Raw genomic sequence first — 57,088 nt, forward strand, 5'->3', positions numbered from 1 at the left:
TCACCAGCCGCGTTCGGCGAGCCGGTGCGGGACGGGGATGTCGTCGACGTTGATCCCGACCATCGCCTCACCCAGCCCACGGGAGACCTTCGCCAGCACGTCCGGGTCGTCGAAGAACGTGGTCGCCTTCACGATCGCCGCGGCCCGCTCCGCCGGGTTACCCGACTTGAAGATCCCCGACCCGACGAACACACCCTCCGCACCGAGCTGCATCATCATCGCCGCATCCGCCGGGGTGGCGATGCCACCGGCGGTGAACATCGTGACCGGCAACTTCCCGGCCTTGGCGACCTCGACGACCAGATCGTACGGGGCCTGCAACTCCTTCGCCGCCACATACAGCTCGTCCTCGCTCAGCGAGGTCAACCGGCGGATCTCCCCACCGATCGTCCGCATGTGCGTGGTCGCGTTCGACACGTCACCGGTACCGGCCTCACCCTTGGACCGGATCATCGCCGCACCCTCGGTGATCCGCCGCAGCGCCTCACCCAGATTGGTGGCACCACACACGAACGGGACGGTGAACTGCCACTTGTCGATGTGATTGGCGTAGTCGGCCGGGGTCAGCACCTCCGACTCGTCGACGTAGTCGACCCCGAGGGACTGCAGGATCTGCGCCTCCACGAAGTGCCCGATCCGGGCCTTGGCCATCACCGGGATCGACACCGCGGAGATGATGCCGTCGATCATGTCCGGATCACTCATCCGGGACACCCCACCCTGCGCCCGGATGTCCGCGGGCACCCGCTCGAGCGCCATCACCGCGACCGCACCGGCGTCCTCGGCGATCTTCGCCTGATCGGGGGTGACGACGTCCATGATGACCCCGCCCTTCAACATCTCGGCCATGCCACGCTTGACGCGTGCCGTACCGGTGGTGGGGGTGGTGTCGGGGGTGCTCACAGCGAACTCCTGGGTTGTGGCGTGGATTGACTTCGATAGCGGCATGCGTGAGCGACGACGTTCACGCTGCAGTACCCGATTCTAGGACGAGGGGCGGTCCACTTCCGTAGCCAGTCCGCGATTGCTGGCTTTCTCCGGACGCCCGGGGCGGCTCAGGTGATCGCGCGCACCTCGGGTTCGTCCGGGGCCGAGGCCACCGCTCCTGCCTCGTCGAGGAGATCCGCGAGGTCGTGCGGGTACACGGCTTCGCCTGCCGCCGCCAGTTCACGAACCGTGTCCGCGGTGCACCACCGGTGACCGGTGATGGTGCGGTTCTCGAGTTCGGTGAAGCCCCCGTGGTGCGGCTCGAACCCGTCGGTGCGCAGCGCGAAGAACAGTTCCTCGGAGCGGATCAGCTGCCCGTTCCAGGAGAAGATGGCCACCCGCCGCCACATGGGTCCGCGCAGCGATTCGGGCGACGCGGTGTGCCCCGTCTCCTCGGCGATCTCCCGGACCGCGGCGGCCCGCAGGTTCTCGCCCTTCTCGACGGCTCCACCGATCGTGAACCAGTAGTAGATGTCGGGGACGGTGGGGTCGTGCCCCCGGAGCAGCAGGACCCGGCCCTCACCGTCGAGCAGCACCACCCGGGCTGATGTCCGGACGGAGTCGAGGGACAGACCCTCGGTGTACGCAGCGGCGGACGAGCGTTCGGTGATCTCGAAGTACGTCGGCAGCGGGGCCGTGCCCCCGAGGTGCAGCCATCGGACCGGACGCCGGGTGCGGAGTGCGAGGGTGTCGCGGACGGCGTCGTTGTGGAATCGGCGGGCGATCAGCACCCGCGCCTCGGCATCGGCGAGTTCCGCCACCAACTGAGGGCGCAGGGTCTCCGGGTCGAGGGCCGAGAGCGCACTGGACAACGCATTCTCGGCGATCTCCCGGTCGGCCCGGTCCGACCGTTCGGCCCGGGCCGCCAGCGCGGCCAGCGACCTGCCCTCGGGTGGGTCCATCGCCGCGGCCGCCGCCCGCACGACCACCGCCCGGCGGGCGAGGGCCGCGTCGAGGGCCTGCCAGGACAGGTCGGAGCGGACGTGCAGGCGGTCGAGGCGGTTGGCCGTTCCGTACGCCCACAGGCCGATCGCCAGGACAACGGCTGCGACCAGGGCGAGGACCAGGATCGTGAGGGCGGAGAACGTCATGATCCAACCTCCCGGACGCCGTCGCGGCCGACGGTGACCGTCTCGTAGACCCGCAGGATCTGTTCGGCCACCACCGGCCAGTCGTATTCGGTGACCACCGTTCGGCCGACATCGGTGAGTGCGGCGCTGCGCTCGGGGTCGCCGAGCACCGAGTCGATCCCGGCGGCGAGCGCCGCCGCATCCCCGACCGGCACCAGCACGCCTGCCTGCCCGTCCCGCAGGACCCGGCGGAACGCGTCCAGTTCGCTCGCCACGACGGCGGCTCCCGCGGCCATCGCCTCCACCAGCACGATGCCGAAGCTCTCACCACCGAGGTTGGGTGCGCAGTACACGTCGGCGCTCCGCAGTGCCGATGCCTTGTCGGCATCGTCGACCTGGCCCAGCAGACGCAGGTGCCCGAAGACCGGGCCGGCCTCGCGGCGCAGTTTGTCCTCGTCGCCGCGGCCGACCACCAGCACCTCGAGGTCGGGATACTTCTCCACCAGGGCGGGTAGCGCCTTGAGAAGCACCGCCATGCCCTTGCGGGGCTCGTCGTAGCGGCCGAGGAAGAGGATGGTCTTTCCGGGACGCGGGTAGCCGGGCAGCGGCTCGGCGTTCGCGAACGCCTGGACGTCGACCCCGTTGGGGATCTCGACCGCATCGGAGCCCAGTGATTCCACCTGCCAGCGTCGCGCGAGTTCCGACACCGCGATGCGGCCGCTGATCTTCTCCAGGTAGGGCTGGAGCACACCCTGAAATGTGCTCAGCACCAACGACTTCGTGGTCGACGTGTGGAAGGTGGCCACGATGGGCCCCTCGGCCACGCGCATGGCGAGCATCGACAGGCTCGGCGCGTTCGGCTCGTGGATGTGCAGGACGTCGAAGTTGTTGTCCGAGATCCAGCGCCGCACACGGGCGCTCGCGGCGGGGCCGAAACTCAGCCGGGCCACCGAGCCGTTGTAGGGAATGGCGAGGGCGCGTCCCGCGGAGACGACGAAGTCGGGCAGGTCGACGTCGTCGGACGCCGGCGCGAGGACGCTCACCTTGTGTCCGCGCTCGATCAGCACCTCCGCGAGGTCGACGACGTGAGCCTGCACTCCGCCCGGGACGTCGAACGAGTACGGGCAGACCATTCCGATCTTCACGAGTTCTCCATGCGGGAGAGCCTCGACTGGGACAGGTCGGAGAGCCACAGCGGCTGAAGCATGTGCCAGTCCTCGGGATGTGCCGCGATGTTGGCCTCGAACCGGTCCGCCAGTGCCTGAGTCGCCGCGGCAACCCCCGCGGTGGTGTCGATCGGCGGGTCGATGCGGAAACCCCACCCGCCGTCCGTGAACCAGCAGTGCACCGGCAGCAGCGGCGCGCCGGTGTCGATCGCCAGCTTCGCGGGGCCGGCGGGCATGCGCGTCGGTTCCCCGAAGAACGTCACCGGGACGCCCTTCTTCGCCAGGTCGCGTTCACCGAGGAGGCACACGATCTTGTTGCCGCGCAGTCGCGCCGACAGTTCCACGAACGGGGGGTTCTCTCCCCCGCTGAGCGGGAAGATCTCGAAACCGAGCCCTTCGCGGTAGTCGACGAACCGCCGGTACAGCGACTCCGGCTTCAATCGCTCGGCGACCGTGGACAGCCCGCCCCAGTGCTGGGCGCACCACACACCGGCCATGTCCCAGTTGCCGCTGTGCGGCAGTGCCATGACCGCGCCCCGGCCGGCTTCTTTCGCGGCGTCGAGGTGCTTCTGCCCTTCGATCAGCTCGTCGAGGGCGGCGCCCGTCTTCACGAGGTCCATCGACGGCAGCCGGAAAGCCTCCCGCCAGTAGCGCGCGTAGGACCGCATCGACGCCTGCATCACGGCGTCCGGCACCTCGGCCGCGGGCACACCGAGCACGCGGGCGAGATTGCGGCGCAACTGTTCCGGGCCGCCGTTCCGGACGGCGAGATCGGCTCCCCTGTCGAACAGGGCGACCGCGGCCTTCTCCGGCAGCGCACGGACCAGCCGCCAGCCGGTCGCGTACCCCAGGTCGCTGATGCGTTCCGACAGGCCGCTCACTGCGCGCTCGCCTGTCCGTCTTCCGGCGTCGTGTCCGCAGGCGGGAGGGGCAGCACGTCCCGGGCGCCCGGCGACCGGCGAACGGCCAGTACCCGCTGGAACACGGTGATGACGCTGCCCGCCGACAGCAACCACATCGCCACATGAATGGCCCATGGAACTCCGAGCCCGGTCACGCCGGCACCGACCAGCACGATGACCAGCCGATCGGGTCGTTCGATGAGTCCACCGTCCGCGGACAGTCCACTGGCCTCGGCGCGCGCCTTGGCGTACGAGATCACCTGCGAGGTGACGAGGCACAGCAGAGTCGCGATCAGCAGCGGCCTGCTGTTCTCGTGATAGACCGCCCACCAGGCGAGACCGGCGAAGATCGCACCGTCGGCCACCCGGTCGCAGGTGGCGTCGAGAACGGCACCGTACCGGGTCCCGCCGCCGCGGGCGCGGGCCATGGCACCGTCGAGCATGTCGAACATGACGAACAGCCAGATGAACATCGCTCCCCAGAACAGATGCCCGCTGGGAAACAGTGTGGCCGCGCCGGCCACGGTCGCCACGGTGCCGATGACGGTGACGGAATCGGGAGTGAGCCCGGTCTTGACCAGGGCCTTCCCCAATGGCGCCGTCACCTTGGACACGGATGCCCGTCCGAAGAAGCTCAGCACCTCTCCACCCCGTTCTTCACTTCCTGCCAGGAACCCCGCACGCGTGAGCCAGCGACCCCCGCGTCATTCATCTATCGCGTCATTCATTCCAGGCCTTCGCCAGCAGCCCCCGGGTCTCGCGCAGCAACTGCGGCATGACCTTGACCCCGGCGAGGACCGTGATGAAGTTCGCGTCCCCGCCCCAGCGCGGAACGATGTGCTGATGCAGGTGCTCGGCGAGCGAACCGCCCGCCGCCGCACCGAGATTGAGACCGACGTTGAAACCGTCCGGCCGCGACACCCGCTTGATCACGCGCAGAGCCTGCTGCGTGAACGACATCAACTCGGCGCTTTCCTCCTCCGTCAGGTCTTCGAGCGCCGCGACCTTGCGGTAGGGAACGACCATCAGGTGCCCCGGGTTGTACGGGTACAGGTTGAGCACCGCGTAGACGTGCTCACCCCGGGCGACGATCAACCCGTCCTCGTCGTCCAACTTCGGGATGTCGATGAACGGCTCGTTCGGGGTGTCCCGCGACTTCGGCGCCTCGGCGATGTACGACATGCGGTGCGGCGACCAGATCCGCTGGAGGTGATCGGGTTCGCCTGGGCCGCGGTCGACGAGGCGGCCGGGGCCGCCGAGCATCTCGTCGGCCGTCACGTCGTCACCTCCGGTCATGTGCGTCACCCTTCCTTACCGGGTTGCAGCAGTTCCGCCGTCGGCGAGGCATTCTCGCGGCGACCGATCCACTCGGTGACGATCCGCACGGCGTCGTCCACGGGCACGCCGTTGACCTGGGTGCCGTCCCGGAATCGGAAGCTGACGGCGCCCGCCTCGACGTCGCGCGCACCCGCCAGCAACATGAACGGCACCTTCTGCGCCGTGTTGTTGAAGATCTTCTTCTGCATGCGGTCGTCGCTCGCGTCGACCTCCGCGCGGACACCGGCCGCCTTCAGCCGCTTCACCACGTCGAAGAGGTGATCGGCGAACGTCTCGGCCACCGGGATGCCGACCACCTGGACTGGCGCCAGCCACGCCGGGAACGCACCCGCGTAGTGCTCGGTGAGCACGCCGAAGAACCGTTCGATGGAGCCGAACAGGGCCCGGTGGATCATGACCGGACGCTGCTTGGTGCCGTCGTTGGCCGTGTACTCGAGGTCGAAACGCTCCGGCAGGTTGAAGTCGAGCTGAATGGTCGACATCTGCCAGGTGCGGCCCAGGGCGTCCTGCACCTGCACCGAGATCTTCGGTCCGTAGAACGCGGCGCCGCCCGGATCGGGAACGAGGTTCAGCCCCGACGACTCCGCGACCTCGGAGAGAGTCGCCGTCGCTTCCTCCCACACGGCGTCGTCGCCGACGAACTTGTCCGGGTTCTTGGTGGACAGCTCGAGGTAGAAGTCGTCGAGTCCGTAGTCCTTCAGCAGGCCGAGCACGAACTGCAGGGTGGTCGCCAGTTCGTCACGCATCTGCTCACGGGTGCAGTAGATGTGCGCGTCGTCCTGGGTCATGCCGCGCACGCGGGTGAGTCCGTGGACGACACCCGACTTCTCGTACCGGTACACGGAACCGAACTCGAAGAGCCGCAACGGCAGCTCGCGGTACGACCGGCCGCGGGAGCGGAAGATCAGATTGTGCATCGGGCAGTTCATCGGCTTGAGGTAGTAGTCCTGGCCCGGCTTGCGCACGGTGCCGTCCTCGTTCAGCTCCTCGTCGATGTGCATCGCCGGGAACATGCCGTCGCGGTACCAGTCCAGGTGACCCGACACCTCGTAGAGGTGCCCCTTGGTGATGTGGGGGGTGTTGACGAACTCGTACCCCTCCTCGACGTGCCGCTTGCGGGAGTAGTCCTCCATCTCGGTGCGGATGATTCCGCCCCGCGGATGGAACACGGGCAGTCCGGAGCCGAGTTCGTCGGGGAAGCTGAACAGGTCGAGTTCCGACCCGAGCTTGCGGTGGTCGCGACGTTCCGCCTCGGCGAGCAGTTCCAGGTGCTGGTCCTGCGCCTCCGCCGACTCCCACGCGGTGCCGTAGATGCGCTGGAGATCGGCGTTGTCCTGATTACCGCGCCAGTACGCCGCCGAGCTGCGGGTGAGCTTGAACGCCGGGATGTGCTTGGTGGTGGGGATGTGCGGGCCGCGGCACAGGTCTCCCCACACCTTCTCGCCGGTCCGCGGGTCCAGGTTGTCGTAGATGGTCAGCTCGTTGCCGCCCACCTCCATGATCTCCGGATCGTCGATTCCCGACTTGTCGTCGATGAGTTCGAGCTTGAAGGGCTCCTTCGCCAGCTCGGCGCGCGCGTCCTCGAGCGACTCGACGACGCGGCGGGAGAACCGCTGCGACCCCTTGATGATCTTCTTCATCCGCTTCTCGAGGCTCGCGAGGTCCTCGGGGGTGAACGGGCGATCGACGGCGAAGTCGTAGTAGAAGCCGTCCTTGATCGGCGGGCCGATGCCCAGCTTCGCCTCGGGGAATTCCTGCTGGACGGCCTGCGCGAGCACGTGGGCGGCGGAGTGACGGATGACGCTGCGGCCGTCGTCGGTGTTCGCCGCGACCGGCTCGACCTCGACGTCGGTGTCGGGCACCCAGGACAGGTCCTTGAGCTGGCCCTCGGCGTCACGGACCACGACGACGACGTCCGGACCCTTGCTCGGGTAGCCGGCCTCCCGAACCGCTGTACCGGCCGTAGTCCCCGCGGGCACCCGGACGAGGGCGGCTGGGGCGGCGGATGCGGGGGTGCTCACGGCGATGTTCTCCTAGGTGAGGTGTGCGGTGCAGACATGGTGAATGTGCCAGCCCATGTTATCGGCCCAGCAGTCACACCCAACCATGCGTCCGGCTAGAGCGGGCTCTCCAGCCACGGGTAGTCGAGGCCGATCCACGTTCCGACGAGACCGAACGTCCCGAGCAACCACAGCGTGGCGAGGACGACGACACACGTCAGCAGCGCGCCCGCCCCCTTGACCACCAGCGACTGCCGCGAGAACCAGTCCATGAACTTGTCGTAGCGCTGCCGCGCGTAGTGCAGCAGCCGGTGCGCCCACGCGAACTCGGATGCGAGGATCCCGAGTCCCGCGAACACGATCAGCCAGCCGGGGCCCGGATAGGGAATCGCGACGATGCCGGCGGCCAGCACCAGAGCCCCGATCACCCCCACCGCGATGCGGTACGCCAGGTTGAGGCTCGGCCGCGCCGCGATGTGCGCGCGCCACCGATGCCACCGGCTCTCCGCTTCCTGGAACGGGGACAGATCCGAGTCGTCCACGTCCACGCTCTCGGGCGCGGGTCCCGGCCGAGCTTCTCCGCTAGTCACCGCTCCAGCCTACCGACCGCGACCTGCGGCGGCGCGTCGTCGCACCGCCGCACCGCCCGCGGGTCATCCCTTCACACAGACGACCTGCCGCAGGTGGGCAACGACCTCGACGAGGTCGGCCTGCGCTTCGATCACCTGCTCGATGTCCTTGTAGGCGCCGGGGATCTCGTCGATCACGCCCGCGTCCTTACGCGATTCGACTCCGGACGTCTGCCGCACGAGGTCGTCGACGGTGAAGCGCTTCTTCGCCTTCGTGCGGCTCATCGTCCGTCCCGCCCCGTGCGATGCCGAATTGAAGGACAACTCGGATCCCAGGCCACGCACCACGTAGGAACCGGTGCCCATGGATCCGGGGATGAGTCCGAGATCACCCCGGCCGGCCCGGATCGCGCCCTTGCGGGTGACGAGCATCGGCTCGCCGTCGATGATCTCCTCCGACACATAGTTGTGGTGGCAGGAGATCGGCTCGTCGAATCGCACCGGCCTGCCGGGCAGGGCCTGCCGGAATGCCTGCATCACCAACGTGAGCATGACGGCACGGTTACGGGCCGCGTACTCCTGCGCCCACGTCAGGTCGTGGCGGTACGCGTCCATCTCCTTGCTGCCTGCGAGGAACACCGCGAGATCGCGATCGACCAGCCGCTGGTTGTGCGGCAACGCCCGCGCCACCGCGATGTGCCGCTCCGCCAGCTCCTTGCCGATGTTGCGCGACCCGGAGTGGAGCATCAGCCAGACCTCGTCGGCGTCCGACAGGCACACCTCGATGAAGTGGTTGCCGCCGCCGAGCGTCCCGATCTGCTTCATCGCCTTGGATTCGCGGGACTGGACGCCCGAATGCAGGTCACCGAATTCCTGCCAGAAGCGGTGCCAACCCTTCTTCACTCCCCCGGCGTCCGTGACGTCCAGTGCGCCGACGTTCACCGAACGCTCGTGCATGGCGAACCCGACCGGCACCGCGCGCTCGATGCGCGAACGCATCGAGCACAGGCTGTCGGGCAGATCGCTCGCGGTCACATCCGTCCGGACCGCCGTCATCCCGCACCCGATGTCGACGCCGACCGCCGCCGGGGCGACCGCCTCCCGCATCGCGATGACGGAACCGACCGTCGCCCCCTTGCCGACATGGACGTCGGGCATGACCCGCACACCGTGCACCCACGGCAAGTCGGCCATGTTCCGCAGCTGCTGCAACGCTGCCTGCTCGATGGTCCACTCTTCCGCCCACATCAAGGTGGGCGCGGTGGTGCCTTCCAGCGTCACGGGGAACATGGGACTCAGTCCTTCGATAGCGGATCACCCGGGGAATTTCGGCCGGCTGAGTTCATTGTCCGCCGCGCCGCAGAGCCGGAACAACCGATTATTCGGGTGCGCACACGAAAAAGAAGAGGGTGTTTCCGATTTCGGAAACACCCTCTTCTTCTTTTCTGTGGTCCCGGCTGGGATCGAACCAGCGACCTCCCCGGTGTGAACGGGACGCTCTTCCACTGAGCCACGGGACCGAAGCGCGCCAAACACTCGCGCTCGAACGAGTTGGAACATTAACACGACCGAGCGGCCGAACGAAAATCACGTCGTTGGGATTCGTGTCGACCCCCGCCCGCGGCACGTCCGCGACCCGGCGTCGTTCATGCGTAGTTCACCGTCTGATGCCTTGACCTGCAGATTTGTAACTATCGCGGATGGTCGGCTAATGTTCTCAACCGCACCACGGAGAACATTCTCCGCGAGTTACACGGTGCATGCGGACGTGGCGCAGCTGGTAGCGCACAACCTTGCCAAGGTTGGGGTCGCGGGTTCGAATCCCGTCGTCCGCTCGAGAGGTTGGACTCAACCTTCACGGTGGAGTGGCCGAGTGGTGAGGCAACGGCCTGCAAAGCCGTGCACACGGGTTCGATTCCCGTCTCCACCTCGCGCGATTAGCTCAGCGGGAGAGCGCTTCCCTGACACGGAAGAGGTCACTGGTTCAATCCCAGTATCGCGCACCGAGATAGATGATAGATGCACGACTGTTTTACTTGCTCGACCAGTGACGGCCCCCAGCCCGGGGGCTTTCACGAATGCGGACGTGGCGCAGCTGGTAGCGCACAACCTTGCCAAGGTTGGGGTCGCGGGTTCGAATCCCGTCGTCCGCTCTCTTTTCTCCATCCCGCGCGATTAGCTCAGCGGGAGAGCGCTTCCCTGACACGGAAGAGGTCACTGGTTCAATCCCAGTATCGCGCACCAGTTCACTTTCAACCGAACAGTTCACGACAGTTCAGCCCCGGTCCTCGACCGGGGCTGAACTGTTGTCCGGGTGTCAGGCGGGCTGGAGCCGGTTGGCGCCGGAGATCATCGCGCGCAGAGTCGATTCCGTGTGGGATTCACCGATTCCCATCGCCCAGAGCCTGATGCCGTCGCGCTCGCAGAGCAGAAATGTCGCGGTGCGGTGCCCGATCTCGTGCTGATGAAAAGACAGGATCTCCATCGCACACCCCGCGTCGTACAGCATCGAGGTCATGGCGGCCACCGGGCCGGGCGCGCTCGCAGCGGTCTTGCAGATCGATTCGCCGATACCGAGTGTCGCTTCGAAATCCCACATGCCGGGGCCGGTCTTCGTTTCCGACCAACTGCCCAGACGGAACGGTCCGGTGGACGGCGCGTAGACGGTCTCGAACGCGGTCCACGCCATTCCGGCGGATTCGGTGCGGAGTTCCCGTGGCAGCGACTTTCCGTGGCGCGCGGCGAACGGATCGGCGGCCGGTGTCGACGAGGGGAAGGATGAAGCGAAAGAAGTGTTGGTACTCATTCTCGTGGTCTTCCTGAAAGAAGGGAGGACCAACGCGTAGCTCAACGACCCGCAGCGAGGGGTCGGTCCGTATCAGACCCCGCTACGGCGGAGAACTACGAGAATGCGCTGCATGGATGACACTGTAAGCGACAACCGTCCGCAGAGACAACCCCGGTTCACGGTGTCGCGCCGACCACCGGCGAGGGGCGGGTGACGAAATCGTTACCACTGCATCTGGAACGTGAGGAATTCCTCATGTATCGTCGAACTTGCCATCCACCCCCCCGATGGCAATGAGCCCCAGCCATGACCCCCCATCCAAGGCTGGGGCTCAGTCTTGTTCCGGGCCCCTCACACCCCACTTTCGGACATTTGGCCCGCCGCCTCGGAGAACGCTGCACATCCCCGCAAAGTATTGGACACTCCCCCAATCGATCGGATGTCCTCTACCGAAGGCCGACTCTTATGACGGATTCACCACGCGCAGACGTGTCCGCGGACCACCGCTCGGCACGGATCGCCGCGGCGGGCGCATTCGGCCTGCAGGGTTTTCTCCTCGCGGCCGTCCTCACACAACTGCCGCAGTACCAGGACCGATTCGGGTTCGACGACACGGTCATCGTGGTCGCGGTCGTGACGGTGTCCCTCATCGCCGGGGCGGGAAGCGTCCTCGCCGAGCACCTGGCCCGCCGATTCTCCAGCAGATCGGCGCTGCAGCTCGGGCTCGCGACCATCGCGGTCGCCGGTGGCGCCGTCGGTTTCAGCCCGAACACCGCGGCGTTCTTCGTCTTCCTGTCCGTGTACGGCGCCGGGCTGGGCATCGTCGACGCCGCCGCCAACATGCAGGCGGTGTCGATCCAGCACGCGTACGGCCGTTTCATCCTGTCGTCGTTCCATGCGGTGTGGAGCGTCGGCGCGATTGCGGGTGCACTCTTCGTCGCCGCCACCTCCGCCCTCGACGTAACCGTGGCCGGCGCGCAACTGGTGGCGGCGCTCGTCGTGGCCGTCGGTCTCGCCGTCTGCGGCCCCCGGCTCCTCGCCCGTCAGGAGCCGGTGAGCAGCGCCCCGCCGGCGACCGGCCCTGTGCGCGTGCTGGTTCCGATTCGCCCGCTGCTCGCGCTCGGCACCGCGATGGCGTTGTTCTACGCCATCGATTTCGGTGTCGGCAACTGGTCCGCCCTGTACGTCCGGAACGTTCTGCTCGCGGACGCCGGCACGGCCGCCCTGGCACTGGCACTGGCCGCATACCAGTGCGCGGCTCTGGTGTCGCGTCTGACCGGCGACTTCTGGGTGGCGAAGTACGGCGAGATCGCCGTCGTCCGTGCGGGTTCGGCGGTCGGTGTCGCCGGATTGACGGTCGTCGTGCTGGCCCCGTCCCCGGCTGTCGCGATCGCCGGATTCCTCGTCGTTGGCCTCGGCGTGCCGGTCGTCGCTCCCCTGTGTTTCAGCGCCGCCGGCCGGCTGGCACCCACCGGCCAGGTGGACGACGTCGTGGCGCGGATCAACCTGTTCAACTACGTGGGCACGCTCGTGGGCGGGGCGATCGTCGGCGGCGTCGCCGCCGCGACCAGCCTGCGGATCGGGTTCGTGGTCCCGCTCCTGTTCGCGGTGGGGCTCGTCCTGCTCGCCCCCGCATTCGCCCCGGACCGGGACCGCGACGGGCAATCCGCGTGGACCCCGGATCGCGACTGACGGCAGATGTTCTACTTAGGACATGCCGACTCGGGGATGGTTCGTGATCACCGCGGCGATCGTCTACGTCGCGGTTCCGGTCTCGGCACGGTCCGCTCGTGGCGGCTCGCACACCCCAGGACGAACGAGTCGATCAAGACCGTTGCGGCAATCACCCTGCTGCGGGACAGTACGGGAATGACACTTCGGGAAGCGAAGGACGCGGTGGATCAGCTGTGACTGTCGAGATAGACCCGGCGGGGATCTGGGATTCCGAGGCGATCGCCGACGTCGCCGCGGCAACGTTCCCTCTTGCGTGCCCGCCCGGCGCGACACAGGACGACATCGCCGCCTTCATCGACGACGTGCTGTCGGCCGAACGGTTCTCGGAGTACCTCACCGACCCGAACCGCACCGTCCTGAAGGTCACCCACGGCGGGGCGATCGTCGGCTACGCGATGCTGGTCGACGGTGAACCCGCCGACCCGGATGTCGGCAGGGCCGTGACGCTGCGGCCGACCACCGAGATCAGCAAGCTGTACGTGCTACCCGGCAATCACGGGACCGGTGTCGCGTCCGCGCTGATGGACGCCATCGTCGAACGCGCCGTCGCCGCGGGGTGCGCCGGGCTGTGGCTCGGCGTCAACCAGGAGAATGTGCGCGCCCAGCGCTTCTACGCGAAGCACGGATTCACGCAGGTCGGAACGAAAACCTTCCTCGTCGGCACCCAACTGCACCACGATTTCGTGATGCAGCGGGCGCTGTGACGAGCTGGGTCAGCTCGCGGCGACCTCGAAGCGCGACAGCGCGAGCAGGCGCGACGTGGCACGCAGGTACTTCTTCCGGTACCCACCGGCCAGCATCTCGGGAGTGAAGATCGCGTCGAGCTTGGCCCCGGCCACGGTGACCGGGATGCTCGCGTCGTACAGGCGGTCGGCGAGGACCACCAGGCGCAGCGCGACCGACTGGTCCTCGGCGGGGTGCACGCCGTCCAGGAAGACGGCCGGGATGCCCTCGACCAGCTTGTTGTAGCGGGACGGGTGCAGCGTGCTGAGGTGCTTGCACAGCGCGTCGAAGTCGTCGAGCGTGGCGCCGGGGATGCTGTCGGCGCGCTCGGCGAGCTCCTCCGAGGAGATCGGGTCCGGGGCCGGCGGCAGGTCGCGGTGCCGGTAGTCGGGGCCGTCGACGCGGATCGTCTCGAAGATCGAGCCGAGCTTCTTGATCTCGCGCAGGAAGTCCTGCGCGGCGAAACGGCCCTCACCGAGCTGGCCGGGCAGCGTGTTCGACGTCGCCACGATGGACACGCCGCGCGCCGACAGTTCCGACAGCAGGCGGGACACCAGCATGGTGTCGCCCGGGTCGTCGAGTTCGAATTCGTCGATGCAGAGAACGCTGTGGTCGGACAGCTGCTCGACGGCCTTGTTGAAACCGAGGGCACCGACGACGTGCGTCAGCTCCACGAACGTGCCGAACGCCTTGGGCGACGGGACGCTGTGGAAGATCGAGGCCAGAAGGTGGGTCTTGCCGACGCCGAAGCCGCCGTCGAGGTAGAGACCGGCACCGGTGGCCTGCGTCTTCTTCCCGAACAGGCCGCGTCGTCCGCCGCTGCGGATCTTCACGACCTTCTTCGCGAACTCCTCGGCCGTCCGGACCGCGGCGGCCTGGCTGGGTTCTGCGGGATCGGGGATGTACGACGCGAAGCTCACCTCGTCGAACATGGCCGGGGGCACCATCTGAGCTACCAACTGATCAGCCGGTACCACGGGGCTGCGATCGACAAGACGTGCATGCATACAAGCAGGGTATCCACGTGTTGTGATCACCAACATGCACCGTGTACATATTGCGACATTTTTCACACCGGACAGCCCGCCTGCCCGCGAGGAGTCCAGTGAATCGACCGCGAACGCGCTGCGCGACCTGTACGCGTACCCGGCGGAGACCCCGCGGCCGTGGGTCCGGGTCAACTTCGTGAGCAGCATCGACGGCGCCGTCTCCGTCGACGGGGTCAGCGGGGCGCTCGGCACACCAGCGGACAGGCTGGTCTTCGCGACCCTGCGGGAGTTGGCCGACGTCGTGCTGGTCGGGGCCGGAACCGTCCGGGCGGAGAACTACGGCGGGGCGCGCATCGGTGCGGAGGGCAGGCGACGCCGGGTGGCGTCGGGGATGCCGGAGGTCCCGCCGATCGCCGTCGTGTCTGCTCGCGCCCACCTCGACCCGCGGTCACGCCTGTTCACCGACACCGAGGTGGCCCCGATCGTCGTCACGTGCACGGACGCCGACCCGGCGCGGGTCCGGGCTCTCGCGGACGCGGGTGCCCGGATCGTGACGGCCGGCGAGGGGCAGGTCACCGGCGACGGGCTGATCGCCGCCCTCGAGGATCTCGGACTGCGCCGGGTGCTCTGCGAGGGCGGCCCGAGCCTGTTCGGGCAGCTGACCGCGGACGACGCCGTCGACGAGGTCTGCCTGACCACGGCACCCGTCCTCGCCGGCGGGACCGCGGGTCGCGTCGCCACCTCGCCGGGTGCCCGGATCACCGCGATGACTCCCGCGCACATCCTCACCGACACCGACGGCACCGTCCTCACCAGATGGGTGCGGCTGCCCCGCCCGTAGGGGAACCTGGCAGGGTGGTCGCCATGCGCAGATCGGTGTTGCTCGCAATGGTTCTCGTGGTGTGCAGCGCGTGCGGAGCCGGACCGTCCAACCGGCCGCACGTGGCGGTCGAACGCGAGGGCGGCGGCAGCGAACCCACCGCGACCGAGACCGAGAACGCCGACGCTCCCCCACCCGTGTTGCAGACCCCGAAGAACGATCTGGCGTGGACCGACTGCACGCAGAGCACCCTCGGCGCCCTGGGCCCGGGAACGACGCCGCCCGCCGGGTTGATCTTCGAATGCGGCTCGTACGAGTCGGCCGTCGACGAGAGCGGCACCCTGCCCGGCTCCTTCACGATGGGTGCGATGCGGGCACGCCTCGCCGACACCCCCGAGAACGCGGCCCCGCTGGTGCTCACGTCGGGATCGGACCGGTCGTCGACCGCAACGCTCGCCGCGCTGAGTACCGGCGGTCTCACGTCCCTGCTGTCGACGCGACCGGTGGTCGCGGTGGACCGCCGCGGCATCGCCTCCTCGCAGGAGATCGAATGCCTCACCCCGGAGCTCCGCAGCAGCCTGGCGAATCTCGGGCAGTTCGATCCGGGGACGGGTGACCAGGTCGACAAGGTCACCGCGCTGGGCCGCGACGCCACCATCGCGTGCACCGACTACCTGCAGCCACAGGAACTCGCGTTCGACAGCACCCACGCCGCCGACGACATCGAGGAGCTGCGCCGCACCTGGGACGTCGATGCACTCGGGATCCTCGCCACCGGCAACGGCAGTGCAGTCGCGCTCAGCTACGCCGCCAAGTACCCCGATCGGGTCGGCCGGCTCGTCCTCGACTCCCCCGCCGTCACCACGGTGGATGCCGCGACCGCCACCGAACAGCAGGTCGCGGGTCAGGAGGCGGCGTTCGACGCGTTCGCCCGCCAGTGCACCGCTCTGAACTGCTCCCTCGGCGCCGATCCCCGCGCCGCGATGACCGACGCCGTCACCCGCGCCGCGAACGGCCAGATCCCGCGGGTCTCCGCGAACGCCCTCCTCACCGCGGTGTCCGGGTCGCTCGCCGCGGCGGGCGGCGACCAGCAGGGCCGCGTCCGCGCCCTGTCCGATGCGGTGTCCGCCGCCCTCGCCGGAAACACGGCGCCGATCCTGGCGGCGATCGCGCAGGCCGAGGCGGCCTACGAGGGCGACGGCCAGTTCATCACCCGCTGCACGGACGGCCAGCAGTGGCCCGCACCCGACCGCGTTCGCGAACTGCAGAAGCTGTGGGGAGAGCGGTTCCCGCTGTTCGGACCGAACGCCGCCGTCGGACTGCTGGCGTGCACCTCCTGGCCCGCGACCGCGCCGCCCGCCCTGCCCGGCGAGCTGACACTCCCGGTCCTGGTGCTGAGCGGCACCGCCGACCCGGTCGTCGGGAACGCCGGGGTGGGGACGGTGACGGGTGCCGTGTCGAGCGCAGGCGCCGCGACGGCGACCCTGACGTGGCACGGCAGCGGCCACCCCGCCACCCATTCGGACTGCGCGCAGAAGTCGATCGCCACCTACGTCGCGGACGGCGCGCTGCCCCCGGACGGCAGCGCCTGCCCCGCCTAGCCGACGTGTTCCGCCCGACACCCACAGGGGGTGCGTGACCGCACGTCAGAGCTTCTCGGTGTACCGTGCCGTGGTGTTCCTTCGACAACTCGAACCGCGCACCGGGCGGACTGCCAACGAGGTAATCAACTTCGCGCTGTGGCCGATCGCCGTCATGACCGTGCTGCATCGAGTGGTCGTCAAGGCGGTCAACGGGTACATCACCGACGACTTCCGACCGGTCTACAACGCGGCGCTGGCCTTCCTCAACGGCCGCCCCGTCTACGCCGCCAACTTCAACTGGGTCGATCCGCATTACCTGTATCCGCCGTCCGGCACCCTGCTGATGGCGCCGATCGCGGTGATCGACCCCGAGAAGTCCCGGTGGTTGTTCATCATCGCCAACGCGATCGCCATCGTGATCGCGTTGTACCTGCTCCTGCGGCTGTTCGGTCTGGGATTGAACTCCATCGCGGCCCCGATCCTGCTGCTCGCCACGTTCTCCTCCGAGACCGTCACCAACACCCTCGTCTTCACCAACATCAACGGTCTGGTCCTGCTCGGCGAGATCGCGTTCCTCGTGTTGCTGATGAAGCGCAAGGACATGTGGTCCGGTGTCGCCATCGGGCTGACGTTCGCGGTTAAACCGATCCTCGCCCCACTCCTGCTGCTGCCTCTGGTGCGCGGACAGTGGAAGGTGTTCGTCACCGCGATCGGCATTCCCCTGATCCTCACCGCCGTGGCGTGGCCGCTGTCCGCGGACCCGATGGACTTCGTGCGCCACACGGTGCCGTACCTGATGGAATCGCGCGACTACTTCAACAGCGCGATCGTCGGCAACGGCAAGTACTACGGCCTCCCCACCGCCCTGATCTGGGCCCTGCGCGGCGTCTTCACCGCCATCGTGCTCAGTTCCCTGTGGCTGCTCTACCGCTACTACCGCCACGACGAGCTGTTCTTCGTCGTCACCACGTCCGGGGTTCTGCTGACGGCGTCGTGGCTGCTCGGCTCGCTCGGCCAGATGTACTACTCGATGATGCTGTTCCCGCTCCTGATGTCCGTGGTACTGAAGAATTCGGTGATGCGGAACTGGCCGGCGTGGCTGGCCGTGTACGGGTTCATGAGTTACGACAGCTGGCTGTCGAGCCGGTTCATCGAGGCCGGCCGGACCGCCGAGTACATGAAGACCACGCTGGGGTGGAGCCTGATGCTCCTCGTCGTCTTCGGTGTGCTGACCGTCCGCTACGTCACCGCGCGGCGCGAGGGGCGACTCGACCGCGGCATCGACCCGGCGTTCCTCCTCGAACCGCACGAGAAGGCTTCCGGCACCCCGCCGCGGGAACCTGAACCGGACGAGCAGCCGCAGGTCGAGTCGGCCACCGCCAAGACGTAGGCCCCCGTCTCGCGCGGGCGTCGCGGCCGGAATCGGCGAAACGTATTAGCGTGGAGCCATGAGTTCGCAGCAGCAGGATCCCACGCAATCCGCCCCGAAGGTTGCTCTCTCCGACAGCGAGTGGCGCGAGAAACTGACTCCCGAGGAGTACGCCGTGCTGCGCCAGGCCGGTACCGAACGCCCCTTCGTCGGCGAGTACACCGACACGAAGACCGAAGGCGTCTACCACTGCCGGGCCTGTGGCGCCGAGCTGTTCCGCAGCACGGAGAAGTTCGAATCGCACTGCGGGTGGCCGTCGTTCTTCGATCCGGCCGACTCGGACGCCGTCATCCTCCGCGAGGACACGTCGCTGGGGATGCGCCGCGTCGAGGTGGTGTGCGGGACGTGCCACAGCCACCTGGGCCACGTCTTCGAGGGCGAGGGCTACCCCACCCCCACCGATCAGCGGTACTGCATCAATTCGATCTCGCTGACCCTGGAACCGACCGGCGAATGATCGTCGGTGGATCGAACGCCCGGATAGGCGGAAGCGCACCCTCGTAGCGTTCGATCTCGACGAGCACGTGCTGGCCCGTGCAGCCGTGGGCCAGTGACGACGTGCCCACGTCCGGGGTCAGCACGTTGGGGTTCCCGTGCACGCAGAGGGAATCCGGGTCGGTCGCGTCGAGCGGGTCGTACCAGGCTCCCGTCGACAGCTGGACCACACCGCGCCGGACGCCCTCGTCCACCACCACACCGGCGAGGCAGGCGCCGCGGTCGTTGAACACGCGGACGACGTCGCCGGCGGTGAGTCCGCGGTCGGCGGCGTCGTCCGGATGGATTCGGAGCGGTTCGCGGCCCCGGATCTTCGATTTCTGGCTGGTGCCGCCGTGGTCGAGTTGGCTGTGCAGGCGGGTGCGCGGCTGGTTGGCGATCAGGTGCAGCGGGAACTGCCGTGCCCGCCGGCCGCCCAGCCATTCCTCGGGCTCGTACCAGCGGGGGTGTCCGGCACAGTCGTCGTAGCCGAATCCGTCGATGTCGGCGGAGAAGATCTCGATCCGCCCGCTCGGGGTGGCGAGGGGGAATTTCACCGGATCGGTCCGGAAGTCGCCGAACAGGATCAGGTCGTCCTCGGTCCGCATCCGCACGTGGCCCTGCGTCCAGAAGTCGTCGAAACTCGGGGCGGGACCGCCGTCCGCGCGGACGAAGTCTCGCCACTGCCCGTACAGGTGCTCGAGCCACTGCTCGGACGAGCGGCCCTCGGTGAACTTCTCCCCGACACCCAGTTTCCGGGCGACGGCGGCGAACGTGTCGTAGTCGTCCCGCGCGTCGGCGTAGGGCCCGACGGCGGCGTGCATGGCGACGAGCAGCGGGTCGTTGCGGGTGCAGCTGAGGTCGGCCCGCTCGAGCGACGTGGTGGATGGGACGACGATGTCCGCGTGCCGGGCCATCGGCGTCCAGTAGGGGTCGTGGACGACGATCGTGTCGGGCCGGGCCAGCGCCCGGCGCAGACGGGGAATGTCCTGATGGTGGTGGAACGGGTTGCCGCCCGCCCAGTACAGCATCTTGATGTCCGGGTACGTCAGCCGCTGACCGTCGTAGTCGAACGGTGCGCCCGGGTTCAGGAGCATGTCCGAGATCGCGGCCACGGGGATGAAGTCGCGGACGGGGTTCAGCCCCTGGGGAAGCGTGGGCAGCGGGTACGGGACGGGGGCCAGCCCGGGTTCGTTCATGGAACCGTAGCCGTGGCCGAAACCGCCACCGGGTAGGCCGATCTGGCCCAGCATCGCGGCGAGAGTGACCCCCATCCACGGGGCCTGCTCACCGTGCCGCACCCTCTGCAGCGACCAGGTGACGGTCACCATCGTCCTGCCCGCCGCCATCCGCCGGGCGAGGGCGACGAGGTCCGCTGCGGCGATACCCGAGATCTGCTCGGCCCACGCGGGCGACTTCGGGACGCCGTCGGAGCGGCCGAGGAGGTAGTCCTCGAAGCGGTCGTAGCCGACGCAGTGGCTGCCCAGGAATGCCGTGTCGTGCAGGTCTTCCGTCGCGAGGACGTATGCCAGGGCGAGCATGATCGCGACATCGGTGCCGGGCACCGGGGCGTGTCGTTCGGCGGCGCCGTGCACGTCGTCGTGCAGCGGACTGAACGACACGATGGATCCGCCGCGGCGCCGGAGGGCGTCGAGTGCGTCGCGGGTGGGGTGGTCGCTGGTCCCGCCGTGATTGACGCCGGTGTTCTTGAGGGGGACGCCGCCGAAGCACACCATGAGATCGGTGTGCTCGGCGATGATCTTCCAGGACGTGGAGCGGGCGAACATCTTCCAGTGTGTGCCCACCACCCGGGGCATGATGACGCCCGTCGCGCCGAGCGAGTAGCTGTGCACCGATCGGGTGTAGCCACCGAGCATGTTCAGGAACCGGTGGACCTGGCTCTGGGCGTGATGGAACCGTCCGGCGCTGGCCCAGCCGTACGAACCGCCGTAGATCGCGCTGTTGCCGTGCGTGTCGACGACCCTGCGCAGTTCGTTCGCGAGCCGCTGGGTCACCTCCTCCCAGTCGACCGACACGAACTCGTCGGACCCTCGGGAACTACTGGGTCCCGGGCCGTTCTCGAGCCACCCGCGGCGCACCACCGGGCCGGTGATCCGCGTCTTGCTGCGGACCGACCCGGCGATGTTGCCCAGCACCGGTGACGGATTCGCGTCACCGGTGTACGGGTGGGCGGCGACGACGTCGCCGTCGGCGACCTCGGCCTCGAACATGCCCCAGTGCGACATGTGCTGGTAGCGGGGCGCGGTGCGCGCCCCGTCGGCGTCATTCATCTGTGCTGTGTCAGATCACGGCAGAGCGGTGATGAGCTTCTCCACATCCACCCGCGGGCCGGTGAAGAAGGGCACCTCCTCGCGGACGTGCAGACGGGCCTCGGTGGCGCGCAGATCGCGCATCAGGTCGACGATGCGGTACAGCTCGGGCGCCTCGAACGCGAGAATCCACTCGTAGTCGCCGAGCGCGAACGAGGGCACGGTGTTGGCGCGGACGTCCTTGTACGTGCGGGCCGCCATACCGTGGTCGGCGAGCATCTTGCGCCGCTCCTCGTCGGGCAGCAGATACCACTCGTAGGAGCGGACGAACGGGTACACGCAGATGTAGTTGCCCGGGTCCTCACCGGCCAGGAACGCCGGAATGTGGCTCTTGTTGAATTCGGCGGGACGGTGGCACGCGACGTTGCTCCACACAGGCTTGCTCGCGCGGCCCAGTGCGGTGGTGCGGCGGAAGTCGGCGTAGGTGGCCTGGAGGGCTTCGATGCTCGCCGAGTGCGTCCAGATCATGAAGTCGGCGTCGGCTCGCAGGCCGGCCACGTCGTAGAGCCCGCGCACCACGACGCCCTTGTCGGCCTGACCTTCGAAGAAGATCCGCGCCTCCTTGATCACAGCTTCCCGGTCGTCCCCGAGTACACCGGGTTCCACCTGGAACACCGAGAACATGAGGTAGCGGATTTCAGAGTTCAATGCGTCGAAGTCGAGGCGTGCCATGGGTCTATCGTGCCACTCGCCCGGCGAGCCGTGCAGCCGCCGTCGTCGCAGCGGCCACACACGCGGGAACACCGACCCCGTGGAGGAGTGCCCCGGACACCTCGAGACCGTCCAGACCTGCGACTTCCTGCTCGATCACCGCCACCCGGTCGAGATGGCCGGGACCGTACTGCGGCAGGCCGCCGTGCCAGCGCTGGACGTGTACCGCGACGGGCTCCGCGGTCACCGCCGTGACGGTCGCGAGATCCTGCCGGGCGGCGGCGATCAACTCGTCGTCGGGTGTGTCGACGACGGCGGCGTCGCCGAACCGTCCGAACGAGGCCCGGACGAGAGTCACCTCCCGCTCGGCGAGGTGCGGCCACTTGCGGCTCGACAGGGTGAACGCTTTCGCGCCGAGCGCGGCGTCGGTGGCGACGAGGATCCCGGAGTTCTGCGGGAGGTCGACCCGGATCGGCAGCGCCAGCGCGACGACCGCCGAGGAGGCCAGTGGGATGTCCGCGGCGGCCGCCGACGCGCGGGGGGCGATGCCGGCGAGCAGGTCGGCCAGTTGCGGGGCGGGCACGGCGAGGACGACCCCGTCGACGCGGCCCACGGGGTCTGCCGACCAGCCGTCGCCGTCCCGGCCGAGTGTCCGGATCCGCTCGTGCACGATCTCCGCCGACGCGGCCTCCGTCAGGGCGCGCAGCAGGACGCCGTAGCCGTCGCGCAGCGCCCCGAACACGGGCCCGGGGGTCGGGGCGGGGAGGGCGTCCGCCACGGCCGCGGACAGGCTCGTGGCGCCGCGGTCGAGCGCCGCCGCGAGAGTGGGCAGGGCGGCGCGGACGCCGATGGTGTCCGCGAGACCCGAATAGACCCCTCCGAGAAGCGGATCCACCGACCGCTGGACCACCTGCGCGCCGAACCGGTCGCCGACCAGTGCACCGACGGCGATGTCCGCGCCCGGTGTCCAGTCGAAGGGCACCGTCCGCTCCCCCGCCATGCGCGCGAGCGTCCGGTCGTCGACGAGACCGCGCAGGCTGTTTCCGTCCGCCGGGATCCCCATGAGGGTGTCGGCGGGCAGCGGGTGCAGCGCGTCCTCGGACCAGATGAGCGGCCGCAGTCCCGCCGGATACACCAGCTGGTCGGAGAGGCCGAGTTCGCCGAGCAGCGCCGGGAGTTCCGGTCGCCGCGCGATGAAGGCTTCCGCCCCGACGTCGACGGGTTCCCCCGCCAGGTCCACCGTGCGCAGCTTGCCGCCGATCCGCTCCGCGCCGTCGGCGAGGATGATCCGGGCATCGGCGCCGAGCCGTTGCCGCAGCCGGTACGCGGCGACGAGCCCGGAGATGCCGCCGCCGACGACGAGAACGTTCGGCGACGACCCGGTCACAGTGAATGCACCAGCTCGACCAGCGCGGTCAGCGCGCCCGGGTCGGTGTCGGGCAGCACGCCGTGCCCGAGGTTGAAGATGTGTCCCGTCGCGCCGGCGGCGAGGGCGGCGTCCGCTTCCGCGGTGATGCGGCGGACCTGCTTCTCGACGGCCGCCGGTCCCGCGAACAGCACCGCGGGGTCGAGGTTGCCCTGGAGCGCCTTGCCCGGGCCGACCCGGCGCGCCGCCACGTCCAGGGGGATGCGCCAGTCGACACCCACCACGTCGGCGCCCGCTTCGCCCATCGCGCCGAGCAGTTCACCGGTTCCGACACCGAAATGGATGCGCGGCACCTTCGCGCTCTCCACCTCCGCGAACACCCGCTCGGAGTGGGGCAGCACGAATTCCCGGTACTCGGCGAGGGACAACGCGCCGGCCCACGAGTCGAACAACTGGATCGCGTCGACGCCGGCGCGCAGCTGGGTCTGCAGGAAGGTGATGGTGGTGTCGGCGAGGGTGCCGAGCAGCGCGTGCCACGTCCGGGGGTCGGAGTGCATCAGCGCCTTCGTGCGCTCGTGATTGCGGCTCGGACCGCCCTCGACCAGGTACGAGGCGAGGGTGAACGGGGCTCCGGCGAAGCCGATCAGCGGCGTCGAGCCGAGTTCCGCGGTGAGCAGCTGCACGGCCTGCGCGACGGCGCCGACCTCTTCCGGCACGAGGCGCGGCAGGGCGGCGACGTCCGCGATCGACCGGACCGGGTTCGCGACGACGGGACCGGTGCCGGCGACGATGTCGAGATCGATACCGGCGGCCTTGAGCGGCACCACGATGTCGGAGAACAGGATCGCGGCGTCGACGCCGTGCCTGCGCACCGGCTGCATGGTGATCTCGCAGACGAGTGCCGGATCGAAGCACGACTCGAGCATCCCGATCCCCGATCGGATCTCGCGGTACTCGGGAAGCGAGCGGCCCGCCTGCCGCATGAACCACACCGGGCGACGGCCGGGGGTACGGCCTTCCGCGGCCGCCAGGAGGGGCGCGTCGGGGAGCACCCGCCTCGCGGCGTACGTCGCCCGTTCGCTCATGCCTGCATTGGTGCTTTCCAACCCGCTCATCGGTCCTCGCGCTCTCTGCCTGCTCGAATTTCGGCAGCTCTCATGCTGCCATGCCGGGACTCCGCCGCCGATCGGCCCTGCTCGGCGCGCCTCCGACGAGATGTCTGGGTCCGGGTCTAACGTCCCGAGCTGTGACGACTTCGGGATCGCCCGCCGAACCGGCCGAGTTCCGCGCCGCGGTCGAAGCGATGAATTCCGCGCAGGTTCGCGCGGACATCGAGCTGGGCCCCATCCGGCCCCCGCAACGGCTCGCGCCGTACAGCTACGCCGTCGGCGCAGAGGTCGTGCACGAGGACACCGGGGTCGTCGCCGAACAGAGCGAGGGTGACGCGTTCGGCAGGCTGATCCTCCTGTTCGACCCCGAGGGTGACGAGGCCTGGAACGGCACGATGCGGCTGGTCGCCTACGTTCAGGCCGATCTCGACGCCGCCGTGGCGTCCGACCCGCTGCTTCCCGAAGTGGCGTGGAGTTGGCTCGTCGACGCACTCGAGTCGCGCCACGAACCTCTCAACGCGCTCGGCGGGACGGTGACGGCGACGACGTCGGTGCGCTACGGCGACATCGCCGGTCCCCCGCATGCGCATCAGCTGGAACTGCGCGCGTCGTGGACGGCGACATCGGTCGAACTGGCGACGCACGTCGAGGCGTTCTGCGAGGTCCTGGCGTATGCGGCCGGTCTGCCGCCCGCCGGGGTGTCGCAGCTGCGGACGCTGGGCGGCAAATAGTCAGGCCGATTCCGTGCCCGCCGCGGGCACGTCGGTGGTGGCGCTGCGCGACCATTCCAGGAATCGCCCGACCGCCTGCGTGACGGAGATGCTGCGGATCGAGGGGAACACGTCGAACGCGTGCTGCGCGCCCTTCAGTTCGGCGTAGACGACGGGGTTGTCGGACACCTGGCGGAGTTCGTCGACGAAGATCCGCGCCTCGGCGACGGGGATCAGCGAATCGCTCGTGCCGTGGATCACGAAGAACGGCGGTGCGTCCGCCCGGAGGTGCGCGAGCGGGGACGCGGCCCGGTAGTCGTCGGGGAACGTGGCCTGCTTGCCGAGCACCATCGGCATCAGTCCGGAGTGCACGCGCTGGAGGACGGCCTTGATTCCGGTGTCGCCGGCGATGTCGTAGACCCCGTAGTACGGGACACACGCCTGAACCGATGTGTCGACGTCCTCGAAGCCCGGCTGCAAGTGACTGTCGTTCGCGGTGAGTGCCACCATGGCGGCGAGGTGGCCGCCCGCGGAACCACCTGTGACGGCGATGAAGTCGGGGTTGCCGCCGTATTCCTCGACGTGCTCCCGGAGCCAGGCCAGCGCCTGCTTGATCGCGATCAGGTGTTCGGGCCACTTCGCCTTCGGCGACAGCGGGTAGTTGACGGCCGCGCACACCCACCCCCGCGAGGCCATCTCGAGCATGAGCGGCAGACCCTGTTGATCCTTGTTCCCGATCACCCATCCCCCGCCGTGGATCTGCAGGAGGACCGGGCTCTTCGACGGCAGATCCTGCCGGTGATAGATGTCGAGGCGGGCCCGCCGCCCGCCCGGCCCGTACGCGAGGTTGCGGACCCGGGTGACCGCCTTGTTGCGCATCCAGAACGGGTTGAGGAGTTGCCGCCACACCGGTCGCCCGGGGTGTTCGATGGCTGCGTCGCGGTCGGTGTAGTTCTCGCCGAGCGTGTCGACGAGCGCGGATTCGGCTTCCGCTCCGGCGCCGCGGCCGGTGGCGATCACGGCGGCGAGCCCGGCGGCGGATGCGGCGGCCAACGCGAGGCCGACACGGTCGCTTCGGGTTCGTGTTCCGTGCCGCGCGGCGTGCTGGGCGGCGTCGGCCGCGGTCACGGCGAGCAGGTGCGGCGCGAGTTCGGTGGTGAGCCACCCCGAGAAGAACGCGACCACCGACGTGGGCGCACCGGGCAGGGGACGCAGGGCGTTGGCGGCGAGTGCGGCGCCGACGGCCTGCCGGAGAACGAAGCCTCGGGTCATACCTCCAACCGTAGAACATGTTCTAATCGATCGGTTGCCCACCCCAGCCGGCGGACGCCGGATCGAGAACGAGACGGAGCCGCCAATCGTGGGGCAGGCCACGGCGACGACCTCACACTTTCACGATTCGATGGACCACAATCTAGAACGTGTTCTAGTATCGGGAGTATGCAGCGACTCAGCGGTCTCGACGCGTCCTTCCTCTACCTCGAAACGTCGACGCAACTCCTCCACGTCTGCGGAGTCATCGTTCTCGACGCGTCGACGGTTCCGGGCGGCTACACGTTCGCCCAGCTCAAGGCGGAACTCGGCGCGCGCACCGAGGCGATTCCCTCGTTCCGGCGCAAGCTGCAGGACTCGAAGTTCAACCTCGACCACCCCGTGTGGGTCGAGGACACCGACTTCGACATCGACCGGCACTGCCACCGCGTCGCGCTCCCCGCCCCCGGCGGCCGCGACGAGCTGGCCGAACTGTGCGGTGACATCGCAGGCATTCCCCTCGACCGCGCCCGGCCGCTGTGGGAGATGTGGGTGATCGAGGGTCTCGAGGACGGCTCCGTCGCCGTCATGTCGAAGATGCACCACGCCGGGGTCGATGGCATCACCGGCGCCAACATGATGGCCCAGCTGTGCGGCCTCGAACCGGACGCACCACGCCCCGGCCCCGACGAGTCCGCCGAGAGCGCCGGGCAGGCCAGCACACTCGACATCGCCGTCGGCGGGCTGCTCGCCGTCGCGTCCCGGCCCGCGAAACTGCTGAGGATCGTCCCGCAGAGCCTGACACTGCTGCCCCGCTGGATCGGCCGGGCCCGCCGCGGCGCCGCGATGCCCGCGCCGTTCACCGCGCCGCGCACGTCCCTGAACGGCACGTTGACCAGTCACCGCAATCTCGCGTTCACCCAGCTCGACCTCGAGAAGGTCAAGACGGTCAAGGACGCGTTCGACGTCAAGGTCAACGACGTGGTGCTCGCACTGTGCTCGGGCGCACTGCGCAAGTACCTGCAAGACCGCCGGGAGCTGCCCGACAAGTCGCTGGTCGCCATCGTCCCGGTCTCGGTCCACGGAAAGTCGGACCGGCCGGGCACCAACCAGGTTTCCGGCATGTTCACTCAACTCGGCACCCAGATCGAGGATCCGGCCGAACGCCTGCTCGCGATCGGCGAGCACAACTCGACGTCGAAGGAACACAACGAAACCCTCGGCGCGAGCCTGCTGCAGGACTGGTCCCAGTTCGCCGGGCAGGCCGTGTTCGGCACCGCCATGCGCCTCTACTCGACCCTCGGCCTGGCGGAACGGCATCCGGTGGTCCACAACCTGGTGATCTCCAACGTGCCCGGGCCGTCGGTCCCGCTGTACTTCCTGGGCGCGCTGATCAAGGCGATGTATCCGCTGGGACCGATCTTCCACGGCGCCGGGCTCAACGTCACGGTGATGTCGCTGAACGGTCAGCTCGACGTCGGCCTGATGAGCTGCCCGGAACTCGCACCCCACCTCTGGGACCTCGTCGACGCGTTTCCCGCGGCGTTGGACGAGCTCGTCGAGGCAGCGGGGAACCGGTCGTGAACCCGCCGGTGCGCTGCGGGAATCCCGAAGCGACGTAGAGTCAGCTGTCATGTCCGAAGTCACCGACGACGCCTCGTCACCCGGCCCCGCCGAAGAGCCCGGCCGGCAGATCGTTCCCCTGCTCGCACCCCGGGACGGCGTGCCCGACGTCGTGACCACGGCGGAGGGTGTCGCGAAGGCCGCGGCCGCGCTGAGCGAGGGCACCGGGCCGCTGGCCGTCGACGCCGAGCGGGCGTCCGGCTTCCGCTATTCGGCGCGGGCGTATCTCGTGCAGTTGCGCCGGGAGGGTGCGGGGACGGTGCTCCTCGACCCGATCCCCACCGCCGCCGATCTCGCCCCGCTGGCGGAGGTGATCAACCCGCTGGAGTGGATCCTGCACTCCGCGGACCAGGATCTGCCGGGGCTCGCGGAGATCGGTCTGGCTCCGGCGACACTGTTCGACACCGAACTGGCGGGGCGCCTCGCCGGGTTCGAACGGGTCGGTCTCGCCGCGATCGTCGAGCGGACGCTGGGCCTCGAACTGCGGAAGGGTCACGGCGCCGCCGACTGGTCGAAGCGGCCGCTGCCCGATTCCTGGTTGAACTATGCGGCCCTCGATGTCGAGGTTCTCGTCGAGTTGCGGAACGTGATGGCCGCGGAACTCGACGGGCAGGGCAAGAGCGAGTGGGCTGCACAGGAATTCGAGCACATCCGGCTCGCGGGGCCCCCGAAGCCCAAGGCCGACCGCTGGCGGCGGACGTCGCACATCACGTCGCTGAAGACGCAGCGGCAACTCGCCGCCGCCCGCTCGCTGTGGCAGGCCCGCGAGGACCTCGCCCGCAAACGCGACGTCTCCCCCAGCCGGGTCCTGCCGGATGCGGCGATCATCGACGCTGCGACGAAGGACCCGCGGAGCATCGAGGCACTCCGGGCGCTGCCCGTCTTCGGCGGTCCCCGTCAGCGGCGGCACTCCCGGATCTGGCTGCAGGCGCTCGAGGATGCCCGGGCGCTGCCGGACACCGAACTGCCACCGAAGACCCCGCCGTTCACGGGACCGCCGCCGGCGAGCCGGTGGGCGCGGCACGACCCCGACGCCGCCGAGCGGCTGACGGCGGCCCGCGCCGCGCTGGCCGCTCTCGGCGAGGAGGTGTCGGTGCCGGTGGAGAACCTGGTGACCCCGGAACTCGTCCGCAGGTTGTGCTGGGACTGGTCGGCCCCCGAGGGCGGCGACGTCGAGTCGGCGATCGACCGGGTGCTCGACGCGGGCGGTGCCCGCCCCTGGCAGCGGATGCTGACGGTGCCCGTGCTGGCGAGCGCGCTGCTCTCCGCCGCCGAGCAGAAGGGTTCCGGCGACTGATCGACTGCACCGACGCGCGGGGTGAGCGCGTGAATTCCCGATGAGGTACCCATTAAGTTACCCGCGAGTAACGGTAGGGGTACGCTGGTCTGGAGGCCGGACGCCTGGCCGTGATCCGGAACCAAACTGCTCCATCAGGAGGAATTCGCGTGGCTCCATCCACCACAACCCAACGCAACGTCGTGTTCGTCGACGGCATCCGCACTCCGTTCGGCAAGGCCGGCCCCAAGGGCATCTACGCGGAGACCCGCGCGGACGACCTCGTCGTCAAGACCATCCGCGAGCTGCTTCGCCGTAATCCGCAGCTCGACCCCGCGCGCATCGACGAGGTCGCCATCGCCGCGACCACCCAGACGGGCGATCAGGGTCTCACCATCGGCCGCACCTCCGCGATCCTGGCCGGGCTCCCCGAGACCGTCCCCGGTTTCGCGATCGACCGCATGTGCGCCGGCGCCATGACGTCCGTCACCACCACCGCGTCGGGCATCGGCTTCGGCCAGTACGACGTGGTGATCGCGGGCGGCGTCGAGCACATGGGCCGCCACCCGATGGGCGAAGGCGCAGACCCGAACCCCCGGTTCCTCGCCGACCGCCTCGTCGACCCCAGCGCGCTCGTCATGGGCAACACGGCCGAGAACCTGCACGACCGGTTCCCGACCATCACCAAGGACCGCACCGACGCGTACGCCGTCGCGAGCCAGAACAAGTACGAGGCCGCCCGCAAGGCCGGCTTCATCGCCGACACCCTCGTGCCCGTCGCCACCCGCTCCGCCGCCGGCTGGGGTCTGGCCACCGAGGACGAGCCGCCGCGTCCGGGCACCACGCTCGAGGACCTCGGCAAGCTGAAGACGCCGTTCCGTCCCGCGGGCCGGATCACCGCGGGTAACGCGGCCGGTCTGAACGACGGCGCGACCGCCGCCCTCCTCGCCGGTGAGGACACCGCGCTCGAACTCGGACTGCCGATCGGCATGCGCATGGTCGGATTCGCGTTCCAGGGCGTCGACCCCGCAGTCATGGGCATCGGCCCGGTGCCGGCCACCGAGAAGCTGCTTGCCCGCACCGGCCTGAAGATCGAGGACATCGGTCTGTTCGAGATCAACGAGGCCTTCGCCGTTCAGGTCCTCGCGTTCCTCGAGCACTACGGCATCGCCGACGACGATCCGCGCGTCAACCAGTGGGGCGGCGCCATCGCGTGCGGCCACCCCCTCGCGTCCTCCGGCGTCCGCCTGATGACCCAGCTGTCCCGCCAATTCGCCCAGCGCCCCGACGTCCGCTACGGCCTGACCACGATGTGCATCGGTCTGGGCATGGGCGGAACCGTGATCTGGGAGAACCCGAACTTCGATGGAGCCAAGTAGATGACCGACATTGCAACGGCATTCGCCGACGAGGTCGTGACCAACGCGTACACCAAGATCGTCGCCGTACCCGGCATCGAGGGCCCGGTCGCGCTGATCACCCTCGACAACGGTTTCGACCACACCAAGCCGTCGTCGTTCGGCCCGGGCGGTCTGAAGGCCCTCGACGCCGCACTGGACGAGGCGTTCGCGGCCCATCCCGTCGCGATCGCGATCACCGGCAAGCCCTTCATCTTCGCCGCCGGCGCGGACCTCAAGGGCGTTCCGAGCATCACGAACCGTGACCAGGCGCTCGAACTCGGCCGGCTCGGGCACAAGGTGTTCCGCCGGCTGCGCGAATCGTCCGTGCCGACGTTCGCGTTCGTCAACGGCGTCGCACTCGGCGGCGGGCTCGAGGTCGCGCTGCACAGCCACTACCGCACCGCATCCGAGAGCGCGGGCGCACTGGGTCTGCCCGAGACGTTCCTCGGACTGGTTCCGGGCTGGGGCGGAACGCAGTTGCTGCCCAACCTCATCGGCCCCTCGAACGCCGTCACCGTCGTGCTCGAGAACGCGCTGAACCAGAACAAGACGCTCAACCCGAAGAAGGCCCTCGAACTCGGCGTCGTCGACGCGGTGTTCGGTTCGGCCGACTTCCTCGAGCAGTCGTTCGCCTGGGCCGCGCAGGTCCTGGCCGGCGAGATCACCCCGGCGCGTCCCGAGATCGACCGGGGCAAAAGCTGGGACGACGCGATCGCCCGCGCGAAGGCGATCGTCGAGGGCAAGACCAAGAACAACGCCCCCGGACCGGTCAAGGCCGTCGAGCTCCTCGAGCTGGCCCGGACCACCGATCTCACCGATCCCGCGTCGCTCGACAAGGGCTTCGCCGCCGAGGACGAGGCGCTCGCCGACCTGCTGCTCGCCGACGAGCTCCGCGCGGGCCTGTACGCGTTCGACCTGGTCAACAAGCGTGCCAAGCGTCCCGCTGGCGCACCGGACAAGTCCCTCGCCCGCAAGGTCACCGGCGTCGGCATCGTCGGTGCCGGTCTGATGGCCAGCCAGCTCGCGATGCTGTTCGTCCGCCAGCTCAAGGTGCCTGTCATCCTCACCGACATCGACCAGGAACGCATCGACAAGGGTGTGGGCTACGTCCACGGCGAGATCGACAAGCTGCAGGGCAAGGGCCGGTTGTCCCCGGACGCGGCGAACCGTCTCAAGGGTCTCGTGTCCGGCTCGCTGGACAAGGCCGCGTTCGCGAAGGCCGACTTCGTGATCGAGGCCGTGTTCGAGAACCTCGATTTGAAGAAGAAGATCTTCGCGGAACTCGAGGAGCACATCGCCCCGGAGACGATCCTGGCGACCAACACGTCCTCGCTGTCGATCACCAAGATGGCCGCGGACCTGAAGCACCCAGAGCGGGTGGTCGGCTTCCACTTCTTCAACCCGGTCGCCGTGCTGCCGCTGCTCGAGGTCATCAAGGGCGAGAAGACCGACGACGCCACCCTGGCAACGGCATTCGCCACCGCCAAGGCGCTCAAGAAGTCGGCCGTCGGCTCCGCCGACCTGCCCGGGTTCGTCTTCAACCGGCTCCTGATCCGCACCCTCGGTGAGGTCATGAACGCGGTCGACGAGGGCACCCCGTTCGAGGTGGCCGACAACGCCATCGCCGAACTCGGCATGCCGATGACCCCCTTCACCCTGCTGGCCCTCGTCGGGCCTGCGGTTGCGCTGCACACCGGCGAGACCCTCGCCGAGGCGTACCCCGAGCGCTTCCACAACTCCCCCGGACTCGAGGCGCTGGTCGAGGCCAAGAAGTCGGCGGTGTGGAGTTACGGTGCCGACGGCAAGCAGGTCGTCGACCCCGAGGTCGCCGAACTGTGGAAGCAGGGCGACAAAGCGTCCACGTCCGAAGAGGTTCTGGAGCGCACGCGTCGCGCGTTCGCCGAGGAGATCCAGATCATGCTCGACGAGGGTGTCGTCGCCGCGGCCGAGGACATCGACCTCTGCCTGATCCTGGGCGGCGGATTCGGCTTCTGGAACGGTGGCATCACGCCGTACCTGGACCGCACCGGCACGTCCGAGGCCGTCAACGGCAAGCGGTTCCTGGCACCGGGCGTCGCGAGCGTCTGACCCGGAGGTGAGTGGCANCGGCACACATTGCCACTCACCTGCTCAGGACACGGGGACGTGATCGGCGGCGACGAGCGCCTGGCGGGCGTACGCCCGCACGTCGGCGTCCGTGTCCTCGAGGGCCGTGGTCAGCGCGCCGACGGCGGCGCGGTCGCCGGACCACCGGCCGAGCGCGAGGACGGCGGCCTTGCGCACGTCGAGGTGCGCATCCGTCAGGGCGTCCGCCAGCGCGGGCACCGCGAGTTCGGGGTCCGCTCCGGCGAGTGCCCGTGCGGCTCCCTGCCGGATCTGCCAGGCCGACTCCCGTAGCGCCGCCGTCGCGACGGTCACGTCGTCACCGTCGCAGCCCAGACTCGCGAACGCCGTGAGCGCGGCAGCGCGCACCAGCGGGTCGCGGTCGCCGGCCAGTGCGCGCACGGTGTCGACACCACCGATCCCGATGGTGGCCAGGCCGTGCGCGACGGTGATCCGCACTTCGCGGTTCTCGTCGTGTGCCCCCGCTGCCACCGATTCCCACCGGTCCAGCGAGACCAGCGCCCGCACCGCTTCGATCCGGACGTGGTGATCGCCGTCGGACAGCGCCGTCAGGAACTGCTCCGCCGAACCGGCGTGCAGCGCGCGTAATACGTCGACCACGGCGGCCCGGACCACGGCGTCACCCGACCCCAGGTGGTCGGCCAGTCCGTCCGCGGACGGCAGCACCTCGACGAGTTCGCGCAGGCCGTCGGCGGCAGCGCGGCGCACCGTCACCGCACCGTCACCGAGGGCGTCGACGAGTGCCGCCCCGAATCCGTCGGGGGTTCCTTCCGTCAGCACCGAGAGGGCCGTGACGCGGACCTGCGGGTCGGCGTCGGCCAGATACGGTGCGAGTTCGGCGACACTCGGCGCGTCGAGTCCGAGGACCGCGACGATGGCCGGTGACGACGGCTCCTGCCGGACCGGCGACGCGATGCGCGAGCGCTCCTCCACCGGGGCACGCCCCCCGACCAGCGGCGGCTGCGCGACGGGTACGACCGTCCGGTCCACCGGCGGAAGGGAATCGAGTCCGGGCACCGGCACGAAGTACGGCTCCACCGGGCGCTTGAGGAATTCCATGTCGCCGTTCTCGCCGCGCCGCAGATTCAGGTGGTATCCCCATTCGTCGTCCCGCTGCTCCGGGAGATCCGCCCGTTCGTGGTAGAGCCCCCATCGACTTTCGGTCCTGGTGAGGGAGCTGCGGGACGCCATTTCCGCGCAGTCCCGGATGAACGTGACCTCCGCGCAGCGCATCAGCTCGTGCGGGGTGGTCGCGCCCATCCCGGCGATCTCCCCCGCCATCCGGTCGAACGCCTCGACGGCGATCGACAGCTTCGTCGCCGTCTTCGGCGGCGCGACATAGTCGTTGACGAAGCGGCGCAGCTTGTACTCGACCTGCGGCTGCGGCGGCCCGTCCGGGTTGCGCAGCGGCCGGTAGATCAGCTCGTGCGCGGCGGCCAGTTGCTCCGCGGGCAGCGCCGTCGGCGCCTCGACGCCGGGCAGGGTGCCGGTGGCGTGCGCTCCGGCGAGGTCGCCGTAGACGAAGGCGCCGATCATGTAGTTGTGGGGGACGCACGCGAGGTCGCCTGCCGCGTACAGGCCGGGGACGGTGGTCGCGCCGTGCTCGTCCACCCACACCCCGGACGCGGAATGTCCGCTGCACAAGCCGATCTCGGAGATGTGCATCTCGATGTCGTGGCTGCGGTAGTCGTGGCCGCGGTTCGCGTGGAACGTGCCGCGGGTGGGGCGTTCGGTGGTGTGCAGGATCGATTCGAGCGTGTCGAGGGTTTCCTCCGGGAGGTGGCTGACCTTCAGATAGATGGGACCGCGGGCGGATTCGATCTCGCTCTTGACCTCGCTCATCATCTGCCCCGACCAGTAGTCGGAGTCGACGAACCGCTCCCCCTCGGCGTTCACCTGGTAGCCGCCGAACGGGTTCGCGACGTACGCGCACGCCGGACCGTTGTAGTCCTTGATCAGCGGGTTGATCTGGAAGCATTCGATGCCGCTCAGTTCGGCTCCCGCGTGATAGGCCATCGAGTAACCGTCACCGGCGTTGGTCGGGTTCTCGTACGTGCCGTAGAGGTACCCCGACGCGGGGAGCCCGAGCCGGCCACACGGACCGGTCGCGAGGATCACCGCCTTCGCCCCGACCGCGACGAACTCGCCGGTGCGGGTGTTCAGCGCCGCGGCCCCGACGGCACGGCCGTTCTCCGTCAGCACCCGGACGGGCATCAGGCGGTTCTCGATGCGGATCTTCTCCCGCATCTTCCGCTGCCGCAGCACCCGGTAGAGGGCCTTCTTCACGTCCTTGCCCTCGGGCATCGGCAGCACGTACGAGCCGGAGCGGTGTACCCGGCGGACCGCGTACTCGCCGTACTCGTCCTTCTCGAACTTCACGCCGTACTTCTCGAGGCGCTGCACCATCGCGAATCCGCGGGTCGCCGTCTGGTACACGGTCCGCTGGTTGACGATTCCGTCGTTGGCTCTGGTGATCTCGGCGACGTAGTCCTCGGGTTCGGCCTTGCCGGGGATGACGGCGTTGTTGACGCCGTCCATTCCCATTGCGAGCGCGCCGGAATGGCGCACGTGTGCCTTCTCGAGCAGGAGCACGTTCGCGCCGTTCTCGGCGGCGGTCAGCGCCGCCATCGTGCCGGCGGTGCCGCCACCGATCACGAGCACGTCGCAATCGAGACGGACGGCGTCGGCGAGGTCGGGGATGTCCATCAGGTCTCCGAAGTGTGGTTCAGTGCGGCGAGCACGTCGGCGCGCGCGGCACGGGTGTCGGGGTGGTCGAGGTGGTCGCGGTCCCGGGGGTGCGGGATGTCGACGAGCGCCCGCAGCGGCTCACCGGCCCGGCCGAGCACCGCGACGCGGTCGCCGAGCAGCACCGCCTCGTCCACGTCGTGGGTCACGAACACCACGGTCGTCGGGTGGGTGCTCCACGTGTCGACGAGCAGTCGCTGCATGACGCCGCGGGTCTGGGTGTCGAGGGCGCCGAACGGCTCGTCCATCATCACGGCCCGCGGCGCCCCGGCGAGGCCGCGCGCCAACTGCACTCGCTGGCGCATGCCGCCGGACAGGTTCTTGGGCAGGAAGTCGCCGAACCCGGTCAGACCTACCTCCGCGATCCAGCGATCGGCGGTCTCACGGCGTCCCTTGCGGGGTTCGCCGCGGAGTGCGAGGGCCAACTCGATGTTCGAGCGCACCGTGCGCCACGGGAGTAGCGCGTTGTCCTGGAAGACGACGGCCCGGTCCCGGGACGTCGACTCCACCGCCGCGCCGTCGGCGACGACGCGGCCCGAATCGGGCGGCAGCAGACCGGCCAGTGCGCGCAGCACGGTGGACTTGCCGCACCCCGAAGGTCCGGTGAGCACGAGGATCTCGCCGGGAACCACGGTCAGCGACAGCGAACGGATGACGGGGTTCCCCGTGTAGGACAGGGTGACGTCGTCGAGGACCAGCGCCATGCCGGCGGCAACGGACGCTGTTGCGGTGGCGGTCATGCGCGCTCCCCTCGTGGCAGCCAGCGGGTGACGCGCCTGCCGAGCAGTTCGACTGCGCCGGACGTCGCGAAACCGAGGATGCCGATGGTGATCATGCCGACGAAGACGCCGGGATAGTCGACGATCGTGTACGCCTGCCAGGTGCGGTACCCGACTCCGAGCCTGCCGGAGATCATCTCGGCGGAGATCACACAGATCCACGCCACCCCGATCCCGACGGACAGTCCACCGAAGACGCCCGGCAGGATTCCGGGCAGCACGACTCGGGACAGCACGTCCCAACGTCCGCCCCCGAGCGTGCGCACGGAGTCCTCCCACAATGTCGGGAGGGCCCGGACGGCGTGCCGGGTGCTCACCATGATCGGGAAGAACGCGGCGACGAACGTGATGAACACGATGCCGGCCTCGTCGCTGGGGAACAGCAAGATCGCGACGGGCACCACCGCGATGGCAGGGATCGGACGTGCGAGCTCCGTCAGCGGACCGAGGACGTCGGCGAACAGTTCCGATCTGCCGAGGGCGATTCCGGTGGCCACACCGACCACCGTCGCGAGTCCGAATCCGCTGAGGATGCGAATCAGCGACTGCCCGAGGTCGAGGTAGAACAGGTCGCTCTGCAGCTGGGTACCGAACGCGGACACGACGTCGGTGACGGTGGGGAGCGTGTCGAACCGCAACCACACCCGCACGTCGTTGGCGGTCAGCACCTGCCATGCGACGATCGCCACGATCACGGACGTGATCCGCACGAGGCGTGACCGCCACGGCGAGGTTCGTCGGCGCGTCGATGCCGGATCGTGTTCTTCGGCAGCGACTTCGGTGTCGACCAGGACCGTCGGCTGGTGCAGGGTGGTCACTGCCGCACCTCCTCGACCGCGCGGTCGTACGTGATCACGGCGCCCGTGGGGTGTGCGCGCAGGTACCGGTCTGCCGCGGCACCGGTGGTGAAGGGAAGGAAGTTGTCGCCGTCGCGCACCCACACCGATTTGTCGGCGAACCACCGGGTGCCCAGTTCGGCGTCGGGGACGTACGCGGCGCGGACGGTGCGGCCCTCGGCCCGGGCCTGTTTCACCGCCCGGAGCAGGCACGTCGGGTTCGCGGCCGGTTGCGTCTCGGTGGCGCCGTCGAACCAGACCTCCCCGGCCAGCGCCGGATCGCCCGGGGCGGTGGCGCACACGGGATCGGTGCCGGTGACCGACGTCGGGTTGGCCGTGGACGCGAGCGCGGCGTCGTAGTCCTGCCCGTCGGCCTCGAACGCGGACCGGAGCGGAGCGTCGTTCACGAAGCCGTCGACGTCGAGGTCGGCGAAGTCGCCGATCGACTTCAGGTACGGCACATCGTTCTTCAGCGCACCGATCAGGCCCGGCTTGAGCGTGGTGTCGAACGAGGTGCCGCCCGGACCGTTGTACAGGTACACGACCTCCTGGGGCAGGCCGCTCGCGTCGGCCACGATCCGCGACGCCTCGAGCGGTTGCGTCTGGACGAACCGCGTGGCGTCGAGCTGTGCCCGGAGGAACGCGTCGAGAACCTCGGGGTGTTCGTCCGCGTACGCCTCACGGGCCACCACACCGTGCAGAGTCGGGGTTCGGAGTTCGGCGCCGTCGTACAGCAGCTTGGCCTTGTCCTGGAAAACGAGAAGCCCTGGCCAGGCGACGAACTGCGACAGCGCCGCCACCTGACCGGATTCCAGGGCCGAGGATCCGACCTGCGGCTGCTGATTGAGCACCTCGACGCCGGTGCCCGGGTCGATTCCGGCGCGGTCGAGGGCCTGGACGAGGGTGCCGTGGCCTGCGGAGCCGACGCTCGCGGACACCTTCGTGCCGGCGAGGTCGCCGAGTGTGGTGGCCGGTGAATTCGGCGGCACCACCACCATGTTCAGTGCGCCGTTCGGGTTGTAGCCGGTGACCGAGACGATCTCCGTCTTCGAGCGCGGGTTCGCCTGGGTGCGGGAGCCGTTGATCAGCATCGGGTAGTCGCCCATCGATCCGATGTCGATCTTCTCGGCCACCATCTGGGCGGTGATCGGCGCACCGGTGTCGTAGTCCTGCCACTCGACGGAGTACTTCGTCCCGGTCTGCTCCGTCACGTCCTGCAGGCGTTGTTCGAGGTATCCCTGTGCGCGCAGCAGCGTTCCGGCGGTGACGGTGTTGATCGTCTTGGACTGGTACCCGATCACGAGCGTGACCGCGTCACCGTTGTCGGCCGACGGTTCGAGGGAGCAACTCGTGGCCACGAGGGTCAGTGCCGCGGCGGCGATCGCGAGGGTGGAAGAGCGTCGCTTCATCTGGGTGGTCTTTCGCTCAGCGGAGGAGGTACGGCATGTTCACGGTGACCGCGCCGGTCGGGCAGCGGGCCGCGCAGGGACCGCAGTACCAGCATTCGTCGACGTGCATGAAGGCCTTGCCGTTCTCCGGGTTGATGGCCAGCGAATCGAGCGGGCAGATCTCGACGCACAGGGTGCAGCCCTCGATGCACAGCGACTCGTCGATGGTGACGGGTACGTCTGCTCGTTGATTGACCAAGGTCATGAGGTGAGCTCCCAGTTCGTGATGTCGGGTCGGCGGACGAGGCTGCTGCGCATGGTGATTCGGTCACCGCGCATGCGGATGTATTCGAGGTCGACGGGACGTCCGTCGACGAGCCGGGTGAGGCGTTCGAGCAACAGGAGCGCCGCACCCTCGGGCGTCTGGAGGTTCGCGGCGGAATGGGCGTCGGCGTTTACGGATTCGATCGCCAGATCGGCGGAGCCGAGGGGCTGACCGCAGACTTCCTCGATCAGCGCGAACACGTCGTTGGTTTCGAGGTCGTGACCGAGGATTTCGGCTCCGATGTCGGGGACGAGGTAGGTGAGGTCCAGGCTGAGCGGCAGGTCGCCGAGGTACCGCACCCGTTCGATGTAGACGGCGGGTTCGCCCGGCTCCAGCTGCAGGCGGCGGGCGACGGCAGGTGGCGGGCTGATCTCCAGGGCGGCGCGGACGTCGTTGCGGACGTCGCCGTGCCCCTTCAGAGTCTCCTTCAGCCCGAGGAGGGCGTCGAGACCGTGGTCGTACTTGCGCTGCGCCACGTGGGTTCCCACCCGCGGGGCCCGGTCGATGAGCCCCTCCTGCTTGAGCAGTGCCAGTCCGTCGCGTACCGCATTGCGCGACACACCGAACTCGGCGGCCAGCTCCGATTCCGACGGCAATCCGCGCTCGGCGAAGGAGTCCGCGTGGATCTGCTGGCGGAGCAGGTCGGCGAATCTGCGCGCATGGTCCGCGCGGGAACTGCGCGACGCCGTCAGGAGGGGAGTCGGATTCACCACCATGGTTTCCTTCGTCGATAGTGCGTGTGAGCTGGACGAAGACAAACGCTAACGGCAGTCGGCGGGGCCCGGAGTCGCCGCGAACCGCCGCTCGGGGCGCCCCCGCGAATCGGCCGGGTCCGCGCCGGGCCCGAGCCGCCTCACCAGCCAAAACCCGGCAACGACCCGGAAATGCGCCAGGCCGGGCCGGGCCGGGAAGTTTCAATCAGGGTGATTCGAAGTCGCGACGTCCGCCCGGGGAGCACTCGAGTCTAGGTTAGGCTTACCTTCTGTTTTCGTCCCGAAGGAGTCGTTGCCGTGTTCGCACCCACCGCCAGACGTCAGATCGCAGTCGCACTCGCCGTGGCAAGTTCGTCCCTCTTCCTCGCCGCGTGCTCGTCCGGTGACAACGGAGGAACCACGGAAGCGTCCGGTGAAGGGTTTCCGGTCACGATCGAGAACACGTTCGGATCGACCACCCTCGACGGGGCACCCGAACGTATCGTCACGCTCGGATGGAACGCCCAGGACGTCGTCTACGCGCTCGGCGAGACACCGGTCGGCATGCCGAAGTACACGTACGGCGCCGAGGCGAACGGTGTGATGCCCTGGCTGCAGGACCGATTCGATCCGTCCCGGACCACGTTGCTCGACACGGCCACGTCCACCCCCATCGAGGGCGTCGCCTCGCTGGCCCCCGATGTCGTGCTCGCCCCGTACGAAGGGTTCGACCAGGCGACGTACGAGAAGCTGTCGGGAATCGCCCCCACGGTGGCGTACCCGGACAAGGCGTGGCAGACCACGTGGCAGGACCAGACCACGCTGGTCGGACAGGCACTCGGCAAGAGCGCCGAGGCGGAGCAGCTGGTGGCCGGTCTCGACGACACCCTCGCTCAGACCGCCGCCGCGCACCCCGAGTTCGCCGGCAAGACGATCTCGGTGATCAACTTCGACACCGACGCCGCGACGGTCAACGTCTACATGCCCTCCGATCCCCGCGTCCAGGTGCTGACCCAGCTCGGGTTCACCGTGTCTCCCGGTGTGCAGAAGCTGGCCGCTGCCAATGATCCGGACAAGTTCTTCGCCGACATCTCCGTGGAGAACATCTCCGATGTCGACGCCGACGTCGTGGTCGCGTTCGTCCCGGAGAACACGACCGTGGCCGCGAACCCGGCCTACGCGAATCTCGGTGCCATCGGGCGTGGAACCGCGGTCGCGCTGTCGGACACGAAGATCATCTCGGGGCTCAGCCAGACCAGCGTTCTCGCGACCCCGTGGGTTCTGGACAAGCTGACACCTCAGCTGAGCGAGGCCGCCACGAAAGCGGGTGCCTGAACTCCCGCCTGACAGGCGGTGTCGGGCGTAGCGTGATTCGAGACACATATTTCCGCTGTGCCCGCATCAGGAACGCTCGCCGAAAGCAGGTATGCGATGACGCAGATGTCCGAAAGACACACCGCGAAGGTCATCGGCGTCACCGTCGCCGCCGCGGTCGGTGGATTTCTCTTCGGTTTCGACAGCTCGGTCATCAACGGTGCCGTCGACTCCATTCAGGGCCACTTCGAACTCGGATCGTTCTTCACGGGCTTCGCCGTGGCGATCGCACTGCTCGGATGTGCTGTGGGCGCATGGTTTGCGGGTCGCCTCGCGGACCGCTGGGGCCGCAAGAAAGTGATGCTGCTCGGTTCGGTGCTGTTCGTCGTGTCCTCGCTCGGAGCGGGTCTCGCGTTCAGCGTCCCCGACCTGATGCTGTGGCGCGTCCTCGGCGGTCTCGGCATCGGTATCGCGTCGGTCATTGCGCCCACGTACATCTCGGAGATCGCGCCGGCCCGCTACCGCGGCGCGTTGGCGTCGCTGCAGCAGTTGGCCATTACTCTCGGCATCTTCGCCGCGCTGCTGTCGGACGCGGTGCTGCAGAACGCCGCGGGCGGCGCCTCCAACGAGTTGTGGCTGAACCTCGAGGCCTGGCGCTGGATGTTCATCGTCGGTGTGGTCCCCGCGGTCGTGTACGGCATTCTCGCCCTGCTCATTCCCGAGTCACCCCGCTACCTGGTCGGCAAGCACCTCGATCAGGAAGCGGCCGACATCCTCGCGAACATCACCGGTGAAGTCGACCCGCACGAGCGTGTCTCCGAGATCCGGCTGACCCTCCGCCACGAATCGACGGCGTCGTTCGACGACATTCGCGGCCCGAAGTTCGGGCTGCAGCCCATCGTCTGGGTCGGCATCTTCATGGCCATCTTCCAGCAGTTCGTGGGTATCAACGCGATCTTCTACTACTCCACCACGCTCTGGAAGTCGGTGGGCTTCACCGAGAACGAGTCGTTCACCACGTCGGTGATCACGTCGATCATCAACGTGGGCATGACGTTCGTCGCCATCCTGTTCGTCGACCGGATCGGCAGGCGCATCCTGCTCATGGTCGGCTCGCTCGGCATGTTCGTGAGCCTGCTCATGGCCGCAATCGCCTTCTCCCAGGCGACGGGCAGCGGCGACGACGTCGTGCTCCCCAGCCCGTGGGGGGCGGTCGCCCTGATCGGCGCCAACCTGTTCGTGATCTTCTTCGCCTCCACCTGGGGCCCGGTCATGTGGGTGATGCTGGGCGAGATGTTCCCCAACAACATGCGCGCCTACGCACTCGGCATCAGCACGGCGGCGAACTGGATCGCGAACTTCACGGTCACGCTGGCATTCCCGCCGCTCACCCGCTCGGTGGGGCTGTGGTTCCTGTACGGGCTGTTCGCGTTCTTCGCGTTGCTGTCGTTCTTCTTCGTCCGGTCGAAGGTCCGGGAGACGAAGGGGATGGAGCTCGAGGAGATGCACACCTGACCCAGGCACATACGGATCCGGCCGAATCACACTGTGATTCGGCCGGATTTCTGTGCAACGGCTCAGCCCTGCTGCTTCTCCGCGCGCTGCGCATCGAGGTCGGCGACGACGCCGTTCTGCTGCTCGGGGCGCAGGTTCCCGAGGCCGGCGAACCATCCGGTGATCTGCCGGGCGACGTCCTGCGCGGTGAGGCCCAGCTCGGCGTGGATTTGCGCGCGCGACGCGTGGTCGAGGAACTGTTGCGGAACACCGAGATCACGACAGGGGACGTCGACCCCCGCCGCCCGCAGCGCGGCGGACACGGTGGAACCGACACCGCCGTGCAGTCCGCTGTCCTCGACGGTGACGACCATCGTGTAGTCCTCGGCGAGCTTCACCAGCGACTCCGGGACCGGCAGGACCCACCGCGGGTCGACGACAGTCGCCGAGATGCCCTGCTGTTCCAGGCGTTCCGCCGCGGCGAGCGCGAGACCGGCGAACGCGCCGACCGACACGACGAGCACGTCGTTCCGCCCGGAGGGGGCACGAAGGATGTCGACGACGCCGTCGAGGCGGCTCACCGCGGGTACGTCGTCGCCGACGGTGCCCTTCGGGAACCGGAGCGCGGTCGGACCGTCGTCGACCGCCAGTGCCTCGTCCAGTTCCTCCCGCAGGGTGGCGGTGTCGCGGGGAGCCGCGACCTTCATTCCGGGGACGATGCCCAGCAGCGACATGTCCCACATGCCGTTGTGGCTGGCGCCGTCGTTGCCGGTGATACCCGCGCGGTCGAGAACGAGGGTGACGGGAAGCTTCAGCAACGCCACGTCCATCAGCAGCTGATCGAACGCGCGGTTGAGGAACGTCGAGTAGACCGCGACCACCGGGTGCAGGCCGCCCAGGGCGAGGCCGGCCGCCGACGTGACGGCGTGCTGCTCGGCGATCCCGACGTCGAACATCCGGTCGGGGTATTTCTCGCCGAACGCGGCGAGACCGGTGGGGCCCGCCATCGCCGCGGTGATCGCCACGATGTCCTGCCGGTGACTCGCCTGATCGATCAGCTCGGCTGAGAACACCGACGTCCAGTCGGCGGACGCCGACCCGGTCGCCTTACCGGTGAGCGGGTCGATCACGCCGGTCGAGTGCATCTGATCGGCGACGTGGTTCTCGGCGGGCGCGTAACCCATGCCCTTGCGGGTGACGGCGTGGACGATGACCGGGCCACCGAACGCCTTCGCGCGGCGCAGCGCGGATTCGAGCGCGGCCTCGTCGTGTCCGTCGACCGGTCCGAGGTACTTGATGCCCAGGTCCGTGAACATCACCTGCGGGGCGACGGCGTCCTTGAGGCCCGCTTTCATGCCGTGGAGGACCGAGTAGGCGGTCCGACCCACCCAGGGAAGTTTCTTCACCATCCGGCGGCCGCTGTCGAGGATGCGTTCGTATCCCGGCTGGAGGCGGAGGGCGGCGAGGTGGTCGGCGAGACCACCGATGGTCGGTGCGTAGGAACGACCGTTGTCGTTGACGACGATGACCACCGAGCGGTCCTTGCCTGCCGCGATGTTGTTCAGGGCCTCCCAGCACATGCCGCCGGTCAGCGCACCGTCACCCACGACGGCGACGACGTGGCGGTCCTGACCGGTCAGTTCGAAGGCCTTCGCGAGGCCGTCCGCGTACGACAGCGACGCCGACGCGTGCGAGGACTCGACCCAGTCGTGATCGCTCTCCGCCCGGCACGGGTACCCGGACAGGCCACCCTGCTTGCGGAGCGAGTCGAAATCGTCCTTGCGACCGGTGAGGATCTTGTGGACGTACGCCTGGTGGCCCGTGTCGAAGATGATCGGGTCGGCGGGCGACTCGAAGATGCGGTGCAACGCGAGGGTCAGTTCGACGACGCCCAGGTTGGGGCCGAGATGACCACCGGTCGCCGCGACCTTCTGCACGAGGAACTCACGAATCTCCGCGGCGAGCTGCTTCATCTCCGCCGAATTCAGCTGACGAAGATCGTCAGGCGTCTGGATACGGGCAAGAACACCCAACGAGATCGCTCCCTCCGTGATGCACGCGGCCTTGCGTGCCTCTGCCGTGGCTTCGTGTCACGTCACAGTGGAACCAGTCTACGGAGCCGCCGGAGTGCGGGACACACGGTAGGGGCCGGTGCGGCCCGGTATCGCGGGCTCGTCCTCGGGCATCCCGGCCACGACCGTGACCGGCTTCACACAATTGTGCCGCCGGACGGGCCCCGCGGAACACCCGACAGCGTCGTGAACAGCCTCTAGGGTCGACTCATGAGCACCGTCGTGGACGCGCTGATCGGGAAAGTCTTCGCCGCGACCCGGGAGAACCGCAGCGGCGAGCTCGCCGACTACATTCCCGAACTCGCCGCCGTCGCCCCCGACTCGTTCGGAATCTGCATCGCCACAGTGGACGGCTACGTGTACGAGGTCGGCGACACCCGCCTGCCCTTCACCATCCAGTCCATCTCGAAACCGTTCACGTACGCCCTGGCGCTGGCCGACCGCGGGTCCGACGCGGTCGCCGAGAAGATCGACGTCGAACCGTCCGGGGAACCGTTCAACGAGATCAGCCTCGACCCGCGGACGGAGCGACCACGCAATCCGATGATCAACGCCGGGGCGATCACCGCCGCGTCGCTGGTGGCCGGCCCGGACCTGGACTCGAGGTTCGAACGGATCCGGGCCGCGTACTCCCGGTACGCCGGACGGGACCTGACGTTCAACCGGTCGGTGTACGAGTCCGAGTCACGGACCGGGCACCGCAACCGGGCGATCGGCCACATGCTGCGCTCGTTCGACATCATCACCGGCGACCCCGACGAGGCGGTCGATCTCTACTTCCGCCAGTGCTCCATCGACGTGACGTGCCGGGACCTGAGCCTGATGGCCGCGACGATGGCGAACAACGGCGTCAACCCCGTCACCCGGGACACCGTTCTCGAACCGGCCCTCGTCGAGCGCGTCCTGAGCGTGATGTCGACGTGCGGCATGTACGACGCCGCAGGCAAGTGGGTGTACGAGGTGGGGTTGCCTGCCAAGAGCGGCGTCGGCGGCGGCATCGTCGCGGTCCTGCCGGGCCAGATCGGCATCGCCGTCTACTCGCCGCGCCTCGACGCGCACGGGAACAGCGTGCGCGGGGTGGAGGCGTGCCGGGCCCTGTCGAACGACCTGGAGCTGCACTTCCTGCACGTCACCCGCGCCGCCCGGTCGGCGATCCGTGCCACGTACTCCGTCGTCGACAGTCCGTCGCGGATGCGGCGCACTCCCGCCGAGCGGGCCGCCCTCGACGACGTCGGCAAGCGCAGCCGGATCTACGAGTTGCACGGGGACCTGCTCTTCGCCGGCGCGGAGTCCGCGGTGCGCGAGATCGGCGGGGTCGAGAACGAGCTCGAGGTCGTGGTGGTCGACGTGCGGCGGGTGGACGACGTCGGCAGCATCGCGCGCCGCATGCTCGAGAGTCTGCGCGACGAACTCACCCGTCGCGGCTGCGCGGTCGCCCTCGTCGATCCCGCGGCCCTGCTCGGCTACACGCATTCGGATCTCACCGGTGCGGGCGGCCGGGTGTTCGCCGACCTCGAAGCCGCATTGCAGTGGTCCGAGGACACCCTCCTCGATCGGCACTGCGCCGCCCTTCGCCAGCCGGCGACCATCGACGTCGCGCACCATCCGGTGCTGACCGGGCTGCGACCGGAACAGTTGCGGCGACTCACCCGCGACCTCGACATCCGCACGTTCGCTCGCGACGAGCAGATCATCCAGCGAGGCGACCGGGCGTGCGGGCTGTTCCTGATCCTCTCGGGCCGGGTCAGCATGAGGGTCACCGATTCCGGGGGCGCCGTGTACCGGATCATGACCCTGTCGACGGGCATGACCTTCGGCGAGATGACGATGCTGCTGGACCTACGCTTTCTCAATGACGTGTGCGCCGACTCCGAGGTCACCGTCGCCGTTCTCCCCGCGGATCGGTATGCCGACATGGCCGCGACGGAGCCCGGACTCAAACTCGCCCTCCTCGAACGACTGGCTGCCGGCGCCTACGAGCAACTCGACGTGATACTGCGGTCGTTGCTTCGGCCCTGATCGAGGATCGCCCACGGGAAAATCCGATTGCCCGAACCGGAAAAATCGGACAGGCTGGGGGCTCGGAATCGACGACGCTCGAATCGAAAGCAGGGTGCAATGCTCACAGCGACAAAGCTGGCCATCGAGACGACGGGACTCGTCAAGACGTTCGGATCCACCCACGCTGTCGACGGCCTGGATCTGGCCGTCCCCCTCGGCGGCGTGTACGGCGTCCTCGGACCGAACGGCGCGGGCAAGACCACCGCGATCCGGATGCTGGCCACGCTCCTGCCCCTCGACGGTGGAACGGCCACCGTGCTGGGCCACGACGTCGCGAGCGAGCCGGACGCCGTGCGCAGCAAGGTCTCCCTCACCGGACAGTTCGCCTCGCTCGACGAGGATCTGACGGGCAGCGAGAACCTGCTGCTGCTCGGCCGGTTGTACGGGTACTCCCGCGCGGCGGCCCGCACCCGGTCCGAACAGTTGCTGACCGCGTTCGGGCTCGACGAGGCGGGCAACCGGCAGGTGAAGAACTACTCCGGTGGTATGCGCCGCAGGCTCGACATCGCGGCCAGCATCATCGTCACTCCCGAGATGATCTTTCTCGACGAGCCCACCACCGGTCTCGACCCGCGCAGCCGCAATCAGGTGTGGGAGATCGTCCGCGCGCTGGTGGCCGGCGGAACGACGGTGCTGCTGACCACGCAGTACCTCGACGAGGCCGATCAACTCGCCGACCGGGTGGCCGTCATCGACCACGGCAAGGTCATCGCGGAGGGCACCACCGGCGAACTGAAGGCCTCCGTCGGATCCGGGGCCCTGCACGTGCGGGTCACCGACATCGCCACCCGTCCCGCCGCGGCGGCGCTGCTGCGGGACGTGCTCGAGGTGCCGATCGTCGAAGAAGCCGACCCGGCCGCCCTGACCGCCCGTATCGACGACCCGGCCCGGGTCGCGCGGGCGCTGCCCGCCCTCGACGACGCCGGAATCGCCGTCAGCACATTCGCGTTGGGGCAACCGAGCCTCGACGAAGTCTTCCTCTCCCTCACCGGCCGACCCACCGAGGAGCATGCGTCATGACCTCCACCACCGACCGGACCACCGACACCGCCACCGCGGTCGCCGACGTCCTGAAGATGCCCGGCCCGAGGCCCGCGAGACCCACCGCGTGGTCCACCTCGCTCTCGTTCGGCTGGCGGGCTCTGCTCAAGATCAAGCACGTCCCCGAGCAACTGTTCGACGTGACGATGTTCCCAATCATGTTCACGTTGATGTTTACATACCTCTTCGGGGGTGCGCTGGCCGGTTCGACCAGCGCCTACGTCCAGTTCCTGCTGCCGGGCATCCTGGTGCAGACGGTCGTCATGATCACCATGTACACCGGCCTGACGCTCAACAAGGACATCGAGAAGGGGGTGTTCGACCGGTTCCGGTCGCTCCCGATCTGGCGTCCGTCTCCACTCGTGGGCGCGTTGCTCGGTGACGTCGTCCGCTACACGATCGCCTCGATCATCGTCCTGCTCCTGGGGCTCGTCCTGGGGTTCCGCCCGGACGGCGGGCTCGTCGGTGTGGTGGCGTCGATCGGCCTGCTGCTGCTGTTCTCGTTCAGCCTGTCCTGGATCTGGACGATGTTCGCGATGCTCATGCGTACCGAGCAGGCGGTCATGGGGGTGTCGATGTTCATCCTGTTCCCGCTGACATTTGCCAGCAACATCTTCGTCGACCCCGCAACGATGCCGGGCTGGCTGCAGGCGTTCGTCGGCGTCAACCCGATCAGCAAGCTGGTGACGTCCATTCGCGGGTTGATGGCCGGGACGGTGGAGATGGCGGATCTCGCCATCGTGTTCGGGTGGTGCGCCGGGTTCGTGGTGATCTTCGGACCCCTGACGATGCGCCTGTACAACCGTAAGTCCTGACGGTGGCGACCGATCACGCCGAGAGATCGGTGACGGTACGCGGATCCGGAATCGTGTCGGCGATTCCGGATCTCGTGCGCGCCACCGTCACCGTGACCGCGACACGTCCCGCGGTGGCCGATGCGTTCGAGGCCGTCGCCCGGTCCACCACGGCGGTCACGGACACCCTGCGCGGGTACGGCGTCTCGGGGCCCGACCTCGCGACCACCGGCCTTTCCGTGCACTCCGAGACCACGTGGACCGAGGGCCGGGGCAGCGAGGTGACCGGCTACACCGCCGCGACGACGCTGCAGATCACCGTCCGCGAGGCCGGGGCGTCCGCGTCGTCGTCGGCGCAGGTGGTGGCCGCTTGCGTCGGCGCGGGTGGCGACGACATCCGGCTCGGCGGACTCGAATTCGACTTCTCCGACCCTGCCGCGCTGACGGCGTCCGCTCGGGACCGGGCCTGGGCCGATGCCCTCGCCAAGGCGGAGCAGTATGCCTCGCTGTCACGTCGTGCACTGGGCGAGGTGCTCGACATCTCGGAAGTCGACACCGGGGACGTGCCGCCGCGGCCGGTCGCGAAGGCGTTCGCGGCGGCCGACTCCCCGATCGCCGTCGAACGCGGCGAGAAGCCGACGCGCGTCGACGTCCGGGTGCGGTGGCGTCTGGTCTAGACCCGCGGGCCCCGCTGCTGGACCGACGCGGCGAACGTGTCGTTGAGCTGAGTCAGCGACGTCACCGCCGCGAGTGCTTGTTCCTGGGACCAGCCTTCGAGCATGCCGCGCAGCCGTTCGGCCCGGCGCTCGGTGGTCTCGCGCAGAATGTCCATCCCGTTCGGCGACACCCGAATGCGGGAGGCACGCTTGTCGTGGGGGTCGGCGGCGCGCGACACGTATCCCGCGTCGACCAGTTCGGAAATCTGCCTGCTCAGCGAGGACTGACTGACGCACAGGTCGGCGGCCAGTTCGTTCTGGCGGCACTCCCCCCGGGCGGCGAGCACGAAGAGCACGCTCGTCAACGCGGGCGGGATCGGGGTCTCGCCGCTCGCGGAGACGACCGCCCGCAACGACCGCCCGAGTGCGAACACCGCATCGACGAGCGCTTGCGCAGTATCTGCCTGTACCGACATCCAGTCCCCGTCCCACACACCCACTACTTGCGGGCCGACTATAACGTTTTGTTGCGTTCGGTAACGATGCGCCGCTGTCAGCGCGTCAGCAACGCGATGCACTCCACGTGGTGGGTGAGAGGGAACGCATCGAACGCGCGCAGCTCGTCGACATGATATCCCTGCGCGAGGTACAGACCGATGTCGCGGGCGAACGACGCCGGGTCGCATCCCACGTGCACGACCCGCTCGGCGCCCGCGGCGGCGACCGCGTCGATCACGTCACGCCCGGCACCCGCACGCGGCGGATCGAGCACCACGACCTGCGGCGGGGAGGCGAGCCCGGAGACGGCGCGCTCTACCCGGTCGGAGTGGAACCGCACCTGCGGGAGGTCGGAGAGCGCGGCCTTCCCGTCCGACACGGCCTGGCGTGAGGACTCGACGGAATCCACGTGTCCGGACGGCCCGGCATCGCCGGCGAGGGCGGCGGCGAACACACCCACTCCCCCGTACAGGTCCCATGCGGTCTCGCCCGCGGACATCCCGGCCCATTCGGCGACCACTGCCGAATACGTTTCCGCGGCCCCGCGATGCGCCTGCCAGAACCCGGTGGCGGCCAGCGCCCATTCCCGGTCGCGCACCCGCTCCACCGGGCGACCCGATCCGACGACCACCCGCTCGGCGCGTGGCGCACCGCTGGCGGCGCGGCGAGCCATGGCACCGCGGCGCCCGGGACTCGTGCGGCCGGTCCGCGACACCTTCGGCGGAGCGATCTCGACCACGTGCCGCTCCCCCGCGCCGTCGAGGACGATCTGCACCTCGCTGCCGGGCGTCCAATCGTGTTCGCTCACACCGTCGTAGGCGGCCGACTCGATCTGCGGGCACGCCAGGTCCGTGACGATCCCGGAACTGCGGTGCCGGTGATAGCCGGGGAGGCCGTCCGGGTCGACGGCGAGCCGTACCCGCGTGCGCCAGCCGGTGCCGTCTCCGGTGCCGGGCAGTTCCTCGACGTCCACGTCCCGCTGCACACGTGCGAGCCGCGCCAACTGCTCGGCCACGACCTGCGCCTTCATGTCCCGCTGCACGTGCAGGCTCGCGTGCGAGAAGTCGCAACACCCCGCGCCGCCCGGACCCGACACCGGGCACACCGGGGTGACCCGCTCCGGGGACGCGTCGAGGATCTCGATCGCGTCGGCCCGGCAGTAGGACCCGCCGCGATCCTCGGTGACGAGGGCAATCACCCGCTCGCCGGGCAGTCCGTGCCGCACGAAGACCACGCGGCCCTCATGGCGGGCGACGACGAAACCGCCGTGCCCGGGATTTCCCAGCCGCAGTTCGAAGCGGCGGTCCGACCAGTTCTCACTCAACGCTTCTCGCCCGTCACTTGTCGTCGGGTTCGTAGCCGCGGCGTGACGCCCCGGCCGTGTATTCGATGTTCAGTGTCTTCGCCTTCTCGGACGAGTTCAGTTGCCACGGAACGCTGGTGACCATCACACCCGGCTGGAACAGCAGGCGGCTCTTGAGCCGCAGCGCACTCTGGTTGTGCAGGATCTGCTCCCACCAGTGCCCCACCACGTACTCGGGGATGAACACGGTGACGACGTCCCGCGGCGAATCCTTCCGGACGCGCCGCACGTAGTCGAGCACGGGTTTGGTGATTTCGCGGTACGGCGACTCGATCACCTTGAGCGGCACCGCAATGTCGGTCTTCTCCCACTGGCGCACGAGCGCCCGGGTGTCGGGTTCGTCGACGTTCACCGTGATCGCCTCGAGTGTGTCCGGCCGTGTGGCCCGGGCATAGGCGAGCGCCCGCATCGTCGGCATGTGCAGCTTGGAGACGAGGACGATGGAGTGAGTCCGGCTGGGCAGCACCCCGTCCCATTCCTGTTCCTCGAGCTCCCGCGCGACGCTGTCGTAGTGCTTCCGGATCATCTTCATCACGACGAAGATGGCGACCATGGCCACGATCGCGATCCAGGCGCCTGCCGCGAACTTCGTGATGAGCACGATGATCAGGACGGCGCCGGTCATGGCGAGGCCGATGGAGTTGATCACCCGGGAGCGGTGCATCCGCCGGCGCTGAGCCGGGTCGTTCTCGGTCTTCAGGTGCCGGGTCCAGTGCCGGATCATGCCCGTCTGGCTCAGCACGAACGAGACGAACACGCCGACGATGTACAGCTGGATCAGCTTGGTCACCTCGGCGCCGAACAGGACGACGAACGCGATCGCCGCCCCGGACAGGAACAGGATGCCGTTGCTGAACGCCAGGCGGTCGCCGCGGGTGTGCAGCTGACGGGGCAGGTAGCGATCCTGCGCGAGGATCGAGCCGAGCACGGGGAACCCGTTGAAGGCAGTATTGGCGGCCAGCACGAGGATCAGAGCCGTCACGATCGCGATGAAATAGAAGCCGATGGGGAAACCGCCGAACACCGTCTCCGCGATCTGCGCGATCAGAGTCTTCTGGTGATATCCGGCGGGGGCGCCGATCAGCTGCTCGGCCGGGCTGTGCGCGTACACGATCCCGATCTTCTGGGCCAGGATGATGATGCCCATCAGCAGCACGATGGCAATCGATCCCAGCAGCAGCAGCGTGGTGGCCGCGTTGCGGGACTTGGGCTTCTGGAAGGCGGGAACACCGTTGCTGATCGCCTCGACACCGGTCAGTGCCGCACAGCCGGAGGAGAAGGCCCGCGCGATCAGGAACGCGAACGCGATCCCGTACAGGTGGGAGTCCTCGGCTTCGAGTTCGAATCCGGACGATTCGGCGCGCAGGTCGTCGCCGAGGACGAAGATCTGGAAGAACCCCCACAGCAGCATCAGGGCCATGCCGGCGATGAACGCGTATGTCGGGATCGCGAAGGCTGCACCGGATTCACGGATGCCACGCAGGTTGATGGCAGTCAGCAGCACGATGGCCGCGACCGCGAACAGCACCTTGTGCTGGGCCACGAACGGCACCGCCGAACCGATGTTGGACGCGGCCGACGAGATGGAGACCGCGACCGTGAGGACGTAGTCCACCAGTAGGGCGCTGCCCACGGTCAGACCCGCGTTGGGACCGAGATTGACGGTCGCGACCTCGTAGTCGCCGCCGCCCGACGGGTAGGCGTGCACGTTCTGCCGGTAACTGGCGACCACCACCGCCATCACTGCGGCGACGGCAAGTCCGATCCAGGGGGTGTAGGCGTAGGCGGAGATGCCCGCCACCGATAGTACGAGGAAGATTTCCTCGGGGGCGTAGGCCACCGACGACATCGCATCGGAGGCGAAGACCGGGAGGGCGATCCTCTTGGGAAGCAGCGTGTGCCCGAGCTTGTCGCTCCGGAAGGGTCTGCCTAGCAGTAGCCGCTTTGTGGCGGTCGAGAGCTTTGACACTGCCAAAGCGTAAGCCGTCCGCAGAAAACCTGGACCCTCACCCACCAATGTGTCCGGATTGCGATCTCTGTCTCGGTTGCTCTTCCGCCTGGGCACTGTACGGTTCGATTCGGTACGCACGTACTCGAGACGTGACGTAAGAGCCCATGAACGGAGTACAAGGTGTATGTGGTCATCATGGGATGCGGCCGGGTCGGCTCATCCCTCGCTGGCTCGCTGACCCGGATCGGCCATGAGGTCGCGGTCATCGATCGCGACCCTGCCGCATTCCTACGTCTCGAACCCGACTTCCCCGGACGCACCGTCGTCGGCATGGGATTCGACCGTGACGTGCTGGTCAAGTCCGGTATCGAGCGCGCAGAGGCATTCGCCGCAGTGTCGTCCGGAGACAACTCCAACATCATTTCCGCACGCGTGGCCCGGGAGACGTTCGGCGTGGAGCGCGTCGTCGCCCGGATCTACGACGCCAAGCGTGCCGCCGTGTACGAGCGGCTCGGGATCCCCACTGTCGCCACCGTCCCGTGGTCCACGGACCGCTTCCTGCACACCCTCACCCGCGACAGCCAGACCGCCAAGTGGCGCGATCCGTCCGGAACCGTCGCGGTCACCGAGTTGTCCCTGCACGAGGATTGGATCGGCAGGCCGGTCGCCGAACTCGAGGCGGCGACGAATTCGCGTGTCGCGTTCATCATCCGCTTCGGCACCGGCGTCCTTCCCGACCGCAAGACGGTCTTCCAGGCCGACGACCAGGTGTACATCGCGGCCGTGTCGGGAACGGTGGCCGAGGCCGTCGCGCTCGCGGGCAATCCCCCGCCTTCGGACAACTGAGACGGCAGTGAGAATGTTCACGATCGACCACCCGAACGGAAGCAATCGATGAGAGTCGCAATCGCAGGAGCCGGCGCAGTCGGACGCTCGATCGCGCGCGAACTGGTCCGCAGCGAACACGCCGTCATGCTGATCGAACGCAAGCTCGAGCACGTCGAACAGGAGTCGGTGCCCGAAGCGACCTGGGTCCACGCCGACGCGTGCGAACTGAGCAGCCTCGAGGCCGCATCCCTCGAAACCTACGAGGTGGTGATCGCGGCCACCGGTGACGACAAGGCCAACCTGGTCCTCAGCCTCCTCGCGAAGACCGAGTTCGGGGTCAGTCGTGTGGTCGCCCGCGTCAACGATCCCCGCAACGAGTGGTTGTTCGACGAGTCCTGGGGAGTCGACGTCGCCGTCTCCACCCCCCGGATGCTCGCCTCGCTGGTGGAGGAGGCGGTGTCGGTCGGCGATCTCGTGCGGCTGATGACATTTCGCAAGGGGCAGGCCAACCTCGTCGAGGTCACGCTGCCCGACAACACCCCGCTCGCCGGGAAGCCCGTCCGCAAGCTGCAATTGCCCCGCGATGCCGCGCTGGTCACCATTCTCCGCGGCGGACGGGTCATCGTGCCGCAGCAGGACGATCCGCTCGAGGGCGGTGACGAACTGCTGTTCGTCGCGTCCGTGGACGTCGAGGACGACCTGCGAGCGGCCGTCGGGCTCTCCTGACCCGGCGGGGACCGATCGACACCCGGGAGGATCCGATGGGTACCACCGCAACACCCGAGAGCATCGTCGTCACCGACAGCCCGCAGCAGAGCCGGTACGAGATCCACGCCGACGATGAACTCGCGGGAATCGAGCAGTACGAAGTCGACGGGGACGTACACGTTTTCGTTCACACCGAGATCTATCCGCAGTACGAGGGACTCGGACTCGCCCGGACGCTCGTGGGTGCGGCCCTGGACGATCTCCGCCGCCGTGGGCTGCGGGTGCGCCCGGTGTGCCCGTACGTCGTGAGGTTCGTGTCGAAGCATCCCGAGTACCAGGACCTCGTGGCCTGATCGGGTCGGCGACTTCGTCTCCGGCACAACCGGTCAGGGCCGACGCGGTCCTCGGCGTGGGGATGCACTCAGGTGCGGCCGGGCTCGTCGCGGGGGCCGCCCGCTTCCGTGTCGTCCGTCGGTTCGCCGGCGTCGTCCGACGGTGCCGGTTCGACGATCCGGTCTGCCCGGCGCACAGCCCAGATCGTCACCAGGAGAGCCAATCCCGCCAACGGCCAGCCCATCGCGATGCGCGCGAACGCGAGCCAGCCCGTCTGGTCCGAATCGTAGAGTTGCGACTGCACGAGATACCGGGCCGCGAACACCAGCGCCCAGGCTGCGGTGGCCACGTCATAGGCACGTACCGCACCGCGATGGCGCCGCCAGAGGTTGCCGTGGCCGTTGAGGAATCCCCAGATCAGGCCGACGATCGGCCAGCGCACCAGAATCGAGATCAGGAACACCGCCCCGTAGGCGAGGCTCGTGTAGATCCCGAAGAGAAAGTATCCCTTGGCATCGCCCGTGCGGTACGCGATGAACGCGGAGATGCCGACGCCGACGAACCCGGACACCGCGGGCTGGATGGGGCTGCGGCGGACGAGGCGCCAGACGAGAATGGCGACGGCGACGCCGAGGGCCGCCCAGATAGCCGGACCCAGGCCCCACACACCGTTGACCGGAACGAAAACCAGGATGGGCAGGGTCGAATAGACCAGCCCGCTGAGCCCACCGAGCTGTTCGAGTATGGATTGCTGCTTCGTTTCGGTCACTCAACGAGAGTGCCACACGAGAGGGCCGCTACGATTCGCCGCGCAACTCGTAATACGGGTTGAAGATCACCTTCTGGCCGTCGCGTTCGCCGACACGTCCGCGAACCAGCAGGGTCTTGCCCGGCTCGATGCCCGGAATCCTCCGCCGGCCGATCCATACCAGCTTGATCTGTTCCGTGCCGTCGAAGAACTCGGCTTCGATGCTGGCGTTCCCGGACTTCGGACAGGCTTCGACACTACGGAGTCGCCCCAGCATGGTGACCTCTTCGCCGCGGCTGCAGTCGCAGGCACGTTGTGCGCCGGACGCCTGAGACGTCTCGGCCATTTCCTCGGCGTCCAGCTGCTCGAGGTCCTCGGTGAGCCTGCGAGTCAGCCGACGAAAATATCCTGCCGTGGCGGGTGCCATTGCGCGCTCCTGGAGCATGTGCGACGCGAGATCTTCGCGCCGCTCGTAGGGCTGTGTATTCGCCACTGTAGACCCATTGGTTCCCGGCAACCACACCACCGGAGGAGCGCTGTGACGGACGAGGCAGGATCATCACATGCCCTCTGATAGTCGGCCGTGCGTGGCCGTTGTGCTCCCGGGTACGGGATCCGACGCGGACTTCGTGGCCCGCGCCTTCACCGAGCCTCTGACCTGCCGTGGAGTGCGCACGGCCGCAGTCGAACCCGATCCCCGGCGAGTCGTCGGAAGCTACGTCGACGCGCTCGACGCCGCGGCCGCGCAGCACGGACGCATCCTCGTCGGAGGGGTGTCCATCGGGGCCGCCGTGGCGCTGCAGTGGGCAGGATCACACCCGGATCACGTCGCCGGCGTCCTCGCGGCGCTGCCCGCGTGGACCGGGACCGCCGCGGACGCTCCCGCCGCCGCCAGCGCCCGGTACACCGCGGCCCGGCTGCGGGCCGACGGCCTCGAACAGGTCACCGCCGAGATGATCGCGTCCAGCCCGCCGTGGCTGGGCCGGGAACTGGCGAAATCGTGGCGATCGCAGTGGCCGCACCTTCCCGCCGCACTGGACGAGGCGTCTGAGTACCACGCCCCCAGCGCGGGCGACCTCGAGCGCATCACGGTGCCGGTGGGGATCGCCGCCGGCACCGACGACGCCGTGCATCCCCTCGAGGTCGCCCGGGAGTGGTCCGAACGACTACCGCACGCGGGTCTCGTCACGGTGACGCTGGACGAGATCGGCGCCGACCCGGCGATTCTCGGCTACGCCAGCCTCGATGCGCTCGATTCGGTCCTGCACACGACCTGAGCGCCACATCTCCGGGACCGGGATTCAGCGACCGAGTTGCTGCATCGCCGAACCCGATTCGCCGCGACGCTGCTGCGGCTGCGCCGGGGCCTCCGCGGGGGGCGCCTGCGGCTCGCCCTGCGGACCCGCCGGAGCCGGCTGCTGCGGCGCGGGCTGCTGCGGAGCAGCACCCTGCTGCTGCGCCAGCTGCTGCTGGTGAGCGGCAGCCAGCTGCTGCGCGAGGGCTTCGGGCAGGACCACCGGCAGCGGTGTCCGCACCGGGTTCGGTTCGTTGCCCCGCTTCACGACCGTGTCGCGCAGGATCGCCCTGGCGGTCGCGACGAGCTCCGAGTCGGCCGTGTTGCCACCGCTCGGTCCCGCGACCACGCAGCGCACCATCCACCGGTAGCCGTCGACGCCGATGAAGCGCAGGTCGGCGTTCGGGGTGACGGCGAAGACCTCGCGTCCCCACGGCCCGCTCTCGACGCTCACCGTCGCGTTGTCGTTGCGCAGCGATTCGGCGAGGTCGCCCGCGACTTCCCGCCACTGGCCCGGCGACTTCGGGGCGGCATACGCCGCCACGGTGATGCGCCCCTGCTGGGTGACGAGATGCACGGCCTGCGGCGAACCGTCGGGCGCCATCTCGACCTGCAACTGGGCGCCCTGCGGCATCGGGACGAGGACCGAACCGAGGTCGAGGCGGGTTCCCACCTCACCGACGGTGAGGTCGGCGCCCGACTCGAGGTCGTCGGCGTCGTACGGACCGCCGTCCACCTCGGTCACGGCGTCGTAGT

50 protein-coding genes and 6 tRNA genes (1 of these 56 cut by a window edge) are annotated in these 57,088 nt (G+C 68.7%); 26 read left to right on the top strand and 30 right to left on the bottom strand.

Features of this window, described 5'->3' with window-relative positions:
• The 10 genes from pdxS to ACNJ7E_RS24675 all read right to left on the bottom strand — a co-directional run bounded on the left by pdxS (position 1) and on the right by ACNJ7E_RS24675 (position 9,552).
• A complete protein-coding gene (gene pdxS / locus ACNJ7E_RS24630) occupies positions 1 to 903 on the bottom strand; it encodes a pyridoxal 5'-phosphate synthase lyase subunit PdxS (protein WP_011598631.1) in 903 nt (300 codons plus the stop codon).
• A gap of 152 nt (positions 904 to 1,055) precedes the next feature.
• Positions 1,056 to 2,078 carry an NUDIX hydrolase gene (locus ACNJ7E_RS24635; protein ID WP_280783353.1) on the bottom strand — a complete coding sequence of 341 codons (1,023 nt, stop codon included), beginning with the start codon at positions 2,076 to 2,078 and terminating at the stop codon, positions 1,056 to 1,058.
• The gene (locus ACNJ7E_RS24640) at positions 2,075 to 3,202 is read right to left on the bottom strand and encodes a glycosyltransferase family 4 protein (RefSeq protein WP_280783352.1); all 1,128 of its coding nucleotides are present in this window, start codon (positions 3,200 to 3,202) and stop codon (positions 2,075 to 2,077) included. The genes ACNJ7E_RS24635 and ACNJ7E_RS24640 overlap by 4 nt, the downstream gene beginning before the upstream one ends.
• On the bottom strand, positions 3,199 to 4,104 hold the full coding sequence (locus ACNJ7E_RS24645) for a phosphatidylinositol mannoside acyltransferase (RefSeq protein ID WP_280783351.1): 906 nt from the start codon (positions 4,102 to 4,104) through the stop codon (positions 3,199 to 3,201). Before ACNJ7E_RS24645 ends, ACNJ7E_RS24640 begins: the two co-directional genes overlap by 4 nt.
• Positions 4,101 to 4,766 carry a phosphatidylinositol phosphate synthase gene (pgsA, locus tag ACNJ7E_RS24650; RefSeq protein ID WP_280783350.1) on the bottom strand — a complete coding sequence of 222 codons (666 nt, stop codon included), beginning with the start codon at positions 4,764 to 4,766 and terminating at the stop codon, positions 4,101 to 4,103. The genes ACNJ7E_RS24645 and pgsA overlap by 4 nt, the downstream gene beginning before the upstream one ends.
• Positions 4,767 to 4,845: 79 nt before the next feature.
• A complete protein-coding gene (locus ACNJ7E_RS24655; protein ID WP_280783349.1) occupies positions 4,846 to 5,421 on the bottom strand; it encodes an ATP adenylyltransferase in 576 nt (191 codons plus the stop codon).
• Between the two features lie 5 nt (positions 5,422 to 5,426).
• Positions 5,427 to 7,484 carry a threonine--tRNA ligase gene (thrS, locus tag ACNJ7E_RS24660; protein ID WP_280783348.1) on the bottom strand — a complete coding sequence of 686 codons (2,058 nt, stop codon included), beginning with the start codon at positions 7,482 to 7,484 and terminating at the stop codon, positions 5,427 to 5,429.
• Between the two features lie 95 nt (positions 7,485 to 7,579).
• Positions 7,580 to 8,005, bottom strand: coding sequence for a TIGR02611 family protein (locus ACNJ7E_RS24665; protein ID WP_280783359.1), 426 nt, complete (start codon positions 8,003 to 8,005; stop codon positions 7,580 to 7,582).
• A gap of 111 nt (positions 8,006 to 8,116) precedes the next feature.
• Complete coding sequence (locus tag ACNJ7E_RS24670) at positions 8,117 to 9,322, bottom strand: RtcB family protein (protein WP_418341189.1); 1,206 nt, start codon at positions 9,320 to 9,322, stop codon at positions 8,117 to 8,119.
• 158 nt (positions 9,323 to 9,480) lie between these two features.
• Positions 9,481 to 9,552 (bottom strand) — tRNA-Val (locus ACNJ7E_RS24675).
• 242 nt (positions 9,553 to 9,794) lie between these two features.
• On the opposite strand from ACNJ7E_RS24675, the gene ACNJ7E_RS24680 reads away from it, so the two are divergent.
• From ACNJ7E_RS24680 to ACNJ7E_RS24700, 5 genes are all read left to right on the top strand, one after another.
• A tRNA-Gly gene (locus tag ACNJ7E_RS24680) sits at positions 9,795 to 9,867 on the top strand.
• 24 nt (positions 9,868 to 9,891) lie between these two features.
• Positions 9,892 to 9,962: transfer RNA gene (locus ACNJ7E_RS24685), tRNA-Cys, on the top strand.
• A 1-nt stretch (position 9,963) separates the two neighbouring features.
• Positions 9,964 to 10,035, top strand: a tRNA-Val gene (locus ACNJ7E_RS24690).
• Positions 10,036 to 10,112: 77 nt separating this feature from the next.
• Positions 10,113 to 10,185, top strand: a tRNA-Gly gene (locus tag ACNJ7E_RS24695).
• Positions 10,186 to 10,201: 16 nt separating this feature from the next.
• A tRNA-Val gene (locus ACNJ7E_RS24700) sits at positions 10,202 to 10,276 on the top strand.
• Between the two features lie 73 nt (positions 10,277 to 10,349).
• Here ACNJ7E_RS24700 and ACNJ7E_RS24705 read toward each other — a convergent pair.
• Positions 10,350 to 10,838 carry a 2-isopropylmalate synthase gene (locus tag ACNJ7E_RS24705; protein WP_418341190.1) on the bottom strand — a complete coding sequence of 163 codons (489 nt, stop codon included), beginning with the start codon at positions 10,836 to 10,838 and terminating at the stop codon, positions 10,350 to 10,352.
• Between the two features lie 447 nt (positions 10,839 to 11,285).
• Between ACNJ7E_RS24705 and ACNJ7E_RS24710 the strand changes: the two genes are divergently transcribed.
• Together ACNJ7E_RS24710 and ACNJ7E_RS24715 are read left to right on the top strand one after the other, a co-directional pair.
• Positions 11,286 to 12,512, top strand: coding sequence for an MFS transporter (locus ACNJ7E_RS24710; protein WP_418341191.1), 1,227 nt, complete (start codon positions 11,286 to 11,288; stop codon positions 12,510 to 12,512).
• A 215-nt stretch (positions 12,513 to 12,727) separates the two neighbouring features.
• Positions 12,728 to 13,258, top strand: coding sequence for a GNAT family N-acetyltransferase (locus tag ACNJ7E_RS24715; RefSeq protein WP_280783342.1), 531 nt, complete (start codon positions 12,728 to 12,730; stop codon positions 13,256 to 13,258).
• Between the two features lie 9 nt (positions 13,259 to 13,267).
• On the opposite strand, the gene zapE is transcribed toward ACNJ7E_RS24715, so the two are convergent.
• Positions 13,268 to 14,284: a cell division protein ZapE gene (gene zapE, locus ACNJ7E_RS24720; RefSeq protein ID WP_105414622.1), complete on the bottom strand. Its 1,017-nt coding sequence runs from the start codon at positions 14,282 to 14,284 to the stop codon at positions 13,268 to 13,270.
• A 34-nt stretch (positions 14,285 to 14,318) separates the two neighbouring features.
• Between zapE and ACNJ7E_RS24725 the strand changes: the two genes are divergently transcribed.
• The 4 genes from ACNJ7E_RS24725 to msrB are packed head-to-tail and all read left to right on the top strand — an operon-like array spanning position 14,319 to position 18,555.
• The gene (locus tag ACNJ7E_RS24725) at positions 14,319 to 15,107 is read left to right on the top strand and encodes a pyrimidine reductase family protein (RefSeq protein ID WP_418341237.1); all 789 of its coding nucleotides are present in this window, start codon (positions 14,319 to 14,321) and stop codon (positions 15,105 to 15,107) included.
• Between the two features lie 23 nt (positions 15,108 to 15,130).
• Positions 15,131 to 16,687, top strand: a complete 1,557-nt coding sequence (locus ACNJ7E_RS24730) for an alpha/beta fold hydrolase (protein WP_418341192.1) — start codon at positions 15,131 to 15,133, stop codon at positions 16,685 to 16,687.
• A gap of 34 nt (positions 16,688 to 16,721) precedes the next feature.
• On the top strand, positions 16,722 to 18,059 hold the full coding sequence (locus tag ACNJ7E_RS24735) for a glycosyltransferase family 87 protein (protein WP_280783339.1): 1,338 nt from the start codon (positions 16,722 to 16,724) through the stop codon (positions 18,057 to 18,059).
• Between the two features lie 58 nt (positions 18,060 to 18,117).
• Positions 18,118 to 18,555, top strand: coding sequence for a peptide-methionine (R)-S-oxide reductase MsrB (gene msrB, locus ACNJ7E_RS24740; RefSeq protein WP_009480111.1), 438 nt, complete (start codon positions 18,118 to 18,120; stop codon positions 18,553 to 18,555).
• Here the strand turns inward: msrB and ACNJ7E_RS24745 are convergent.
• The 4 genes from ACNJ7E_RS24745 to hemE are packed head-to-tail and all read right to left on the bottom strand — an operon-like array spanning position 18,515 to position 24,004.
• Positions 18,515 to 20,863, bottom strand: coding sequence for a molybdopterin guanine dinucleotide-containing S/N-oxide reductase (locus ACNJ7E_RS24745; protein WP_418341193.1), 2,349 nt, complete (start codon positions 20,861 to 20,863; stop codon positions 18,515 to 18,517). The genes msrB and ACNJ7E_RS24745 overlap by 41 nt on opposite strands.
• Before the next feature lie 15 nt (positions 20,864 to 20,878).
• Positions 20,879 to 21,574 (bottom strand): hydrogen peroxide-dependent heme synthase, encoded by a 696-nt coding sequence (hemQ, locus tag ACNJ7E_RS24750; protein ID WP_105414618.1) that lies wholly within the window; start codon positions 21,572 to 21,574, stop codon positions 20,879 to 20,881.
• 4 nt (positions 21,575 to 21,578) lie between these two features.
• The gene (locus ACNJ7E_RS24755; protein ID WP_418341194.1) at positions 21,579 to 22,940 is read right to left on the bottom strand and encodes a protoporphyrinogen oxidase; all 1,362 of its coding nucleotides are present in this window, start codon (positions 22,938 to 22,940) and stop codon (positions 21,579 to 21,581) included.
• The gene (gene hemE / locus ACNJ7E_RS24760; RefSeq protein ID WP_005263993.1) at positions 22,937 to 24,004 is read right to left on the bottom strand and encodes a uroporphyrinogen decarboxylase; all 1,068 of its coding nucleotides are present in this window, start codon (positions 24,002 to 24,004) and stop codon (positions 22,937 to 22,939) included. The genes ACNJ7E_RS24755 and hemE overlap by 4 nt, the downstream gene beginning before the upstream one ends.
• A gap of 161 nt (positions 24,005 to 24,165) precedes the next feature.
• Between hemE and ACNJ7E_RS24765 the strand changes: the two genes are divergently transcribed.
• Positions 24,166 to 24,759 (top strand): DUF3000 domain-containing protein, encoded by a 594-nt coding sequence (locus ACNJ7E_RS24765; protein WP_418341195.1) that lies wholly within the window; start codon positions 24,166 to 24,168, stop codon positions 24,757 to 24,759.
• Here ACNJ7E_RS24765 and ACNJ7E_RS24770 read toward each other — a convergent pair whose 3' ends face one another.
• Positions 24,760 to 26,010, bottom strand: a complete 1,251-nt coding sequence (locus tag ACNJ7E_RS24770; protein WP_280783335.1) for an alpha/beta hydrolase fold domain-containing protein — start codon at positions 26,008 to 26,010, stop codon at positions 24,760 to 24,762. It lies immediately after the preceding gene.
• Between the two features lie 168 nt (positions 26,011 to 26,178).
• On the opposite strand from ACNJ7E_RS24770, the gene ACNJ7E_RS24775 reads away from it, so the two are divergent.
• The 4 genes from ACNJ7E_RS24775 to ACNJ7E_RS24790 all read left to right on the top strand — a co-directional run bounded on the left by ACNJ7E_RS24775 (position 26,179) and on the right by ACNJ7E_RS24790 (position 32,376).
• Complete coding sequence (locus tag ACNJ7E_RS24775) at positions 26,179 to 27,573, top strand: WS/DGAT/MGAT family O-acyltransferase (RefSeq protein ID WP_418341196.1); 1,395 nt, start codon at positions 26,179 to 26,181, stop codon at positions 27,571 to 27,573.
• Between the two features lie 49 nt (positions 27,574 to 27,622).
• Positions 27,623 to 28,909 carry a ribonuclease D gene (locus ACNJ7E_RS24780; RefSeq protein ID WP_280783333.1) on the top strand — a complete coding sequence of 429 codons (1,287 nt, stop codon included), beginning with the start codon at positions 27,623 to 27,625 and terminating at the stop codon, positions 28,907 to 28,909.
• Positions 28,910 to 29,058: 149 nt separating this feature from the next.
• Entirely contained in the window at positions 29,059 to 30,267 is a 1,209-nt protein-coding gene (locus ACNJ7E_RS24785; protein ID WP_005240909.1) for a thiolase family protein, read from the top strand.
• Positions 30,268 to 32,376, top strand: coding sequence for a 3-hydroxyacyl-CoA dehydrogenase NAD-binding domain-containing protein (locus ACNJ7E_RS24790; RefSeq protein WP_418341197.1), 2,109 nt, complete (start codon positions 30,268 to 30,270; stop codon positions 32,374 to 32,376).
• 42 nt (positions 32,377 to 32,418) lie between these two features.
• Here ACNJ7E_RS24790 and ACNJ7E_RS24795 read toward each other — a convergent pair whose 3' ends face one another.
• Genes ACNJ7E_RS24795 through ACNJ7E_RS24820 form a run of 6 tightly spaced genes read right to left on the bottom strand, consistent with a single transcriptional unit; the run spans position 32,419 to position 39,201 of the window.
• Positions 32,419 to 35,118: a fumarate reductase/succinate dehydrogenase flavoprotein subunit gene (locus ACNJ7E_RS24795; RefSeq protein WP_283353150.1), complete on the bottom strand. Its 2,700-nt coding sequence runs from the start codon at positions 35,116 to 35,118 to the stop codon at positions 32,419 to 32,421.
• Positions 35,118 to 35,897: an ABC transporter ATP-binding protein gene (locus ACNJ7E_RS24800; protein WP_280783329.1), complete on the bottom strand. Its 780-nt coding sequence runs from the start codon at positions 35,895 to 35,897 to the stop codon at positions 35,118 to 35,120. The genes ACNJ7E_RS24795 and ACNJ7E_RS24800 overlap by 1 nt, the downstream gene beginning before the upstream one ends.
• On the bottom strand, positions 35,894 to 36,754 hold the full coding sequence (locus tag ACNJ7E_RS24805; RefSeq protein ID WP_280783328.1) for an ABC transporter permease: 861 nt from the start codon (positions 36,752 to 36,754) through the stop codon (positions 35,894 to 35,896). Before ACNJ7E_RS24805 ends, ACNJ7E_RS24800 begins: the two co-directional genes overlap by 4 nt.
• Entirely contained in the window at positions 36,751 to 38,181 is a 1,431-nt protein-coding gene (locus ACNJ7E_RS24810; protein WP_317567475.1) for an ABC transporter substrate-binding protein, read from the bottom strand. Before ACNJ7E_RS24810 ends, ACNJ7E_RS24805 begins: the two co-directional genes overlap by 4 nt.
• Positions 38,182 to 38,197: 16 nt before the next feature.
• Positions 38,198 to 38,425, bottom strand: a complete 228-nt coding sequence (locus tag ACNJ7E_RS24815) for a 4Fe-4S dicluster domain-containing protein (protein WP_005240903.1) — start codon at positions 38,423 to 38,425, stop codon at positions 38,198 to 38,200.
• Positions 38,422 to 39,201, bottom strand: coding sequence for a GntR family transcriptional regulator (locus tag ACNJ7E_RS24820; RefSeq protein WP_280783325.1), 780 nt, complete (start codon positions 39,199 to 39,201; stop codon positions 38,422 to 38,424). Before ACNJ7E_RS24820 ends, ACNJ7E_RS24815 begins: the two co-directional genes overlap by 4 nt.
• Positions 39,202 to 39,495: 294 nt before the next feature.
• Here ACNJ7E_RS24820 and ACNJ7E_RS24825 point away from each other — a divergent pair, with 294 nt between their 5' ends.
• Both ACNJ7E_RS24825 and ACNJ7E_RS24830 read left to right on the top strand, forming a co-directional pair.
• Positions 39,496 to 40,512, top strand: coding sequence for an iron-siderophore ABC transporter substrate-binding protein (locus ACNJ7E_RS24825; protein ID WP_418341198.1), 1,017 nt, complete (start codon positions 39,496 to 39,498; stop codon positions 40,510 to 40,512).
• A 96-nt stretch (positions 40,513 to 40,608) separates the two neighbouring features.
• Entirely contained in the window at positions 40,609 to 42,006 is a 1,398-nt protein-coding gene (locus ACNJ7E_RS24830) for a sugar porter family MFS transporter (RefSeq protein ID WP_280783323.1), read from the top strand.
• Positions 42,007 to 42,068: 62 nt separating this feature from the next.
• On the opposite strand, the gene dxs is transcribed toward ACNJ7E_RS24830, so the two are convergent.
• Positions 42,069 to 44,018 (bottom strand): 1-deoxy-D-xylulose-5-phosphate synthase, encoded by a 1,950-nt coding sequence (gene dxs / locus ACNJ7E_RS24835; RefSeq protein WP_283353149.1) that lies wholly within the window; start codon positions 44,016 to 44,018, stop codon positions 42,069 to 42,071.
• 249 nt (positions 44,019 to 44,267) lie between these two features.
• Here dxs and glsA point away from each other — a divergent pair, with 249 nt between their 5' ends.
• The 4 genes from glsA to ACNJ7E_RS24855 all read left to right on the top strand — a co-directional run bounded on the left by glsA (position 44,268) and on the right by ACNJ7E_RS24855 (position 48,630).
• Entirely contained in the window at positions 44,268 to 46,076 is a 1,809-nt protein-coding gene (glsA, locus tag ACNJ7E_RS24840) for a glutaminase A (RefSeq protein ID WP_280783321.1), read from the top strand.
• 99 nt (positions 46,077 to 46,175) lie between these two features.
• On the top strand, positions 46,176 to 47,138 hold the full coding sequence (locus ACNJ7E_RS24845) for an ATP-binding cassette domain-containing protein (protein WP_283331901.1): 963 nt from the start codon (positions 46,176 to 46,178) through the stop codon (positions 47,136 to 47,138).
• Positions 47,135 to 47,974 carry an ABC transporter permease gene (locus tag ACNJ7E_RS24850; RefSeq protein WP_280783319.1) on the top strand — a complete coding sequence of 280 codons (840 nt, stop codon included), beginning with the start codon at positions 47,135 to 47,137 and terminating at the stop codon, positions 47,972 to 47,974. Before ACNJ7E_RS24845 ends, ACNJ7E_RS24850 begins: the two co-directional genes overlap by 4 nt.
• Positions 47,971 to 48,630: an SIMPL domain-containing protein gene (locus ACNJ7E_RS24855; RefSeq protein ID WP_317567526.1), complete on the top strand. Its 660-nt coding sequence runs from the start codon at positions 47,971 to 47,973 to the stop codon at positions 48,628 to 48,630. Before ACNJ7E_RS24850 ends, ACNJ7E_RS24855 begins: the two co-directional genes overlap by 4 nt.
• Here the strand turns inward: ACNJ7E_RS24855 and ACNJ7E_RS24860 are convergent.
• The 3 genes from ACNJ7E_RS24860 to ACNJ7E_RS24870 form a co-directional block, all read right to left on the bottom strand.
• Positions 48,627 to 49,085, bottom strand: a complete 459-nt coding sequence (locus ACNJ7E_RS24860) for a MarR family winged helix-turn-helix transcriptional regulator (protein ID WP_005240874.1) — start codon at positions 49,083 to 49,085, stop codon at positions 48,627 to 48,629. The genes ACNJ7E_RS24855 and ACNJ7E_RS24860 overlap by 4 nt on opposite strands.
• 77 nt (positions 49,086 to 49,162) lie before the next feature.
• Positions 49,163 to 50,431: a class I SAM-dependent RNA methyltransferase gene (locus ACNJ7E_RS24865; protein ID WP_418341199.1), complete on the bottom strand. Its 1,269-nt coding sequence runs from the start codon at positions 50,429 to 50,431 to the stop codon at positions 49,163 to 49,165.
• A 13-nt stretch (positions 50,432 to 50,444) separates the two neighbouring features.
• Complete coding sequence (locus tag ACNJ7E_RS24870; protein WP_025432406.1) at positions 50,445 to 52,439, bottom strand: APC family permease; 1,995 nt, start codon at positions 52,437 to 52,439, stop codon at positions 50,445 to 50,447.
• A gap of 162 nt (positions 52,440 to 52,601) precedes the next feature.
• Between ACNJ7E_RS24870 and ACNJ7E_RS24875 the strand changes: the two genes are divergently transcribed.
• From ACNJ7E_RS24875 to ACNJ7E_RS24885, 3 genes are read left to right on the top strand one after another with little or no spacing between them, the layout of a single operon-like run.
• Entirely contained in the window at positions 52,602 to 53,267 is a 666-nt protein-coding gene (locus ACNJ7E_RS24875) for a potassium channel family protein (protein ID WP_005240869.1), read from the top strand.
• 48 nt (positions 53,268 to 53,315) lie between these two features.
• Positions 53,316 to 53,975 carry a potassium channel family protein gene (locus ACNJ7E_RS24880; protein ID WP_280783316.1) on the top strand — a complete coding sequence of 220 codons (660 nt, stop codon included), beginning with the start codon at positions 53,316 to 53,318 and terminating at the stop codon, positions 53,973 to 53,975.
• Between the two features lie 35 nt (positions 53,976 to 54,010).
• Positions 54,011 to 54,310: a GNAT family N-acetyltransferase gene (locus ACNJ7E_RS24885; protein ID WP_105414639.1), complete on the top strand. Its 300-nt coding sequence runs from the start codon at positions 54,011 to 54,013 to the stop codon at positions 54,308 to 54,310.
• A 68-nt stretch (positions 54,311 to 54,378) separates the two neighbouring features.
• Here ACNJ7E_RS24885 and ACNJ7E_RS24890 read toward each other — a convergent pair whose 3' ends face one another.
• Entirely contained in the window at positions 54,379 to 55,059 is a 681-nt protein-coding gene (locus ACNJ7E_RS24890; RefSeq protein ID WP_105414596.1) for a DUF3159 domain-containing protein, read from the bottom strand.
• 28 nt (positions 55,060 to 55,087) lie between these two features.
• On the bottom strand, positions 55,088 to 55,465 hold the full coding sequence (locus ACNJ7E_RS24895; protein WP_005240856.1) for an OB-fold nucleic acid binding domain-containing protein: 378 nt from the start codon (positions 55,463 to 55,465) through the stop codon (positions 55,088 to 55,090).
• Between the two features lie 136 nt (positions 55,466 to 55,601).
• Here ACNJ7E_RS24895 and ACNJ7E_RS24900 point away from each other — a divergent pair, with 136 nt between their 5' ends.
• Positions 55,602 to 56,315 carry an alpha/beta fold hydrolase gene (locus ACNJ7E_RS24900; RefSeq protein WP_418341200.1) on the top strand — a complete coding sequence of 238 codons (714 nt, stop codon included), beginning with the start codon at positions 55,602 to 55,604 and terminating at the stop codon, positions 56,313 to 56,315.
• A gap of 24 nt (positions 56,316 to 56,339) precedes the next feature.
• Here ACNJ7E_RS24900 and ACNJ7E_RS24905 read toward each other — a convergent pair whose 3' ends face one another.
• Positions 56,340 to 57,088, bottom strand: partial view of a DUF3710 domain-containing protein gene (locus ACNJ7E_RS24905; RefSeq protein ID WP_280783314.1) — the 3' portion only. The gene runs 112 nt beyond the window's last position; the window shows 749 of its 861 coding nt (coding positions 113-861); its start codon lies off the right edge, out of view; its stop codon occupies positions 56,340 to 56,342.

The organism is Rhodococcus mengyinensis (genome assembly GCF_048381435.1).
GTDB classification, from domain to species: domain Bacteria; phylum Actinomycetota; class Actinomycetes; order Mycobacteriales; family Mycobacteriaceae; genus Rhodococcus_F; species Rhodococcus_F opacus_D.

Coding starts and splice junctions, on each gene's coding strand:
- ACNJ7E_RS24885 (WP_105414639.1), top strand. CDS start 54,011: ATGGGTACCACCGCAACACCCGAGAGCATCGTCGTCACCGACAGCCCG.
- glsA (WP_280783321.1), top strand. CDS start 44,268: ATGAGCACCGTCGTGGACGCGCTGATCGGGAAAGTCTTCGCCGCGACC.
- ACNJ7E_RS24800 (WP_280783329.1), bottom strand. CDS start 35,897: ATGACCGCCACCGCAACAGCGTCCGTTGCCGCCGGCATGGCGCTGGTC.
- ACNJ7E_RS24815 (WP_005240903.1), bottom strand. CDS start 38,425: ATGACCTTGGTCAATCAACGAGCAGACGTACCCGTCACCATCGACGAG.
- ACNJ7E_RS24790 (WP_418341197.1), top strand. CDS start 30,268: ATGACCGACATTGCAACGGCATTCGCCGACGAGGTCGTGACCAACGCG.
- ACNJ7E_RS24745 (WP_418341193.1), bottom strand. CDS start 20,863: ATGAATGACGCCGACGGGGCGCGCACCGCGCCCCGCTACCAGCACATG.
- ACNJ7E_RS24705 (WP_418341190.1), bottom strand. CDS start 10,838: ATGAGTACCAACACTTCTTTCGCTTCATCCTTCCCCTCGTCGACACCG.
- ACNJ7E_RS24710 (WP_418341191.1), top strand. CDS start 11,286: ATGACGGATTCACCACGCGCAGACGTGTCCGCGGACCACCGCTCGGCA.
- ACNJ7E_RS24860 (WP_005240874.1), bottom strand. CDS start 49,085: ATGTCGGTACAGGCAGATACTGCGCAAGCGCTCGTCGATGCGGTGTTC.
- zapE (WP_105414622.1), bottom strand. CDS start 14,284: ATGCATGCACGTCTTGTCGATCGCAGCCCCGTGGTACCGGCTGATCAG.
- ACNJ7E_RS24780 (WP_280783333.1), top strand. CDS start 27,623: ATGTCCGAAGTCACCGACGACGCCTCGTCACCCGGCCCCGCCGAAGAG.
- ACNJ7E_RS24795 (WP_283353150.1), bottom strand. CDS start 35,118: ATGGACATCCCCGACCTCGCCGACGCCGTCCGTCTCGATTGCGACGTG.
- ACNJ7E_RS24850 (WP_280783319.1), top strand. CDS start 47,135: ATGACCTCCACCACCGACCGGACCACCGACACCGCCACCGCGGTCGCC.
- hemE (WP_005263993.1), bottom strand. CDS start 24,004: ATGAGCGAACGGGCGACGTACGCCGCGAGGCGGGTGCTCCCCGACGCG.
- ACNJ7E_RS24655 (WP_280783349.1), bottom strand. CDS start 5,421: ATGACCGGAGGTGACGACGTGACGGCCGACGAGATGCTCGGCGGCCCC.
- ACNJ7E_RS24830 (WP_280783323.1), top strand. CDS start 40,609: ATGACGCAGATGTCCGAAAGACACACCGCGAAGGTCATCGGCGTCACC.
- ACNJ7E_RS24770 (WP_280783335.1), bottom strand. CDS start 26,010: ATGACCCGAGGCTTCGTTCTCCGGCAGGCCGTCGGCGCCGCACTCGCC.
- ACNJ7E_RS24775 (WP_418341196.1), top strand. CDS start 26,179: ATGCAGCGACTCAGCGGTCTCGACGCGTCCTTCCTCTACCTCGAAACG.
- ACNJ7E_RS24725 (WP_418341237.1), top strand. CDS start 14,319: ATGCACCGTGTACATATTGCGACATTTTTCACACCGGACAGCCCGCCT.
- ACNJ7E_RS24845 (WP_283331901.1), top strand. CDS start 46,176: ATGCTCACAGCGACAAAGCTGGCCATCGAGACGACGGGACTCGTCAAG.
- ACNJ7E_RS24900 (WP_418341200.1), top strand. CDS start 55,602: ATGCCCTCTGATAGTCGGCCGTGCGTGGCCGTTGTGCTCCCGGGTACG.
- hemQ (WP_105414618.1), bottom strand. CDS start 21,574: ATGGCACGCCTCGACTTCGACGCATTGAACTCTGAAATCCGCTACCTC.
- ACNJ7E_RS24820 (WP_280783325.1), bottom strand. CDS start 39,201: ATGGTGGTGAATCCGACTCCCCTCCTGACGGCGTCGCGCAGTTCCCGC.
- ACNJ7E_RS24730 (WP_418341192.1), top strand. CDS start 15,131: ATGCGCAGATCGGTGTTGCTCGCAATGGTTCTCGTGGTGTGCAGCGCG.
- ACNJ7E_RS24895 (WP_005240856.1), bottom strand. CDS start 55,465: ATGGCACCCGCCACGGCAGGATATTTTCGTCGGCTGACTCGCAGGCTC.
- ACNJ7E_RS24880 (WP_280783316.1), top strand. CDS start 53,316: ATGAGAGTCGCAATCGCAGGAGCCGGCGCAGTCGGACGCTCGATCGCG.
- msrB (WP_009480111.1), top strand. CDS start 18,118: ATGAGTTCGCAGCAGCAGGATCCCACGCAATCCGCCCCGAAGGTTGCT.
- ACNJ7E_RS24670 (WP_418341189.1), bottom strand. CDS start 9,322: ATGTTCCCCGTGACGCTGGAAGGCACCACCGCGCCCACCTTGATGTGG.
- ACNJ7E_RS24810 (WP_317567475.1), bottom strand. CDS start 38,181: ATGAAGCGACGCTCTTCCACCCTCGCGATCGCCGCCGCGGCACTGACC.
- ACNJ7E_RS24635 (WP_280783353.1), bottom strand. CDS start 2,078: ATGACGTTCTCCGCCCTCACGATCCTGGTCCTCGCCCTGGTCGCAGCC.